At 37.7% G+C, this 57,671-nt stretch carries 55 protein-coding genes (2 of these 55 cut by a window edge); 21 read left to right on the forward strand and 34 right to left on the reverse strand.

Annotated elements, in window-relative coordinates:
• The 4 genes in view from DYR29_RS15695 to DYR29_RS15710 are tightly spaced (at most 31 nt apart) and all read right to left on the reverse strand, a layout consistent with a single transcriptional unit that may run on beyond the window.
• A protein-coding gene (locus DYR29_RS15695; RefSeq protein ID WP_213277599.1) for a DUF2306 domain-containing protein crosses the window boundary here: on the reverse strand, positions 1–608 show its 5' portion. Its footprint begins 31 nt before the window's first position; 608 of the gene's 639 nt are visible here — the first part of the coding sequence; its start codon is at positions 606–608; its stop codon lies off the left edge, out of view.
• A 5-nt stretch (positions 609–613) separates the two neighbouring features.
• Positions 614–1,027: a hypothetical protein gene (locus tag DYR29_RS15700; RefSeq protein ID WP_213277600.1), complete on the reverse strand. Its 414-nt coding sequence runs from the start codon at positions 1,025–1,027 to the stop codon at positions 614–616.
• A gap of 17 nt (positions 1,028–1,044) precedes the next feature.
• Positions 1,045–2,346 carry an alpha/beta fold hydrolase gene (locus tag DYR29_RS15705; protein ID WP_213277601.1) on the reverse strand — a complete coding sequence of 434 codons (1,302 nt, stop codon included), beginning with the start codon at positions 2,344–2,346 and terminating at the stop codon, positions 1,045–1,047.
• A 31-nt stretch (positions 2,347–2,377) separates the two neighbouring features.
• Positions 2,378–3,580 carry an NAD(P)/FAD-dependent oxidoreductase gene (locus DYR29_RS15710; protein ID WP_213277602.1) on the reverse strand — a complete coding sequence of 401 codons (1,203 nt, stop codon included), beginning with the start codon at positions 3,578–3,580 and terminating at the stop codon, positions 2,378–2,380.
• A gap of 114 nt (positions 3,581–3,694) precedes the next feature.
• Here DYR29_RS15710 and DYR29_RS15715 point away from each other — a divergent pair, with 114 nt between their 5' ends.
• The 5 genes from DYR29_RS15715 to DYR29_RS15735 all read left to right on the forward strand — a co-directional run bounded on the left by DYR29_RS15715 (position 3,695) and on the right by DYR29_RS15735 (position 8,649).
• Positions 3,695–4,189: an acyl-CoA thioesterase gene (locus tag DYR29_RS15715; protein ID WP_047422103.1), complete on the forward strand. Its 495-nt coding sequence runs from the start codon at positions 3,695–3,697 to the stop codon at positions 4,187–4,189.
• 91 nt (positions 4,190–4,280) lie between these two features.
• Positions 4,281–5,333: a thiamine-phosphate kinase gene (gene thiL, locus DYR29_RS15720; RefSeq protein WP_213277603.1), complete on the forward strand. Its 1,053-nt coding sequence runs from the start codon at positions 4,281–4,283 to the stop codon at positions 5,331–5,333.
• A gap of 98 nt (positions 5,334–5,431) precedes the next feature.
• Complete coding sequence (locus DYR29_RS15725) at positions 5,432–6,253, forward strand: helix-turn-helix domain-containing protein (RefSeq protein WP_213277604.1); 822 nt, start codon at positions 5,432–5,434, stop codon at positions 6,251–6,253.
• A gap of 166 nt (positions 6,254–6,419) precedes the next feature.
• Positions 6,420–7,655, forward strand: a complete 1,236-nt coding sequence (locus DYR29_RS15730) for a multidrug effflux MFS transporter (protein WP_213277605.1) — start codon at positions 6,420–6,422, stop codon at positions 7,653–7,655.
• Between the two features lie 85 nt (positions 7,656–7,740).
• On the forward strand, positions 7,741–8,649 hold the full coding sequence (locus DYR29_RS15735) for a DUF6268 family outer membrane beta-barrel protein (RefSeq protein ID WP_213277606.1): 909 nt from the start codon (positions 7,741–7,743) through the stop codon (positions 8,647–8,649).
• Between the two features lie 63 nt (positions 8,650–8,712).
• On the opposite strand, the gene DYR29_RS15740 is transcribed toward DYR29_RS15735, so the two are convergent.
• The 7 genes from DYR29_RS15740 to pepT form a co-directional block, all read right to left on the reverse strand.
• A complete protein-coding gene (locus tag DYR29_RS15740) occupies positions 8,713–9,447 on the reverse strand; it encodes a LytR/AlgR family response regulator transcription factor (RefSeq protein ID WP_213277607.1) in 735 nt (244 codons plus the stop codon).
• On the reverse strand, positions 9,437–10,498 hold the full coding sequence (locus DYR29_RS15745; RefSeq protein ID WP_213277608.1) for a sensor histidine kinase: 1,062 nt from the start codon (positions 10,496–10,498) through the stop codon (positions 9,437–9,439). The genes DYR29_RS15740 and DYR29_RS15745 overlap by 11 nt, the downstream gene beginning before the upstream one ends.
• 80 nt (positions 10,499–10,578) lie before the next feature.
• Complete coding sequence (locus DYR29_RS15750; protein WP_213277609.1) at positions 10,579–11,172, reverse strand: porin family protein; 594 nt, start codon at positions 11,170–11,172, stop codon at positions 10,579–10,581.
• A gap of 151 nt (positions 11,173–11,323) precedes the next feature.
• Entirely contained in the window at positions 11,324–11,557 is a 234-nt protein-coding gene (locus tag DYR29_RS15755; protein WP_213277610.1) for a hypothetical protein, read from the reverse strand.
• Positions 11,558–11,723: 166 nt separating this feature from the next.
• Positions 11,724–13,031: a hypothetical protein gene (locus DYR29_RS15760; protein ID WP_213277611.1), complete on the reverse strand. Its 1,308-nt coding sequence runs from the start codon at positions 13,029–13,031 to the stop codon at positions 11,724–11,726.
• Positions 13,032–13,184: 153 nt separating this feature from the next.
• A complete protein-coding gene (locus DYR29_RS15765) occupies positions 13,185–13,751 on the reverse strand; it encodes a hypothetical protein (RefSeq protein WP_213277612.1) in 567 nt (188 codons plus the stop codon).
• 6 nt (positions 13,752–13,757) lie between these two features.
• The gene (pepT, locus tag DYR29_RS15770; RefSeq protein WP_213277613.1) at positions 13,758–15,005 is read right to left on the reverse strand and encodes a peptidase T; all 1,248 of its coding nucleotides are present in this window, start codon (positions 15,003–15,005) and stop codon (positions 13,758–13,760) included.
• Between the two features lie 188 nt (positions 15,006–15,193).
• Between pepT and DYR29_RS15775 the strand changes: the two genes are divergently transcribed.
• A complete protein-coding gene (locus tag DYR29_RS15775) occupies positions 15,194–16,042 on the forward strand; it encodes a hydroxymethylglutaryl-CoA lyase (RefSeq protein WP_213277614.1) in 849 nt (282 codons plus the stop codon).
• Between the two features lie 224 nt (positions 16,043–16,266).
• Positions 16,267–17,103: a sulfurtransferase gene (locus tag DYR29_RS15780; protein ID WP_213277615.1), complete on the forward strand. Its 837-nt coding sequence runs from the start codon at positions 16,267–16,269 to the stop codon at positions 17,101–17,103.
• A 65-nt stretch (positions 17,104–17,168) separates the two neighbouring features.
• On the opposite strand, the gene DYR29_RS15785 is transcribed toward DYR29_RS15780, so the two are convergent.
• From DYR29_RS15785 to DYR29_RS15840, 12 genes are all read right to left on the reverse strand, one after another.
• Complete coding sequence (locus DYR29_RS15785; protein ID WP_167498823.1) at positions 17,169–17,312, reverse strand: hypothetical protein; 144 nt, start codon at positions 17,310–17,312, stop codon at positions 17,169–17,171.
• 11 nt (positions 17,313–17,323) lie between these two features.
• On the reverse strand, positions 17,324–17,650 hold the full coding sequence (locus DYR29_RS15790; RefSeq protein WP_047422116.1) for an SUF system Fe-S cluster assembly protein: 327 nt from the start codon (positions 17,648–17,650) through the stop codon (positions 17,324–17,326).
• A 3-nt stretch (positions 17,651–17,653) separates the two neighbouring features.
• Positions 17,654–18,355: a 3'-5' exonuclease gene (locus DYR29_RS15795; protein WP_213277616.1), complete on the reverse strand. Its 702-nt coding sequence runs from the start codon at positions 18,353–18,355 to the stop codon at positions 17,654–17,656.
• A 19-nt stretch (positions 18,356–18,374) separates the two neighbouring features.
• A complete protein-coding gene (locus tag DYR29_RS15800) occupies positions 18,375–18,722 on the reverse strand; it encodes a tRNA-binding protein (protein WP_213277617.1) in 348 nt (115 codons plus the stop codon).
• Positions 18,719–19,228, reverse strand: coding sequence for a hypothetical protein (locus DYR29_RS15805; protein ID WP_213277618.1), 510 nt, complete (start codon positions 19,226–19,228; stop codon positions 18,719–18,721). Before DYR29_RS15805 ends, DYR29_RS15800 begins: the two co-directional genes overlap by 4 nt.
• 1,227 nt (positions 19,229–20,455) lie before the next feature.
• Positions 20,456–21,466, reverse strand: coding sequence for a trypsin-like serine peptidase (locus DYR29_RS15810; RefSeq protein ID WP_213277619.1), 1,011 nt, complete (start codon positions 21,464–21,466; stop codon positions 20,456–20,458).
• Positions 21,467–21,540: 74 nt separating this feature from the next.
• On the reverse strand, positions 21,541–22,386 hold the full coding sequence (locus tag DYR29_RS15815; protein WP_213277620.1) for a caspase family protein: 846 nt from the start codon (positions 22,384–22,386) through the stop codon (positions 21,541–21,543).
• A 272-nt stretch (positions 22,387–22,658) separates the two neighbouring features.
• Complete coding sequence (locus DYR29_RS15820; protein WP_213277621.1) at positions 22,659–23,303, reverse strand: response regulator transcription factor; 645 nt, start codon at positions 23,301–23,303, stop codon at positions 22,659–22,661.
• Complete coding sequence (locus DYR29_RS15825) at positions 23,300–24,070, reverse strand: sensor histidine kinase (RefSeq protein ID WP_213277622.1); 771 nt, start codon at positions 24,068–24,070, stop codon at positions 23,300–23,302. The genes DYR29_RS15820 and DYR29_RS15825 overlap by 4 nt, the downstream gene beginning before the upstream one ends.
• 13 nt (positions 24,071–24,083) lie before the next feature.
• The gene (locus DYR29_RS15830) at positions 24,084–24,728 is read right to left on the reverse strand and encodes a hypothetical protein (RefSeq protein ID WP_213277623.1); all 645 of its coding nucleotides are present in this window, start codon (positions 24,726–24,728) and stop codon (positions 24,084–24,086) included.
• Between the two features lie 12 nt (positions 24,729–24,740).
• Positions 24,741–25,295: a hypothetical protein gene (locus tag DYR29_RS15835; protein WP_213277624.1), complete on the reverse strand. Its 555-nt coding sequence runs from the start codon at positions 25,293–25,295 to the stop codon at positions 24,741–24,743.
• A gap of 325 nt (positions 25,296–25,620) precedes the next feature.
• Positions 25,621–25,968, reverse strand: coding sequence for a winged helix-turn-helix transcriptional regulator (locus tag DYR29_RS15840; protein WP_213277625.1), 348 nt, complete (start codon positions 25,966–25,968; stop codon positions 25,621–25,623).
• A gap of 119 nt (positions 25,969–26,087) precedes the next feature.
• On the opposite strand from DYR29_RS15840, the gene DYR29_RS15845 reads away from it, so the two are divergent.
• Entirely contained in the window at positions 26,088–27,035 is a 948-nt protein-coding gene (locus DYR29_RS15845; RefSeq protein WP_213277626.1) for an NADP-dependent oxidoreductase, read from the forward strand.
• Positions 27,036–27,149: 114 nt separating this feature from the next.
• Here DYR29_RS15845 and DYR29_RS15850 read toward each other — a convergent pair whose 3' ends face one another.
• On the reverse strand, positions 27,150–27,974 hold the full coding sequence (locus DYR29_RS15850; protein WP_213277627.1) for a universal stress protein: 825 nt from the start codon (positions 27,972–27,974) through the stop codon (positions 27,150–27,152).
• A 228-nt stretch (positions 27,975–28,202) separates the two neighbouring features.
• Here DYR29_RS15850 and DYR29_RS15855 point away from each other — a divergent pair, with 228 nt between their 5' ends.
• From DYR29_RS15855 to DYR29_RS15875, 5 genes are all read left to right on the forward strand, one after another.
• The gene (locus tag DYR29_RS15855) at positions 28,203–29,321 is read left to right on the forward strand and encodes a sensor histidine kinase (RefSeq protein WP_213277628.1); all 1,119 of its coding nucleotides are present in this window, start codon (positions 28,203–28,205) and stop codon (positions 29,319–29,321) included.
• Complete coding sequence (locus DYR29_RS15860; RefSeq protein ID WP_213277629.1) at positions 29,318–30,082, forward strand: LytR/AlgR family response regulator transcription factor; 765 nt, start codon at positions 29,318–29,320, stop codon at positions 30,080–30,082. Before DYR29_RS15855 ends, DYR29_RS15860 begins: the two co-directional genes overlap by 4 nt.
• 262 nt (positions 30,083–30,344) lie before the next feature.
• Positions 30,345–31,466, forward strand: a complete 1,122-nt coding sequence (locus tag DYR29_RS15865; RefSeq protein ID WP_213277630.1) for an efflux RND transporter periplasmic adaptor subunit — start codon at positions 30,345–30,347, stop codon at positions 31,464–31,466.
• A 29-nt stretch (positions 31,467–31,495) separates the two neighbouring features.
• The gene (locus tag DYR29_RS15870) at positions 31,496–34,654 is read left to right on the forward strand and encodes an efflux RND transporter permease subunit (protein ID WP_213277631.1); all 3,159 of its coding nucleotides are present in this window, start codon (positions 31,496–31,498) and stop codon (positions 34,652–34,654) included.
• Entirely contained in the window at positions 34,641–36,056 is a 1,416-nt protein-coding gene (locus DYR29_RS15875) for an efflux transporter outer membrane subunit (protein ID WP_213277632.1), read from the forward strand. Before DYR29_RS15870 ends, DYR29_RS15875 begins: the two co-directional genes overlap by 14 nt.
• Before the next feature lie 142 nt (positions 36,057–36,198).
• Here the strand turns inward: DYR29_RS15875 and DYR29_RS15880 are convergent, their stop codons facing one another.
• Complete coding sequence (locus tag DYR29_RS15880) at positions 36,199–36,681, reverse strand: hypothetical protein (RefSeq protein WP_213277633.1); 483 nt, start codon at positions 36,679–36,681, stop codon at positions 36,199–36,201.
• A 324-nt stretch (positions 36,682–37,005) separates the two neighbouring features.
• Here DYR29_RS15880 and DYR29_RS15885 point away from each other — a divergent pair, with 324 nt between their 5' ends.
• From DYR29_RS15885 to DYR29_RS15905, 5 genes are all read left to right on the forward strand, one after another.
• Positions 37,006–37,587: a DUF4840 domain-containing protein gene (locus tag DYR29_RS15885; RefSeq protein ID WP_213277634.1), complete on the forward strand. Its 582-nt coding sequence runs from the start codon at positions 37,006–37,008 to the stop codon at positions 37,585–37,587.
• 100 nt (positions 37,588–37,687) lie between these two features.
• On the forward strand, positions 37,688–38,254 hold the full coding sequence (locus tag DYR29_RS15890) for an RNA polymerase sigma factor (protein WP_213277635.1): 567 nt from the start codon (positions 37,688–37,690) through the stop codon (positions 38,252–38,254).
• On the forward strand, positions 38,247–39,599 hold the full coding sequence (locus tag DYR29_RS15895) for a porin family protein (protein ID WP_213277636.1): 1,353 nt from the start codon (positions 38,247–38,249) through the stop codon (positions 39,597–39,599). The genes DYR29_RS15890 and DYR29_RS15895 overlap by 8 nt, the downstream gene beginning before the upstream one ends.
• A 43-nt stretch (positions 39,600–39,642) precedes the next feature.
• Complete coding sequence (locus DYR29_RS15900) at positions 39,643–40,605, forward strand: T9SS type A sorting domain-containing protein (protein WP_213277637.1); 963 nt, start codon at positions 39,643–39,645, stop codon at positions 40,603–40,605.
• 453 nt (positions 40,606–41,058) lie between these two features.
• Positions 41,059–42,594: a YifB family Mg chelatase-like AAA ATPase gene (locus DYR29_RS15905; protein ID WP_213277638.1), complete on the forward strand. Its 1,536-nt coding sequence runs from the start codon at positions 41,059–41,061 to the stop codon at positions 42,592–42,594.
• An 18-nt stretch (positions 42,595–42,612) separates the two neighbouring features.
• On the opposite strand, the gene DYR29_RS15910 is transcribed toward DYR29_RS15905, so the two are convergent.
• The gene (locus DYR29_RS15910; RefSeq protein WP_213277639.1) at positions 42,613–43,545 is read right to left on the reverse strand and encodes an MBL fold metallo-hydrolase; all 933 of its coding nucleotides are present in this window, start codon (positions 43,543–43,545) and stop codon (positions 42,613–42,615) included.
• A gap of 557 nt (positions 43,546–44,102) precedes the next feature.
• On the opposite strand from DYR29_RS15910, the gene DYR29_RS15915 reads away from it, so the two are divergent.
• Complete coding sequence (locus DYR29_RS15915; protein ID WP_213277640.1) at positions 44,103–47,210, forward strand: non-ribosomal peptide synthetase; 3,108 nt, start codon at positions 44,103–44,105, stop codon at positions 47,208–47,210.
• Positions 47,211–47,282: 72 nt separating this feature from the next.
• Here the strand turns inward: DYR29_RS15915 and DYR29_RS22855 are convergent, their stop codons facing one another.
• From DYR29_RS22855 to DYR29_RS15930, 4 genes are all read right to left on the reverse strand, one after another.
• Positions 47,283–47,642: a spondin domain-containing protein gene (locus DYR29_RS22855; protein ID WP_342213468.1), complete on the reverse strand. Its 360-nt coding sequence runs from the start codon at positions 47,640–47,642 to the stop codon at positions 47,283–47,285.
• Entirely contained in the window at positions 47,597–48,505 is a 909-nt protein-coding gene (locus DYR29_RS15920) for a spondin domain-containing protein (RefSeq protein ID WP_249413516.1), read from the reverse strand. Before DYR29_RS15920 ends, DYR29_RS22855 begins: the two co-directional genes overlap by 46 nt.
• 132 nt (positions 48,506–48,637) lie before the next feature.
• Positions 48,638–49,114 (reverse strand): YdeI/OmpD-associated family protein, encoded by a 477-nt coding sequence (locus tag DYR29_RS15925; RefSeq protein ID WP_213277641.1) that lies wholly within the window; start codon positions 49,112–49,114, stop codon positions 48,638–48,640.
• A gap of 79 nt (positions 49,115–49,193) precedes the next feature.
• Positions 49,194–51,398, reverse strand: a complete 2,205-nt coding sequence (locus DYR29_RS15930; RefSeq protein WP_213277642.1) for a S46 family peptidase — start codon at positions 51,396–51,398, stop codon at positions 49,194–49,196.
• Positions 51,399–51,484: 86 nt separating this feature from the next.
• Between DYR29_RS15930 and DYR29_RS15935 the strand changes: the two genes are divergently transcribed.
• A complete protein-coding gene (locus tag DYR29_RS15935) occupies positions 51,485–51,919 on the forward strand; it encodes an META domain-containing protein (protein ID WP_249413517.1) in 435 nt (144 codons plus the stop codon).
• A gap of 90 nt (positions 51,920–52,009) precedes the next feature.
• Here DYR29_RS15935 and DYR29_RS15940 read toward each other — a convergent pair whose 3' ends face one another.
• From DYR29_RS15940 to DYR29_RS15955, 4 genes are all read right to left on the reverse strand, one after another.
• Complete coding sequence (locus tag DYR29_RS15940) at positions 52,010–52,426, reverse strand: hypothetical protein (RefSeq protein ID WP_213277643.1); 417 nt, start codon at positions 52,424–52,426, stop codon at positions 52,010–52,012.
• A 6-nt stretch (positions 52,427–52,432) separates the two neighbouring features.
• Entirely contained in the window at positions 52,433–54,955 is a 2,523-nt protein-coding gene (locus DYR29_RS15945; RefSeq protein ID WP_213277644.1) for a beta strand repeat-containing protein, read from the reverse strand.
• A gap of 6 nt (positions 54,956–54,961) precedes the next feature.
• Positions 54,962–55,435 (reverse strand): T9SS type A sorting domain-containing protein, encoded by a 474-nt coding sequence (locus tag DYR29_RS15950; RefSeq protein ID WP_213277645.1) that lies wholly within the window; start codon positions 55,433–55,435, stop codon positions 54,962–54,964.
• A gap of 159 nt (positions 55,436–55,594) precedes the next feature.
• Positions 55,595–56,302: a LytR/AlgR family response regulator transcription factor gene (locus DYR29_RS15955; protein WP_249413518.1), complete on the reverse strand. Its 708-nt coding sequence runs from the start codon at positions 56,300–56,302 to the stop codon at positions 55,595–55,597.
• A gap of 193 nt (positions 56,303–56,495) precedes the next feature.
• On the opposite strand from DYR29_RS15955, the gene hflX reads away from it, so the two are divergent.
• Positions 56,496–57,671, forward strand: the 5' portion of a protein-coding gene (gene hflX, locus DYR29_RS15960; protein ID WP_213277646.1) for a GTPase HflX. 51 nt of this gene lie beyond the right edge of the window; the window shows 1,176 of its 1,227 coding nt (coding positions 1–1,176); the start codon lies at positions 56,496–56,498; its stop codon lies off the right edge, out of view.

The following is a 57,671-nucleotide window of genomic DNA, read 5'->3' on the forward strand; positions in this document are numbered from 1 at the left end:
ATAATAAGGATATTGGGAATCCAGCCCAGCCATGCAATGATCTGATACACATCCATAGGATTGGGATGAAATAAATATACAATAATTACTTTCCACATTCTCAGGGTAATTGCAGACAATGTAAAAGCAAAACTGCGCCACATCCATTGTTTGTGTTCTTTAAACTTTTTGTGTTTCGCCAGCTGATATGCTTTAAAGGTTGAAAACCACCATAAAAAGCCTAAAATGGCAAACGACACCTTTGATAAAATACCTCCGTTGGCAAAGATTCCCATATAAATTCCTGATGGCGCTGCAAAAATCAGAATGAGAAAAATATACACTTTTCCCATATTACGATGGAAGTTTTTTAATCCAAAATTCCGTCTGAGAATGGCCAGAAACCCTGAAAGGAGAACAAAAATACTCGTATAAACGTGAGTATAGAAAAATGTAAGGTATTCAGGCCTTTCTACTACTTCCGTCTGCTTAATCATCAGGAAACTGACTTCAGGATTAAAAGGAATATACTCTAAAGTAATTTTTAACATCAGCCAAAAGAAATATCCAAATCCCAGGATAAGAAGGATTTTAAAAAGGGAAGATGTATTTCTTTTAACGGATAACATTTTGATTATTCAAAATTGATGGAGAAAGGGACGGTAAACCAAATCAATGCAGGGTGCCCTTTGTACTCTCCGGGAGTCCATTTGGTTTTCATAGATTTCATCGCTCTTTCCACTTCATGATTAAGAGATTCATTTTCTCCTGTTACAATAATAGTTTCTATTGCACCTTTAGCATTCACTGAGAATTTTGCATTGGAACGGGCTTTACCTTTTGGCCCTTTTATCCGGTTAGAATTAATTTTTTGAGTTACATCCCTCATGAATGCGGAAATTCCACCAGGATATTCTGCCTGTTTACTTTGTTCAGATGTATATTCATCTCTGGAATGATCTTCGGTAAGTTGTGTTTTGGCTTCCTGTGTCTGAGCAAAGGCGAACCCACATCCAAGGCATAAAATCAATGTTAATATTTTTTTCATGATTACAGGTATTCAGTTTATTTATTTTCAAAGAAATCGATGACCAGTTCATTGAACAGCTCTGGTTTTTCTTCAGGAACATAATGACTTGCATTTGGAATAATCGCTAATTGTCCTTTGGGGATAGATTCTGCGATTTTTACTGTATGTTCTGTTTTTATAAGATCATTATCACCGGCAATGATCAATGATGGGCACTGAATTTTATTCAGGTCTTCATACTTCCATTGAGGATACTTCAAATCCAGATTGAGAAGATCAATAAAGATATCATTTTTATGGTCTTTATTCTCTTTAGTAAGGTTCACGAGCATTTCTTTCATGGATTTTAGATCATTATCTTTGACTCCTTCCGGAAATATATTGGCTCCTGAGCATGCTATTTTATCTACCATCTCCGGATATTTCATTGCCATAGACAGCGCGAGAATTCCTCCGTCACTCCAGCCCAAAATTTTTGTTTTTTTGATGTTCAGCTTCTCTAAAAACTGCTTAAGATCCTCTGTCTGAATATCAAAAGTAAGTTCTTTCGTTTTGTCATACGTAGATCTTCCCCGTTCACGGCAATCAACAATGATCACTTTATATTTTTTAGCAAATGTATCTTTTTGGTTCATAAAGGCACTGATGGATTGGCCATTGCCATGAAGCATAAGAACCGGCTCACCTTCTCCATAGACTTCATAGTATAATTTGATACCATTAACATCCATAAATTTTCCCTCCGGCATTGCTCCGATAATACCGCGACCTTTGATCAACAAAGATTTGTTGCCACTGAATGGTTTGTAATCTGAAGTTGCAATTGTAAAATGTTTTACGTGCTTTATTTTCTGAGAACGGATTCCTTCAAACCAACCATTTGAAGATGCAATCTCTTTTTCAAAACCTGAGTTTTCCAGCGGAATTTCAGTCCATTTTTTTGATTTTCCATCATTGACTTCCAGCTTAAAATCGTCAAAATAAAAATCCCCGTTGCTTTGTGCAAAAGCTCCGATATTCATGGTCTTCGCAGATGGACTGATGGTTCCTTTTATTTCGTAGGTTTTCCATTCATGGGTTACCTGGATTCCATAATATTGATTTTCAAAGAAACTGGTAGACTCATCTTTATTATCTATTCTGCACCATAACCCACAATTGGAACCATTATCCTCATTATCTTTTCTGATTTTTGCCGTTATACGGAAGTTCCAGTTAGGTTTATTCTCTATATTGACGGCCTGTGTAAGTGAAGTCCAGTCAGAGACAATCGTTTTTTCCTGGCTGTATCCTAAACAGAACAAGAGTAGAAGAAAGAAACCGAATTTTTTTTTCATGTATTTAGTTTTTATTAAAAGTAATATTTTTTTATAAACTATTGATATCCTGTGCAATCAGCCATCCCTCACTCCAGCATGCCTGGAAATTGAATCCTCCGGTCACGGCGTCAATATTCAAAACCTCTCCGGCGATATAGAAATTAGGAAGCAGTTTTGAAGACATGTTTTTAAAGTTAATTTCCTTTAAATCAACACCTCCGGCTGTCACAAATTCATCTTTAAAAGTTGATTTTCCGGTCACCTGGAACTTCTTTTTGCAAAGATTTTCTAATATTTTCTGCATTTCTTTTCCGGAAATATTAGCTACCTGTTTGTTGAGGTCAACTTTTGAAATATCTAAAATCTTCTGCCAGAATCTGTTGGTAATATCAAAGATCTTAGACTGCCCGATAGTTTTCTTAGGATTACTTTGTTTAAAATGATGGAAGATTTCTTCCGCTTCGTCCATTTCTATGGAGATAAAATTAACCTCAATTTCAAAGTTATATTTAAGTTTTGCCAGACTTATGGCTTCCCAGGCAGAAATTTTCAGAACAGCAGGCCCGGAAAGTCCCCAATGGGTAATAAGTAAAGGGCCGCTTTCTTCAGTTTTGAGTTTAGGAATAGAAATTCCTGCATTTTCAAAGCTTGTTCCCGGAAGATCTTTCAGCAATTCATCTTTAATGTTAAAGGTAAAAAGGGAAGGAACAAGGTCTACAATCTTATGTCCCAGATTTTCAACCATTTTTAAAGATTTTGGAGAGCTTCCGGTGGTATATACGATATAATCAGCCTCAAAATCCCCTGAATTGGTTTTTACGAGATATTTTTCATCCTGCTTTTCAATCTCTTTTACTGTACATTTTGTTTTTATAGAGACATTTTTCTTTTGCGCTTCATTCAGAAAAGTATTGATGATCGTCTGGGAAGAGTTACTTTCAGGGAAAGTTCTGTTATCATTTTCAATTTTCAACGGAACATTACGCTGGTCAAACCATTCCATGGTGTCCCCAGGCTGAAATTTGCTGAAAACACTCAGCAGTTCCTTATTTCCACGAGGATAAAACTGAACAAGCTCTCTTGGATCAAAACATGCATGAGTCACATTACAGCGTCCGCCTCCGGAAATTTTAACTTTCTGAAGGACATCTGAGTTCTGTTCTAAAATTGTAATTGTATATTTCTTTTCGTCAAGATTGGATGCACAGAAAAAGCCTGCAGCACCGCCTCCGATAATAATGATCTGTTTCATGTATATGTAATCCTATGCGGAAGATTATTTTTTCAAAAGTACAATTTTTATAAACCATCTTATTTGAGTATTTTTGAAGATTATTATTTTATAATACCCAAAAACGATTTTCAAATGATTTTCTACCATAAATTTGAAGTGCGATGGAGCGATCTTGATGCTAATAAGCACTTAGCCAATTCATCATATGTACAATATTGTGCGCAAGCCAGAATGGCTTTTATGACTAAAGAGAAAATGGGAGTAACCCAGCTAAGCAGATGGGGAATTGGTCCTGTAATCCTGCACGAAAGATATTCTTTCTTCAAAGAAATATACGCAGATCAGATAGTTATTGTAAGTGTGGAAATAGACGGATGTGCTGAAGATTCTTCTATCTACCGCTTCGTACACAAATTCTATACACCGGATGGTATGCACTGCGCCACTGCAGAAGCTACAGGAGTATGGATTGATATGATGCTTAGAAAAATGACCACTCCGCCGGATGATGTAGTGGAAGCAATGAATAAGTATAAAAGCCCGGAAACTGTTGTATTATCGAAAGAAGATTTCAAAAAATTTCCTTTCCACCCACACAATATCGACCCGGCAGAAATTAATATATAAATGATGAATGATAATTGTTCAAAGATGTTGATGAATTACATTCTTGATGGATCAATTATCATTTATCAACGATCACTTATAAACAGAAATTATGTTTGAAGATAAATCACAGGAGCTGACGCCCATTTCAAAATTAGGAGAGTTCGGTCTTATTAAACATTTGACAGAGTATTTTCCGCTATCCAATGAATCTTCGGAGCTTGGAGTAGGAGATGATGCCGCAGTTATCAATCCTGATAACAAAAAAGTAGTTCTTACCACAGACGTACTGGCGGAAGGAGTACACTTCAATCTTGGGTATGTACCATTGAAGCACTTAGGATATAAAGCGGTAGTAGTTAACCTTAGTGATATTGCAGCCATGAATGCAACTCCTACACAGATATTGGTATCCCTTGCCGTTTCTAACCGTTTTCCGGTAGAAGCTTTAGAAGAAATCTATTCCGGAATTCAGGCTGCTTGTGGAAGATACAAAGTTGATCTGATTGGAGGAGATACTACAAGTTCCAATTCAGGGCTGGTAATGAGCATTACCGCTGTAGGAATTGAAAATGAAGAAAATATCGTAAAAAGAAGTGGAGCAAAACCTAATGATCTTCTTGTGGTAACCGGAGATTTGGGTGGTGCTTACATGGGATTACAGATTCTGGAAAGAGAACATGCTGTATATCTTGCAGATCCGAATATGCAGCCGGAAATGGAAGGTTACGACTATATCCTGGAAAGACAATTGAAGCCTGAAGCAAGAACAGACGTGAAGGCGATTCTGGAAGAACTGGATATAAAGCCAACTTCTATGATCGATATTTCAGACGGTCTGGCTTCAGAAATCCTTCACCTTTCAGATCAGTCAAAAGTAGGATTCAGATTGTATGAAGAAAAAGTACCATTGGATAATCTTACGATTTCTACCGCGGATGAAATGAATTTGAATCCGGTAATGACTGCTTTAAGCGGTGGTGAAGATTATGAACTTCTGTTCACGATCTCGCCAGATGATTTTGATAAAATTAAAAATCACCCGGATTTTACCATTATAGGACATGCTGTAGAAAAAGAAGATGGAAACTTTATGGTAGCAAGAGGATCTAACCAGCTGGTAGCATTGACTGCCCAAGGTTGGGATGCCTTTTTAAATAAATAAAACTGAAAAATTATATTTAATTTTAAATATTGTAAGAAAACCGCAGCACTTTTTTTGCTGTGGTTTTTATTTATAGTTAATTACTTTATCATACAGTAATGATTACACCAGAAAAAGAAATCCCGGTTCATCATCTCACTTCTGAAGAATTTCAGATGAGCACTTTGAGTGCAGCAGGCCCTGAGAATTTTCATGATGTTCACCGGCATAATTTTTTTGAAATCATCTGGTTCAGGAGCGTGTATGAAAACAGCCGTTTAGAACTGGATTTTGAAAGCTATCAGCTTGAGAATAATCAGATCTGTATCATTGCACCGGGACAGGCATTCAATATGAAGCTGGAAGGTGAAGAGGGATATGCAATGGCCATAAGCAGGGAAATTTTCAATGAGGCCTGTGATATAGAATCTGTACTTACAGGAGGTGAGCTTCCCTTTTTTTTAAATCCGGAAAATGAAAAGATCTGCAGTACCCTTATATCACTGATTGAGCAGGAATATAAAGCTGCATCAAGGACGGAACTCTTAAAGACATATCTGAAAGCATTCTGTATCATCATCGGAGAGCAAATTCATCCCCAGGAACCTTTATTGAATGACCGTCAACGCATTCAGGAACTGGTGGGGCTTATTGAGAGGCATTATATAATGCACAGAGAAACAGGTTTCTACGCTGGTCAATTAAAGATAAGTACGCACCACCTTAATGATATTGTGCGCCTTTTGAGAGGAACAACAGTCAAAAAAATGATTTCCCAGCGTCTTATCCTGGAAGCCAAAAGAGAACTTAGCTTTGGCGCTCTTACGGTGAAGGAAATTGCTTTTAAACTCGGTTTTAATGATGCTTCATATTTTTCAAGGTTTTTCAAGAAACATACTCATCAAAATCCTGACAGCTTTAAGAATAATGAAAAAAGATAATCCTCAATATTTACTATATTGATTGTCTTAAATTAATATTTTTCATTTACTTTTTCATTTAAATCTTCAGTTTGTCCTATACTTCCTTCAGTTCTTTTATTGAAATATGACGCTTTTTAAAGCAACTTTGCAGCTGAAAAACCGCCTGTGAAGGCTTATATTATTTATGAAGAAGAATTTGAATATTGTAGTGTTTATTTTGGCACTGCTCAACACCTTGGAGTCACTAAGTATAGATCTTTATCTTCCCGCTTTCCCAAGTATGGCTAAAATTTTTAATACCGATATCGGGCATATTCAGATATCCATCTCGGTGTTCTTTGCCGGGTTTGCCTTCGGACAATTGCTATGGGGACCTTTATCCGATAAAAAAGGACGAAAACCCATGCTGTATTGTGGGCTTTTACTTTTTATTATAGGAGCAACGGCTATCTATTTTACCTCAGATATTTATGTGTTATGGGCAATGCGTTTTCTGCAGGCGTTCGGAGGAAGTGCCGGAATTGTTATCGGCAGGGCAATTATTATTGATCTTTATGATAAACAGAAATCGGTAACCATATTTTCCCAGCAGTCTCAGATCAGTGGAATTGCTCCTATTGTAGCTCCGTTACTGGGAAGTGTTTTCCTTAAATTCTGGGGCTGGAACAGCTCTTTTGCCTTTTTATGCATCATGGGACTCATCACGGTTTTCATGGTATACAAATATGTACCGGAAACCAATAGCAGAATCAATCTTCCTGACGAAGAACTGATAAATGAAAAAGGATTAAAAGATCAGCTGAAAATGATCATTTCCAACAAAGATTTTATCAACAGTACCATGGTAGGAAGTATTGCGTTTGCATCCCTTATTATTTACATTTCAAATGCACCGTTTTTATTTATGGAGATCCATGGGTTTTCGAGCAGTACATTCAGTTTTATTTTTGCTTTTAACTCATTAGCATTGATCACAGCTGCCTATATTACTCCTAAGCTGATCAAAAGAATAAGTAATTCAGCACTGTTATTTACGGCTACTATTGTATTACTGGTGGTATGTTCTCTTCATATTCTGGTTGCTGCTGAAAACGTTTCCGTAGCCCTGGAAATTGCAATGCTGTATCTGTCATTGCTGGCTATCGGTATTTTGTTCCCAATTACCTCCGCCCATGCACTTTCTCCGTTTAAAGAAGGAAGAGGTACAGCGGCAGCATTACTGGGGTTTATGCAGCTGATGGTTACATTTTTAATGTCAGCATTACTGGGATTTTTAGAAGCAGATTCTATCATTCCAATGGTGGTAACACGTTCTGCAATGGCATTGATTGCCGTTTGGTTCGGGTATCGTATTTTTAAAACTCAAAAAAAAGAAAGTGTAAATACCAGTTCTAATCCGGAAACTCATCCTCTTATTTGATCCTGTTGTCATACAATCCAGACACTTAATCAAGTAATTTTTGTGAAAAATTACCAAAGGGTTCTCTTTGCATAAAATTTAAAATATGAAAAGAACCCTTTCGACGGTATTATGCTGTTTATTGCCATTAGGATATTGGGTAAGTGCACAATCCGGAATCTCTGCAGAACTGAAGACAGAATATATTCCGGGCTCCAACTACATCCGCCCTGAAGACAGTACAAAGACGAATTCCAAAAGTGATTTTAAAAGAATAGATCTTAACCTCAGTATTCCGCTATCTGTAAAAAAAGATACCGACGGAAAAGTAAGGTCGTGGTCTATGCTGTTGAGCGGATCTTATGCAAAGATGACCCATAAAAATTATGAAACCCGATTATTTCCGGATGAGATGCTGAATGCGCAGGTGGGAATACAACATATGAGACCTTTGGGAAAAAAGTGGAGTATGATGATGACGGCATCCGTGGGAGTGTATACAGACCTTGAAAAAGTCAGTTTTGATGATGTGCTGGGGCAGGGAGGAATTTTGTTTATCAGACACTTTAACCCTAATCTTTCATTGGGAGGAGGGCCGGTGCTTACCACGGCTTTTGGAGTTCCTATGATTTTACCATGGATTTATTTTGATTGGAAAACCAACGGAAAAATTAAATTCAACATCAATTTCCCGCAAGGAATGGAAGCCGGGTATCTGTTTTCAGACAAATTTGCTTTAAAAGCTGTTGTAGATCTTAACGGGATGACAGCAGAGAGAAATGTAGGCGGAAAATCTATGCTGCTAGGTTATCAGCAGATCACTGCAGGACTCAGACCTGAATTGAAAATCAATGATAAACTTACGTTACGTGTAACAGGTGGAACGGCAATACTGAGAAGTTTCAGCGAAAATGACAGGAAAATCAGCAGCATTTTCAAAGACAAAAAAATAGCAGATCCAAGATTTGCAAGTACATTCTACGCTGCAGTGTCACTGCGCTGGAATCTGCCATAAATACTAAAAAGGAAGGCGTATAATATTTTTATACGCCTTCCTTTTTTATGATAAGTTATTTATTTACTTGCTGATCAGTTTCTTATACACTACCTGATTAAGCAATTCTTCTTTTCGGGTACGGGAAATAGGAAGCTCAGTTTTATTAATGAAAAGCCGTCCTCCGGAGATCATATCGATATGGGTGATATTGATGAGGTAAGATTTGTGAATCCTGAAAAAATGATCTGAAGGAAGGGATTCTTCAATCGCTTTCATCGTCTGATGAATAACCAGTGACTTGTCTTTAAAATGAAGTTTGGTATAATTCTGCATACTTTCAATGTACAGAATATCTACCCAGGAAACCTTAATAAAGGAGTCAGACTGCCTTACATACAGAAATGGATCATCCAGAGGAGAATTCTTTTTTAATTTTTCTCTGATGATAAACTGTTGCTGAGCCTTGTTTACCGCCTGATAAAAACGGTTAAAAGCAATGGGTTTTAAAAGATAATCAACAACCTGCAGACGGAATCCCTCCAAAGCGTATTCAGAATACGCTGTGGTAAGAATACACGAAGGCGGATTTTCCAGCTGTTCCAGAAATTCCAGACCGGTAAGATAAGGCATGTTGATATCCAGGAAAAGAAGATCTATTTCGCTTTCCTTTACTTTGGCATCTGCTTCCAGTGCGGTGGCACAGGTTCCTTCAACCGATAAAAAATCAATTTGACCAGCCAGTTCTTTAAGATGGAATCTTGCAAGAGGTTCATCATCTATAATCAGGCATTTCATTTTAGGAATATTAGAGCTCATGATGGTCAGATAGCGTTAGTAGTAAAGTTATTTTAAAAATATGATGATCCGTTTCAATTTTCAGATCGTGAGAGTCAGGATATTGCAGCTTTAAACGTTTTTTTACATTTTGAAGGCCAATTCCGCCAACTCCTTCTTTCTTTTTATGGGTTGCCATATCTGAATAGGAATTTTCAACATAGAAATAGAGGTTGTTGTCTTTTTCTTTACAGGAAATTTTCACATATCCCTTATGGCCGGGTAGCCTGCATACATACTTAAAGGCATTTTCAATAAAAGGAACCAGAAGCAAAGGAGCTATAAAAGCTTTTCTGTTATCCATTTCCCATGAAGCCTTTACATCCAGTTCATTTCCCCATCTCAATTTTTCTACCTCAACAAGATTCTGAAGGTATTCAATATCTTTATCCAAAGGTACCAGTGGCTGATTACAATGATACAGCTGATACCGGAGAATATCCGAAAACTTCATCAGTAAAAAGTCTGCAAGCTGTGTATCCGTTTTCATCAGAATATGAATATGATTCAGAATATTGAATACAACATGAGGGTTGATCTGATCCTGTAAAAGTTTAAGCTGGTTTTCCAGATGCGCCTGTTGGAGAAGAATGTGATCACGCTCTATCCTTCCGTGTTCCTTATAAAATTTTATACCACACGCTACTCCGGTGATAAGAAATGAGGCTGGTAAAGACATGTAGAAGCCTTGCCATAAAATAGGCAGCTGATCCGAAAAACTCAGTGGAAGATGATTTTTTGGAGTGACTTCAAGATAAGTAAAAATAACAGCGAAGATCAGGCCCAATATGAGAATAACAATTACTACCTGTATCAAAAACTGTTTCATCTTTTTTTCCCGCAGGGCTTTCGGAAGAAACTTATTGGTTAAAGAATGGGTGAATGTAAAAGAAGAAACTGCAATTATAACAGCTTGAATCATAGCAAGGTATTTATCTGTAGTGATCTGGAGATTACACCATAATACGATAGCAAGAGCAAGCCAGAAAATAAAAGTAAATATGTATTCTTTGAAAACAAAAGATTTTGTCATGGAATAGGAAATAATTTGATAAAAAAAATTAGAAACTGCAGGGAAAACAGTTTCTAATGGGTAAAGATAATTTAAGTTTTTTAGAACAGGAAATAACCTATTCCGAGGGAAAAACTGTGGGGTTTGGACTTAAAGTCTTTACTGATGCCTGAAAGACCGGTTTCATACCTAAGATCTGCCGTGAAATTCTTATAATCTACTCCAACACCTCCCGTAATGCCAATATTGGATTTGTCAAAATTTTTAAATCCCTCCTGAAAAGCCTGAGAAGTAGATACTTTATTGTTAAAGGCGTAGCTGTAAACACCTCCGGCAAATACTCTTACATTAAAATCATCTGCTTTAATCAGTTTATATCCTACCACCACAGGAATATCAATAGCGTTCCATGAAAGTTTTGAAGAGCTTCCGTCTTGGGATGTGTATAATGTCTTTCTTTTGTTGAACAGAGCTTCTCCTTGTAGATATAGCTTTCCGAGATCTACTCTTGTCATTACTCCTGCCTGATAGCCGAGTCCATATTTCCCTTCCAAAGAAGATTCCGTTGAGGTTTTTGTAAAGTTTGCCCCTCCCTTGACCCCAATGTGAAAAGCCGGAGCTTGTTGTGCTTTTGTTTCTATACCGTAAAAAATACATAATAACAATGTACTTAGAGCGAAAAATTGCTGCTTCATAATTAATTGTGTTAAAAAATATGTTGCAAAACAACATTGATGAAGCACAGTATGAAATTTTATTTGATGAATGGCAGAGATGTTTGGACCAAGACCCATTTCCGGATGAAAATAAAAAACCGGAAGTATTACTACTCCCGATTTCTGTTTATTAATAAGGCTGCTCTTCACAAATGGAAGGAGGATTGCATCCGCCGCCGCCGGGATTTCCGCCACCGCCTACAGCGATGCATTGTCCGGGATTTCCGTCTTCATACATTTCGCATGCATATCCCCAGGCACATTGGCAGTCGTCCTGACAATTATAAGAGTTGCCTCCCATATGACAGCCATCTATTCCGCTGCCCAGAATTGCAGATAAGTCCTTTCTCAAAAGTTTTTTCATTGTTTTCATGATTAATTTGGTGTTAAATGTTATTGTTTAAAATTGTACATCCTTGTAAATATAATAAAATTGTCTTAATGAATTGGAAATGAATTGTATGCAGATACATTATATGAAGAAAGCCACTACAAGAGCGGCTTTCTTATGATAGATAGAAAGTTTTGTTTTAGAAACTGAAATTCTTTTGATACAGCATATATTCTTTTTTGAAAAGAGGAATGGTACCTTCATATCTGAGAGGAGCTATTCCGAAACCATAAAACATATCAGCCTGAATTTTACCTTTTACAGAAATAACACCTTTTCTTTCAGGAATAAATGTCAATCCTAAGGACGAAAGGGCAGAAGCTCTTCCTCTTAATCCGGAATTGGCAATTGGAATAGAAATAAACATCAGTCCTACAGCTCCTTTTGCTTCTAGGCCTGCTTCAGCAGATAAGTTTCCTTCTGCGCCAGTTATAGCAGGTTCTGATTTCTTTTGAAGATTAATATTAATCTCTGGATTTTTGCTTACAAGGAAGTTAGCATTTCCTTCAAGATCCAGAAGTTGTGCCTGTACCTTTCCTGTAGCCTGTACTCCAAGAAAAGGACCGGCAGAAAGAGTAGGGCTTAAGATCAGTCCTGTAGGTCCTAAAACGATAGGAACAATAGGAATATTCAGATAATCTGTTGTGCTTGCTGTATATCCTAAGCTTCCGACAATACTTGCAGTGCTCTGAAGCTTGATGTCATCCATAATGAGGTTAACATAGAAGTTGGATAAGTGTCCCCATGAGAATGTGATATTATAATCAATTTTTGGTGTAAATCCTCCTTTTACATTTACCGTTGAAGTGCCTGCTGAAGATAATGGGAATGAAAAGGTTTTATTAAAATCAAAACGGTTGAAAGCAATTATTTTCTGGTTTTGAATATTTTTTGCTTCAATAGAAAGTATTTTTTGGTTGATTTGCTCAGAGATCATACCTTCTACAGGGATGTAATTAACCATTCTTCCATCAATATTAACGGGAGCTTTACCGGATGGATCATACACTCCGCTCAGTGTTCCGCTATAGATAAATTCTTCAAGTTTTGCACTGGAAGTTTGCACTTTAAACTGGTTATTCAATTTTGAAACAGCGCTTACTTTTGAAAGAATGGTGTTCACCTGATCGCCTTCTATTTTAGTCCCTACAATTACGGTTCCTACCGAAATACTGTCTGTTTGCGGGGTCATACGGCTAAATGTGATTTCGCCGTCATTATGGGTAGAAATTGCATTGACCGATTCATCATTCAGAATAATAACATTCTTCTGTAAAGTCAGATTTCCCAAAGTCTTCATTTGAACAGACTCTGCGGGTTTTTCAACAGGCTGATCGGCGGGATCATCCTGAGAACAAGACGTTAAAAGAAACAAACAGAAAATAGATAAAAGAAAAGTAAAGTAAAATTTTCTGTTGATTTTGAAGTGGTTAGATTTCATTTTCATATACAGTGATTTTAAGTTTTATCTAAATTAGGTGAATTATTTAATACATACAAAAGAATAATGTTAAATTAGTATCAATAACATAATGAATTCAATGATGTTTTTTTAATATAGAAAAGAAAAACCCGCTATCACTGTAGCGGGTTCTGTATATTATTTTTTAAAAGTCAATGTTAAAGGAACAGAAACATTTGACGAAACTGGTTTTCCTTTGTCTTCTGCGGGTTTCCATTTGCCTTTATCTTTCATACGGTAAAAAGCCGCTTCAATAAATGCATTTACATCTTCATTATTTCCTTTTACATTGGGATCCAGAGCGTTTCCTTTAGAATCAACAACAAAAGTTATTGTTGCTTTGTAGGTATCCGGAGAAAAGTTTAAAAAATCAAGTTCCACAGCTTCATATAATAATTTTTGAAAGCCTGCTTTGCCTTTATCATATTCAGCTTCTTTAGTGACTTTTGCTTTTGAAGGAGGATCTGCAGCGATCATTTTCTGATCTTCAAGAGAAGCTTTATCCAAAGCATCTTTGTAAGCTGCTATTTTATCTTCTGTCAAAAGCCATTCTTTCTTCGTTCTTAAATCATTAGGCTTAGGATATTTGTTATACAGAGCTGTTTTCTTTCTTTCATAGCGTGAATCTGCCCTTTGAAATTCAGAAATCTGGGCACTGCCGAAAATAAAAGTGAAAATGAATGCTGATGCTAAGACCTTTTTCATGATTTATTAAGCTTTTACAATATTAATAATTACTTCAGTTGCTTTTTCCATACTTTCCAAAGCTACATATTCGTAGGGTCCGTGGAAGTTGATTCCCCCTGCGAAAATATTCGGGCATGGAAGTCCCATATAAGAAAGCTGGGCCCCATCTGTTCCCCCTCTGATCGCTTTGATCTTAGGCTCAATACCAGCTTCAGTCATTGCTTTTGCGGCAAGATCTACAATGTGCATTTTACCTTCAAACTGCTGCTTCATATTTCTGTATTGCTCTTTGATCTCCACTTCAGCAGTTCCTTCACCGTGCTTTTGATTGAATTCAGCAATCTTCTCTTCCATGAATTTCTTTCTGGCTTCAAATTTATCTGCATCATGATCACGGATAATGTATTGAAGTTTAGCTTCAGAAATATCTGCCGTGATATCCATTAAGTGGTAGAACCCGTCAAAACCTTTTGTCGTTGAAGGCGTTTCATTAGCCGGAAGCATTTGAGCAAACTCAGCCGCTAAAAGTGCTGCATTGATCATTTTTCCGTAAGCATAACCCGGGTGAACGCTCAATCCGTGGATTTTTACCACAGCTCCTGCCGCATTAAAGTTTTCATACTCCAATTCTCCAACTTCTCCACCGTCCATTGTATAAGCCCATTCTGCGCCAAATTTAGCTACATCAAATTTATGCGCTCCTCTTCCGATCTCTTCATCCGGAGTAAATCCTATTGCAATTCTTCCGTGTTTAATCTCAGGGTGAGCGATAAGATATTCCGCCGCTGTTACAATCTCTGCACAACCCGCTTTATCATCAGCACCAAGAAGCGTATTTCCGTCAGTAGTAATTAAGGTCTGGCCGATATATTTTTTTAAACTTTCAAATCTTGAAGGAGATAATGTGAATCCTGTAGTCTGGTTCAGAAGAAGGTCATTTCCGTCATAATTTTCCCAAACCTGAGGCTTTACATTTTCTCCGCTGAAGTCCGGTGAAGTGTCATAGTGTGAAATAAATCCGATGGTAGGTCTGTCATCATTTTCAAGGTTAGAAGGAACATATCCCATAATATAACCATGCTCATCAATTGAAACATTTTCCAGGCCGATGGTTTTTAGCTCTTCAGTAATATAATTGGCAATATTCCACTGGCGAGGAGTAGAAGGTGTTGTTTCGCTCTCTGCATCGCTGGTTGAATATATTTTTACATAGCTAAGAAAACGGTTCAGTAATTTTTCTTTCCACAATGGGTTGAATTCTATTGTACTCATCAGATAATCATAAATTTTAACAAAGTTAGCAAATTTGATGCTGAGAATACGTTATTTGCGATTTAATATCAGTTATTGAAATTATTAATCAGAGATAAAACTTTGAAAATCAAAATAATGTTAGCTTTGTGTGTACAATATACTAAGTAGTTTAGTTTTATTATATTTGAGAAAATCAAAAAGTAACAATGTTTCTTACCGAATGTCCTAGAGATGCAATGCAGGGATGGGGAGAATTTATCCCTACCGATAAAAAAATAGATTATATCAACTCCTTGATGGATGTTGGCTTTGATGTATTGGATTGTCTGAGTTTTGTTTCCCCTAAAGCAATTCCGCAAATGGCTGACTCTGATGAGGTAGCCAAAAATATTGACAAATCACGCTCCAAAACTAAAGTTTCCGCAATTATTGGCAATTACAGAGGTGCTGAAAAAGCATTGAAGCACCAGTCCGTTGATATTTTGGGTTTTCCGTTCTCGATCTCCGAAACTTTTCAGCATAGAAATACGAATAAAAGTCAGGAAGAAGCTTTTGATGAAATTATTAAAATGCTTGAACTGGTAAAAAACGAAGGAAAACAGCTGAATATCTATTTCTCTATGGCCTTTGGAAACCCATACGGTGAAATGTGGAAGTGGGAAGATGTAGATCAGTGGGCACAAAGATTTTCAGATATAGGAGTGAAAGATATCTTATTGTCAGATACAACAGGTGTGGCAACTCCTGAGACGATTGCTCTTTTGTTTGAAAAAATACCTTCAAAATATCCTGAAATTAACTTCGGTGGGCACTTTCATAACCGTTATGAAGATTCTTATTCAAAATTGAAAGCGGCTTATGATAAAGGCTGCAGAAGATTTGACAGTGCTATTAAAGGTATCGGAGGATGCCCTATGGCTAAAGATGATCTTGTAGGAAATATGCCTACTGAACAGGTGATCAATTTTATGAGTGTTGAAAAAGCAGAACATAAACTGAATCTCCTGAACTTTGAAAGCTCTTACAATAAAGCAAAGGATATTTTTCATTTTTAAGAATAAATCATAAATTTCATTGATCTAGCAACTTAAATAGATCTTAAGATGGTATAAGGTTCAATTTGTCATTCCGTAGGAATCCGGATTATTTTTTTTCAATAATGAAATTAAGATTCCTACGGAATGACAAAAATACGCTGAACTATTTATCATCTTAATGTGTTCAAATATAATGGATTGTGTCCATAGTCATATTTAGTATTAATTCCAAAATCAACAAAATGTCTCCAATAATCTCCCCATCCGAACTTAAAAATATCCCGACAGAAAACCTTGTTATTCTTGATGCAAGAACAGGAAAAGAGGTAAAGCAGAACTATCTTGAAAGACATATTAAAGGAGCCAGATTCATTGATCTGGATAAAGATTTGGCTGAGATTGGAGAGAATGCTGCTTTTGGGGGAAGGCATCCGCTTCCTTCCGTAGAAAAATTTGCAGAAACACTTTCAAATCTTGGAATCGCTGAAAACTCTCACATCATTGTGTATGATGATAAAAATGCTTCAAATGCAGCGGCAAGAGCCTGGTGGATGTTAAGATCTTTTGGGTTTGAAAATGTACAGGTCCTGGATGGCGGAATACAGGCTGCAGAAAAAAGCGGACTGGAGTTTTCTTCAGGAGAAGAGATATTTGATAAAGCTTCTTTAATCAAAAAAGATCACTGGAGTCTTCCGGTTTCCAGTCTTGAAATTGTTGAAAGTGACTTGAATAATAATTCTTCTACTGTTATTGATGTAAGAGATGCTTACCGGTACAAAGGAGAATCAGAGCCCATTGATCTTGTTGCCGGCCATATTCCGGGAGCAATCAATATTCCTTTTTCTGAAAATCTTGATGAGAACGGAAATTTCCTGAGTCCGGAAATTTTAAAAGAAAAATACAGGCATTTATTAGAGGGTAAACCTGAGCATATGATCATTCACTGTGGTTCAGGTGTTACTGCATGTCATACGATCTTAGCCCTGGATTATGCAGGATTCCCGATGCCGGATCTGTATGTAGGTTCATGGAGTGAATGGAGCAGGAGAGAAGGAAAAGAAATAGCAAAAGAAATCTAATTATAGAAAATAAGAAAGGATGTCCGATAAGACATCCTTTTTTATGGGTACATATTACGTTGTACTTATTTTTTACTCAAGTGAAACAGAGAAATAATGATGAAGCCGATTCCTGTAATAAAAGGAGGCTGTGCTTTCATCTGCGCTCCTAAATAGAGCATATAAATACCGAGAAAAGCAAGAACTATCGCTCCAATTTTCTTTGCCATTATTTCCTGATTTATAGCATTCCTAATTCAAACTTCGCCTCTTCACTCATCATATCCTTATTCCAGCTCGGTTCAAAAGTCAGCTCTAAATCTACACTATTCACATGTTCTACTTCAGCCACTTTATCTTTTACTTCCTGAGGAAGAGTTTCTGCAACAGGACAGTTGGGAGTAGTAAGGGTCATTATAATTTTTACGTCAGCATCATCGGAGATCTGAACATCGTAAATCAGTCCTAATTCGTAAATATCTACCGGAATTTCGGGGTCATATACGGTTTTCAGTACACCAATGATTTCCTCACCAATGTCAGCAATTTGATCGTCTGTAAATTTCATTTTTTAATCTAGATTGATATTCCTTTTCAACAAATCTTCCTGACGCATGCGCCGGAAAATATTTGCCAAAGTTAAGACATCTTTTTCACAATAGTCTACAATTCTCTGCAAGTCTTTTTCTATGTAGTAAATTGATGAAACCATTGAGCCGTCAATATCATCTTTCGGAGTAGGAATTCCAAAGACATGCGCCAGTAATTCCAGTGATACAAAACTTTTATAATCCCCGAACTTCCATAGTTCCATAGTATCTATGTGAGGAACCTCCCAGGGTTTCTTTCCAAACATCTGAAATGGGGCAGGTGGCAGCATCCCGTTAATAAGATATCGTCTGGCAATCCATGGGAAATCAAATTCCTTTCCATTATGAGCACAGAGAATAACATTGTGAAGCCTTGGACTGTTGAAGATTTCACCAAATTCCTGAAGCATTTTCTTTTCATCGTGTCCGGAAAAGCTTTTTATCTTCAACGTATCATTCTTTTCAACCATTCCGATGGTAATGCAGATAATTTTTCCAAACTCTGCCATAATACCGGCTCTTTCATAAAATTCTGCAGCAGTGACCTCGTCTTTTCGCTGAAATTTTGTTTTTTTATCCCACAGATATTGTTCAGTTTCAGATAGGTCGTCCCATGATCCTGCCTGTGGAACGGTCTCAATATCAAGGAATAAAACTCTTTCTAAAGGTATGTTCTGTATCATATGTGTTTTTATTTGCTGTCTATCCTACCTGCATTCCGTTTTTTACAGGTAATGAAGGGGCTAAAAGAGTGACATCTTTTTTGTCTTCACCATATAATCCCAACACCAGGCACTCACTGAAGAAGTTAGCAATCTGTTTTTTAGGGAAATTGACTACCGCCAAGATTTGCTTTCCTACAAGGTCTTCTTTTTCATAAAGAGAGGTAATCTGAGCAGAGGATTTTCTGATTCCTAAGTCTCCAAAGTCTATTTCCAGCTGGTAAGACGGGTTTCTGGCCTTTTCAAAATCATTTACTGAAAGGATGGTTCCACATCTAATGTCTATTTTTTCAAAATCTGCCCAGGTGATGTCTGGTTTTATTGTCATGGTAATTCGTTGATTAAATGTTCTACTTCGGTTTTCTGTTCTGCATATTTTTGCTGTAGTTCTGAACCTTCACCCATTCTTTTGTAATATTCCAACGCTTTTCCGCCAAAGAATTTTTTATGGAAATCCGAAACTTCGGGAACTTGTGGAAAAACTTTATGAAAAAGCATCTCATAATACGCCTGGAATTCTCTTTCATTTTTGTCTTCAATTACATGTCCGGGGGCTTTCTGTCTTACGTGAAGCATTTCATGAGCCACCATATTAAGGACAAGGTTCAGGTCAAAATCAAATAAATTTCGTGGAATCATCACCGTTTGTGGCCCTCCCAATTCACCTTCTGCAGTAAGAAGTATTGAGGTAGGAGAAAGTTCTTCCCTGAATCCAAACCCTGCAAAGTTTTCATGTTCCAGATCAAAAGAATGAATAAGGTATTTAGCCGCATCCAGAATCTGGTTGTGTTCTTTATAAGCCTCAAGGTGTAAGTTGATCTGCTCGAAATTCATCTGAGATATGTTTTAAACAAATGTATTAAAATATTTGGAGTGTGACTTTCCTAAAAATAGAATTTTGGATAGGGTTTGCTCTTTTTATCGATTGCAAAAAAGCGTATAATTTATACCAAGCGATAAAATAATAAAGAGAAGAAATCTAAATATAAGATCCATTTTGTAGTTGATTGGTTCTCTTTTCGTATCGTCTAACTATTCCCAAACATCACCAATTTTAAGTCATTTAAGTGCTTTTGACCTGAGTCTATTACATGTATATAACTTTTGTTTCTTTAGAGAACTTTTCTGGCGACAAATTTTGAAGTATTTTAATTAAGGGTCCTAAATTACTAACATTGATTTTTTTATTTAAAATCCCTTAATTTATCAAGTATTTATGTCTAATGTGGTCTAAGGAGAATTAACTAAAAAAATTACGTGTTTAATAATTTTTCCTTTTATTTACGGTATTTTGTTTTTTTGTTGTTTAATTATAACTGTGCAATTATATTTATTTAAACCTAATAAATGTGTTTAGCCCACTAACAGAGCAAGTTTCATGTAAATGTGGAAAACTTTTAGGGTTAAAAGTCTATCAATTAGTATTTGCCTCTTTCTAAATCAGTTCTTTTTTTCGACCTTTGTAACAAATAAACTCGAGATTGAGACCTCGAGTTTATAATTTTCCGCAATGGATTTTTTTAAATCTTTAGTAGAACTTATAGTGGTTCTTATTAATTTTTACTCAGCGCTTGCGACGCTTTTTAAGAAAAACAAATAAGGATACGTTCTAATTAAAAGCCTCCTTTATGGAGGTTTTTTCTTTTAAAAAAAGAAAAAATATCATTATGATATATCATTTTGTTGAACAAATGTACGTACAAATATTCAATGGTTCATTCATTCCTCCATAAATTTTTTATAATCATAAACACTGATGAGCCCGAAATATGTAACACCATTTTATTGAAATCCTTTATTGATAATAACTTTTGTTCTCAAATTGTTCTTAAATTATTCACAAAAAAAGTTATTAACATCCACTATTCTAAATAAGTCTTACTTAATCATTTGCGCTAAATATTTTATTATGGTTTCCAGATAGTTCATAATCTAAATCTTCAGTATTTTCCTATTTTGTCTGGATTTGCTTCATCAATATTTGTTATTCAAAAAACAGAATAGGATCACAAAAAAGCCCACCCCAAAAGGCAGGCTATAGATTTAAACTAAAAAAATAAATTAAGGATGTTCATTTCTAGCTCTGATGACCAGATTGACTAAATCTGAGCCCCCACTTGCAAAATTATCGCTTGGATTATGCGCGCTTTGAGTAGCCACGGCATACGGAGAGCCGTCCCAATATCCCCAAAAAGGACCTCCGCTTTGTCCAGGCCATATATCTGCTTTATGGCTCATGCTTTCGTTATCATCGGCACTCCAGAAATCTCCATCTAGTGCGATACCTGTTTGGTACGTTGGTCTTTGTGTTCCTGTAAGGTCTCCCGGATATCCTGCGTGGGTCCAGTAAGCTCCTCCATCCCATGAATCAGAATATGATTTTGAGCCTAACCAGCCTGTGCTGTTTCCGATAGGTCTGTCTAATACAATCACTACATAATCGTATTGTATTTCTGTTGAATCAATAGATGGACCTGCCACTTTATATTTGTAATATGTTAAAGTACCCCAGGCAGTTCCGTAAGGAGCGCTTCCGTTATAATACATTGGCGTGAATTTCAGCCATCCTGTAGTATTATTAGGCTGCCAGTCTACAATATGAGAACAGGTAAGAAGGTGTCTTGGCCCGATCATTACACCGCTTCCTGAGCCTAAAGAACTTTCCACTCTGCCGACACATCTCCATGGATAAGCGGTAGAATTATATACTTTTCTCTGATCTGCTCCAAAAATAGTTCTTGCATTTTCCGGAGTCAGGAAAGAATCTCTGTCAATGAATTTTGGTTTACGGTCTCTTTTCGGTTCAAGCTTTGGATTATATTCAAAATCAGCATGGGTAGGATAGAAATGGTCGGTTTCCAGAGTCCTGTTTTCTGCTGTTTTTTCATCCATAGGCATTCCTATTGTTTTCATCCCTTTCGGAAAAGATCTTCCGTTGATGGTTTCCATAGCGGGAGCCTGCTTAAATAATTTTTCAACTGCTTCTGGTTTTTCAGTTGATTTTGCTTTAACAGTTCTAAGTCTTAAAACTTCTTCTGCTGTCATTGGGTTGTTGTTTTCGATTTTTGACATGATTATTATTTTTAATCTAGTGTTTTCCTACTCTTTTAATGGCTTTTCGGATTCCGCCTGTAATAATGATATGATTAAGTGAATATTTTTTGTGAAAATTCTGCAGTGATGCTTTCTGTCTGGTTGATCTGAGCTGCTCCCATCGCTGCCAAGGCAATAGCAACTTGTTTATCAAGTGTTTTTCTAACAATATTACCATTGGTAGCACGCAATATTTTACAGAAATGATAGGTGAAGTAACCCCGTATCTGCCCGCTGATATTACCTTCCATAGAAACCTGATTATCTTTAGCGGCAGCCCATAAAGTATGATTCATTCCGACAACAGGGACAAGAGCTTTGGTGAGCATAGTTGATTTTTTAGCATTTTTAGAAGATTCCATTTCACTGGCATAGGTCAGGTAAAATTCATCTTCCAGCATTGGTGGAATATAACGGGCGGTTTCGTTAAGAAGATCTGCTTCCAGTCCTAAGTCCATTTTTCGGGTTCCTGTTCCGGAATAACAGCAGTCGAAAATAACTTCCATATTGACTCCCGCTTTCAACTTGCTGAGAACTGTTTTAAAATCATCATCGCGAATAACACCGTTATTGGCATAATCATGTGGACAAATAGCTTCGTCCAGACCATCCAGTTCCAGATCCGATCCGATATTAGCCACTCTGGTTCCGTGTCCCGAATAATAAAAAACAAGAGAATCTCCTTTTACACTGGTGCTGATCATGGATTTCAGATAGTTCAATATATTCGCTCGTGTTGCATTTTGATTGGTCAGGATTTTAATCTTTGCGGGACTAAAACCACAGATTACCAATGTATTTGCCATATCTCTTGCATCATTTACACAACCATTAAGATCCGGACCTCCATATCCGATGGGTGCATAATCATTAATACCTACGATAAGTGCTTTTTTCATTGTATTAGTTTTAAAAATATTCCCTACTCTGTTTCGGCTTTTCGGGTTCTGCCTTTCTGTATTTTTTTCTATGACAAAATTCCATTATTCCGCAGGACGAAAACAGAGGAGAAAACTGTGTTTTGAAAAAGGGAAAACACCTTTTGTGTTGTATATGAGAATGTTATGGATTAAAAATCCGGCAGCTTGAAAAGCTGCCGGATACGTAAAAAGAATGTAAAGATGTTTATTTTATAGTATAAGAAATAAGATTAAAAAATTAGAATATTCAATCAACAAAGATCATGTCTCAAGGCAAAAAGTACCAGACCTGCTCTGTTTTTAATGTCCAGTTTTACAAAAACCGAATCTCGGTAGCCATCAATGGTTTTAGGACTCAGGCACATTTTGTCGGCAATCTCTTTATAGGTAAGTTCACTGCAAGCCCACTTTATAAACTCTTTCTCTCTGTCTTTCAGTTCAGAAAGAAGAGAAGCATTTTTCATTTCTTCCGTTTTTACTTTCAATAATTTCTGGGCTACAAAATCAGTATAAAAGCTGCCTTTTTCAAATACAGTGTCAATAGCCTGAAAGAGGATAGAAGGCTGCATGTCTTTCAGTAAGTATCCCTTAGCACCTGCCTTCAGCATTCTGATGAGAACTTTTTCATCATCATCCATGGTAAGGGCAATGACTTTGATGTCGGGGTAATGTTCGGTAAGCCATTCTGTAGTTTCTATACCGTTTTTATAAGGCATATTAACATCCATCAGGACTACAGCGGGTAATTCAGAAGCTTTTTCCACACCTGCAATAAATTCTTCTCCGTTGGGATAATTCATAATGACCCGATATTGAGTGTTTTCTGTGATCATATTTTCCAGGGCTTTGGAAATTAAGGTATGATCATCAACGATCGCTATGGGAATAGTTTTCATAATAAATTTTTATGATAGGTTATCAGAGTTTGTGTTCCTTTATTTAGTTCTGAGTGTATAGATAGTTCGGCATGAATCAGCTTTGCCCTCAGTTCCATGTTTTTTAATCCTGAGCCATCCTGAATTAGGCTTGTGTCAAAGCCTTTTCCGTTATCGGAAATGCTGATGTGCAATTTTTCACAGTCGTCTTCCATTTGTATGGAAACATTTTTGGCTTTGGAATGTTTCAGGATATTGTTGATACTTTCCTGTACAATTCTGAATAGGATCAACCCATGTTTTGGAGAAATGTCAATATCCTGTTTCTGGGTAATGAATTCTATTTTTAATAATTTCAGTTTTTTGATCCTATGAACTTCTCTTTCAATGGATTCTGCCAGCCCGAAATGAATAATCTGCTCGGTAATTAATGTTTTAGACAGATTTCGTATATCTTGTATACATTCTCCCAACAGTTCGTTCAGCTCAGTAAGATCTTCTTTTTGCGGACCTTTTAATTTAGTAATCAGCTGGTTTTGGCGAAGTCGTACAACAGAAAGCTTTTGTCCCAGATCATCATGTAATTCCTGTCCGATATAATTCAAGGTCTGCTCCTTCATTTCTACCTGAGAAGTGGCGAGCTCCTTTTCAAAACGCAGGTCTTTTTCCTTTTGTTCTATTAGTAATGTCGTTTTTTTCTTGATAAAGACAGCATAGATGAATATCATTGTCAAAACAACGATGAATAAGGTAATTGTAAAGATGATGACCAAATTATTTTCTTCCATATTTAAGAAGTTTTTATCTGATTTTCTCCTGTTTGTTCCCCATCAAACCCAATATGAGTATACCATTGCTGATCAGATTCAGCATAAATAAAATAAAGAAATAAATACTCTCCGAAACAGTGTTTCTGAAAAACAGGATCGGGATACTTCCGATGAAAAAGATCAGCAAAGCCACTGAAATCCAGAATGGAAGATAGTTGCTGATTCCCAGTATTTTATCTGAATTAAAAGTTTGGTACAGGAACAAAATAATTGAAAATAACAACAGAAGAATATCTACATACAGCATATTAAAAGAAAAATGATGAAGCAGGTCATCCTCTGTGTAAAACATGACAGCAATATTAAGGACAAAAAGAGCCAGAATGACGGTCTGTATCTTTTTGAGCACCGGAACATAGAGTAATTGGTAATAATAAAATAAGTACAAAAAGAAAACAATCATCAAAAACCCAATTACATAAAATATGTCCGTAGGCAGCCTGGTCAGGTCGAAGTAGAAATAACAGAAAATATCGATCAGGGAAAACAACAGATATCCAATAATAAAAAATAAATTTTCCTTTCCGGTTTTTCTATATTTTATGACCATTAAAAGCATCACTATGATGGATAGGATCATCGATATCTGTTTCCCTGTTTCAATATTCCAGTTCATAATTTTGTGTTTTTAAGGCATTGTTCCTGACAAGGTTTTTGGAGGTGGTGCCAGATTGGTCATATTCATAGATTCTATAGAAGGGACATCTGTATTTTCCTCGGTGGTGGCTGATCTGGACATTGCATTGGTTCTTTCTCTTTTTTGGGCAGTAGGAACTAAAAATATAGTCTGATAACCTGCATATTCCGGTTTCGCCATTCTGTTTTTAGGATGATTCATAGGATATTTTCCCATATAGATCCTGATTCCTGGATTTTTTAATTTCTGTTTTTTGGCATTTTCTTTTACATACTTAATATATCCTTCCATGTCTTCCAGTGAAAACCAGTACCATCGGGAGTCTGGTTCACCGTTTCTGTATTTCATGAGAATTTCATGATTGGTTCTGGTGTATTCATTAAAAAGGACCCGGCCTTCACGGTAGCTGATCAGTTTCTTTTTATAACTGTTGCTAACGGGTTCTTTAGGTGGTTCAGAGCAGCGGGTGCAGCTTAATAAACAGAGGGTTAGAATAAATGCTGCACAGAGCAAACTTAAAGTCTTAGTAAAAAAGGAAGTTTTCATTTTTATGGTTTTAATTTTATGGAACAAAATTAGCTAACGGCACAACTATAAAAAAGGGTGAAAACACTGTTTTTATCCTTTACTAAATTTACGACTTTTTGATATTCAGATGAATATGAATTGCTGGTTTGTTTATTTTAATTAAAAATATCCAGTGGTACCTCTTTGTACATAAAATAAAAACCATGATGATCATTCATGGTTTTATGGAATTTAAATGTTAATCATTAGAAATATGAGGACAAAGACAAGTATCATGCTGCAGCAAGATGAACCATGCATAAAAATCACAGTAACCGTTTTCCGGTTGAAACGCGTTTCTGTTTTAGCCTTTTATTCTCTCTTTTTCAATCTGATTTTCACCCCAGAGTCTCAGATAATCAATAAAAGGGATGAGCTCAGCACCGGTTTCCGTTAAAGAATATTCTACTTTCGGAGGAACTTCATGATAGACTTCCCTGTGGATGAGTCCGTCATCTTCCAGCTCCCGGACAGTCTGAGTAAGCATTTTAGGGGTAATGTCAGGAAGTGTTTTACGAAGCTCGCCGTAACGCATGATCGTCTTCAGATGAAGGTACCATAAAATACGGCCTTTGTACTTTCCTCCAATCCGTTTAAAGGCATAATCAACAGGACAGGATGGCTCATTGGTGACTTTTTTTATTTTTAACATTTTTTCAATGGTTTGATAATCAGTATTAGTATGTTTTTGGTATGTAGATTACCAAAAAGTACATACTTGCTGCAAAGATATGATGAGACTACATTTGTCCAACAATTAAAATTAAAAAAATGAAAGCTGTTATTTTAAACGAAGCAGGAGATGTTGGTAATCTTCAATTTGCGGAAATAGAAAACCCTGTAATAGGAAATGATGAGGTAATGGTAAAAGTAGTATCTGTAAGCATTAATCCTGTAGATGTAAAATCCAGAGCTTATGAAGGAGTTCTGAATTGGATTTTTGAAGAAAAGAGACCTGCTATTTTGGGATGGGACATCTCAGGAGAAGTCATGGAAACCGGGAATAACGTAACTGGTTTCAAAGAAGGAGATGAAGTCTTCGGGATGGTTAACTTTTTTGGAAGAGGAAATGCGTATGCAGAATATGTTGCGGCTCCGGCGGATCATATGGCATTAAAGCCTCAGAATATTAGTCATCAGCAGGCGGCAGCGGCGTCAATGGCGGCTTCAACGGCTTATCAGGCGCTGGTAGATGTTGCTAAAATTAAAGAAGGAAATAAAGTCCTGATCCATGCAGCTTCAGGTGGTGTTGGCCATTTTGCTGTTCAGATTGCGAAGTATTTCGGAGCATATGTTATCGGCGTATCATCCGGTAAAAACAGGGATTTTGTTCTATCGCTTGGAGCTGACGAGCATATTGATTATACAACGGAAAACTTTCATGAAAAAGTGCAGGATGTAGATATCGTGATTGATACTCTTCAGGGAAAAACGTTATCTGATTCGGTAGATGTTGTAAAAGAGAACGGAATTATCATAACGCTTCCGACCCCTGAGATTCCTGAGGATGTTGCAGACAGAGCCGGGCAGAAAAAGGTGAATATTGAGTTTATGATGGTACAGTCTAAAAAAGAAACCATGGAGGCAATTGCGGGCTTATTGGAGCAGGAAGTATTGAAACCATCTGTTTATAAAACATTCCCGTTTGAAGACATAGCTATGGCACATTTGGAGGTGGAAACCAACCGTGTTGCAGGAAAAGTGATTGTAAACCTCTAGCAATAAAAACAGGACCGGAAATCTCTTCCCGGTCCTGTCAAACAAGATTAAGTGTAAAATTTAGCCCTTAAAGGCAAAAAGGATAATTTAAATGTGTTCAGATTTTTATTGATCTTAATCTATATTGAGTGGAATTGATAGTAATGGTACTTTGTTTTTATAGGCCATAATAGCTGTTTTACTGCGATGGAAAAGAGATTCCACAAGGTTGTATTTGTAAGGAACCATCGTCAGCAGATCCGGATTTGTCAGTCTGATTTCCTCCTCGATTGCCTTGATAACTTCGATGGATTGAATCATTTTAAAACTGTATTTAATATCATCCAGATCATACCCGGAATTCAGGTCAATATCATGAATAACCTCAGTAAAATCTTCTAAGCTTTCACTTACATTGAATACCTCAATCTCGGCATTAAACTCATTGATGAAATAATAAATGTCATTCATTGCAGTCCAGGTCATGCTTTTGTGAGTATCATACGCAAAAAGAATTTTCCTGATTCCTGTATATTCTATGTGGGAAGGAACAATTAATATCGGTTTTTTAATTCTATGAATAGCTCTTGTTACGCTGTTGCCCAAAAGCTTTTGTTCCAAAGTTTTTTCGGCCATTCCCATGACGATAAAATCACATTCGTGGATCTGCATGCAGTTTTCAAGTTCTTCCATGAAATTCCCGGAAGCCAGATGATGCGTTGTTTCTATAGCATAGAGTGTATTAAGTTCGGTCGCCTTGTCTTCAAGTTTTTTCTGATTTTTAAGGGTTTGGGTGTAGAAAAAATCTGCCGAAGCCTGTGCGTTCAAAGCGTGTATGGAAACGGTTTGCAGATTAAAAAGCACGATTGTGTATTTATTTTCTTTAGCCATAGAGGCTGCATAATGAGTAGCATTTTCAGCTTCGTGGGAAAAATCTGTGCAGACAATTATTGTTTTCATTGTACCGGATTTAATATGACAAAACTATGATAGACAGCAGTTATCTTATCGTAAAAATAGTGTGATGTTGCATAAAATGATGATGAAATGTCTTTTTCAGGTGATGAAACGTAACATTCATTTGAAGGCTGCTATTTTACGTTTCAGGGACGGTTTTGGCGGTCTCGTTTAAAATAGACGATACCCATATAAAATCTATTTCTATATTTACATTCACAACTCCCGGATATGAATAGAGTTTCTACCATCAGGAAAAATTTAGTACGGAATAAGAAGATTCTTTCCACCATGAAAAGAAGGCTCGTAATCTGGGCCGTTGCAGTGGTCACTTTCTGTGTTTTTTCCTATCTTATTGATCCCTTTGATCCTGTTTGGAAAGGCTATCTTGATGCTCCGCTAAAAATGATTCTGGAAGATGCCACATGGATTATCTTTTTTTCTATCATTATTTCAGAGGTAAGTATATTTATAGACAGGACGCTCAATAAGTGGCTTCCCTGGAGAAACAGAACTGTAAAACGACTGTTTATTCAGTGTCTGCTCCAGATCGTGGGAAGTGTAATGATTGTGATTATTATCAATGCCATAGTAGACTGTACCTCAGTGACATTGCCAGAAATGGATTCCCGCAAAGAATATACACTGCTGGGACAATGGATCGCAACCAATATTGTAATATCTTTGATTATCAGCGCATTTAATACCGTGGATTATTTATTGGAAAACTGGAAAAAAACTGCTGTAGAAGCTGCTCAGCATAAAATAAGGGCATCTAAACATAAACAGGCTGCTATGGCCGCAGAACTTCAGGCGCTGAAGCTGCAGATTGATTCTCACTTTATTTTCAACAATTTAAGTGTACTGTCCGAACTTATTCTGGAAGACCAGCAGTTAGGTTATGAATATTCAGAGAAGTTTGCAAGAGTATACAGATACCTGTTGGTCAATTCCAAAAAAGACATCATTGCAGTAGAAGAGGAGCTGAAATTTTTAGAATCCTATATCTTTCTGATTGAAAAAAGAATTGGTGAAGGCGTTGTCTTTAAAATAGATATTAAAGAAGAATACAGGTCCATGTATACCCTTCCGTTATCTTTACAATTATTGGTTGAAAATGCCATTAAACATAACCAGACTTCAAAGGTAAATCCTTTGGAAATACAGGTTTATACAAACTCCAATGGTGAACTTGTGGTATCCAATACATTCCTGCCCTTGATCAATAAACCAGATTCCTCAGGAGTAGGGCTTACCAATATCGTTGCACGATACGAAATCTTAGGATATCCTAAACCTGTGATTGAAAAAACTGAAGATAAATTTATTGTAAAACTTCCATTGATATGAAGATTAATAAGATTTTAATAGTTGAGGATGAAAGGCCCAATGCCGATAGGTTGAAAAGACTGTTGCTGAAGTTAAGACCCCATATCGAAATCCTGTCTGTTGAAGACTCGATTACCTCCACAGTACACTGGCTGGAAAATAATGTTGTTCCGGATGTCATCATGATGGATGTCCGTCTTGCAGATGGGCTCAGCTTTGAAATATTCAACAAGCATGACGTGAAAAGTGCAGTTATATTCACCACAGCATACGATGAATATGCAGTACAGGCATTTAAATACAACAGTGTAGATTACCTTTTGAAACCCATTGAAGAAGAAGAGCTGGATGCCGCTTTAAAACGCTATGAAACCTTTATGGAAGCCGTTCCGGTAGTAGGAACAGCTATTGAAGGATTATTAAATTATATCCAGCCGAAAGATTACAGAAAACGTTTTCTTATCGCCCACAGAGACGGATATAAAACCGTTCTGGCAGAAGATATCCTATACTTTTATACCGAATTGGGAATCAGTAAAGCCATGCTGAATACCGGGGTTGTAGAGAATGTTCCACAAACGCTGGAAGAACTTGAAAAACAGCTGGATCCCAAATTCTTTTTCAGGGCCAACAGACAATTTATTATTCACATCAATTCAGTAAAACAGATTTTTAATCATTTTAACGGAAAACTGAAGCTGGAACTGAGAAAACAGCCGGATATGGAAGTGATTGTAAGCCGTGAAAAAGCTTCTATATTCAAATCCTGGATGGATTATTAATCTTAAAAATACAAACGAGACTGCTTTGTCTAAAAAGCAGTCTCGTTTTTTTGCTTTACTTGTGAAATCCTTAGCGATTAAGCACTTATTTTATTCGGAAATTATCTTTTTTTATCATATTTATAAAGGGAAATAGCTGTTTTCCTTTCATTTTTACTATCATACGCTTCACCCCCGATTAACTACGCTTCACCCAACTTCTGAACGAATATCCTTATTATATGAAGTTATTTTGCTCCTGTAAAATTTAAAAACTCATATTATGGATTACAGAAAAGGATATCTGGTACTTTCACTTATGGCAGCAGCAATACTGTATTCGTGCGGTTCCGGGAATGGTCAGGAAAATGCTCAGCAGATGCAGCAGGCACTACCTACAGATTTTATCCAGGTGAAATCCGGAGATGCAGATGTGTCTACAGGATATCCGGGAAGCATAGAAGGACAGGACAATGTTGATATTAAAGCACAGGTAACAGGTTATCTGGAAGCAGTATATATCAAAGAAGGGCAGTATGTAAGCAAAGGACAGACCCTTTTCAGAATAAACCCTTCAGTATACAACGAGCAGGTAAATACCAATGAAGCCGCTCTGAAATCAGCGATGGCAGCACAGGAAACAGCAAGATTGGAAGTAGAAAAGCTAAAACCTCTTGTCGAAGGAAAAGTGGTTTCCGATATGCAGCTGAAAACAGCGCAGGCAAGCTATAAAGCCGCTTCAGCACAAGTAGCGCAGGCACAGTCTTCTTTAGGTTCATCAAAGATCAGTGCCAATTTTACCTATATCAAAGCTCCTGTGAGCGGATACATAGGAAGAATTCCAAACAGAGTCGGAAATCTTATCAGCCCGTCTGATGCCGCTCCATTGACAACGCTTTCAAGTATAAACAGTGTGAACGTGTATTTCTCAATGAACGAAGCTGATTTTATCGCCCATAGTAAAGCTGCAGTATCAGGAAATAATACAGAAGATGTAGAACTAATCCTTGCAGATGGTTCAACCTATTCTCTTAAAGGAAAACTTGAAAATGCCAGTGGAAACTTCGACAGAAATACAGGAAGTATTCAGATGAAAGCCGTTTTTCAAAACCCGGATAAATTATTAAGAGCCGGAGGAACAGCTAGAGTGGTGATTCATAATGCATTAAATGGTGTGATCAAACTTCCGAAAACATCGGTGAAAGACATTCAGGACAGATTCTTTGTCTATAAACTGAATGGTAAGGATAAAGTGAAAATGACTCAGATTACTGTTTCTGGAAGTACGTCTCAGGATTACTTTATCAAAGAAGGAGTGAATGCGGGAGATAAGATTGCTATCAACAGAATTGATGCCCTTACCGATGGAGCACAGGTTGTTGCTACAACAGTTCCTTTGAAATAGTTGTATAACCATTCTTAGAAAATTCAAAAATGTTAAAAAAAATAATAGACCGTCCGGTACTGGCGACGGTAATATCCCTTATCATCGTGATTTTAGGGATCATAGGATTAAACCAGCTGGCGGTGACCAGATTCCCGGATATTTCTCCACCTACCATTACCGTTTCAGGATCTTATCCGGGGGGAAACAGTGAGACCGTGATCCGTTCCGTGGTAACTCCACTGGAAGAGCAGATCAATGGAGTGGAAGACATGGAATACATGAAATCTACTGCGAGTAATGACGGAACATTCTCCATTTCCATTATATTCAAGCAGGGAGTAAATGCCGATCAGGCTGCTGTAAACGTGCAAAACAGGGTTCAGCAGGCGACTCCGATACTTCCACAGGAAGTTGTGAGAATGGGACTGACCACCTCCAAGCAGCAGAACAGCATGGTGTTGATCTTCAATATTTATACGGAAGATAACAAACAATATGATGAAACTTTCCTTCAGAACTATGCGAATATTAACCTTATTCCACAGGTCAAAAGGGTAAAAGGAGTAGGACAGGCCATGGTTTTCGGGCTGAAGGATTATTCCATGAGAATATGGCTTAATCCTCAGAAAATGTCATCTTATGGATTGGAACCTGCGGATGTTTCCAGAGCGATTGCAGACCACAGTTTAGAATCTGCTCCGGGTAAATTGGGAGAAGAATCTGATGCAGCCTTAGAATATGTAATCCGATATAAAGGAAAAAAGAACAAGCCGGAGCAATATGAAAATATTATTGTTAAAAATACCGGAAGCCAGATCATCAGGCTTAAAGATGTAGCCCGTGTGGAATTCGGGGCCATTTCAAATACGGGAGATAACCTTTCCAATGGGAAAAATGCAGTTACTGTAGCCATCATGCAGACTACAGGATCCAATGCCAATCAGATTGAAATAGGTGTAAACAAAGCCCTTGATCAGCTGTCAAAATCATTTCCTCCTGGTATCAAATATACAAGTGTAATGAGTACCAAAGAAAGACTGGATGAAGCTACAGGACAGGTAAAATCTACTTTAATAGAAGCGTTTATCCTGGTATTTATCGTAGTATTTATTTTCTTACAGGATTTCAGATCTACGATCATTCCGGCAGTGGCAGTTCCGGTAGCGATTATTGGTACTTTCTTCTTCCTTCTGGTCTTAGGATTTACTATCAACGTACTGACGCTTTTTGCCCTCGTATTGGCCATCGGTATTGTGGTGGATGATGCCATTGTGGTGGTGGAAGCTGTCCACAGTAATATGGAAGGAACTAATCTTTCAGGAAGAGAAGCTACTCACAAAGCGATGAGTGAGATCACAGGAGCTGTTATTTCTATCACGTTGGTGATGTCTGCGGTATTTATTCCAATCGGATTTATGTCCGGTTCAGCAGGATTATTCTATAAGCAGTTTGCGTATACATTGGCTATCGCAATTATTATTTCTGCTGTCAATGCCTTGACATTAACGCCTGCTTTATGTGCTGTATTTTTGAAAAATAACCATGCAGGAGAAGGAGAGAAACCAAAAGGATTCGGGCAAAGGTTTGCGGTTGCATTCAATGCCGGATTTAATAATATGACGAACCGTTATGCGAAAGGAGTTAGATTTTTAATAGGGCGTAAGTGGATTGCAGGAGGATTAATCGTAGCGGTGATCGGTGTTGCAGGATGGCTGATGTCAAGCACTCCTAAAAGTTTTGTACCGATGGAAGATGACGGATTCTTTATGTATACCTTAAGTATGCCTCCGGGAACCGCATTGACAAAAACTACGGAAGTTTCCAACAAGATCAATGAAATCTTAAAAGGAGTAGAAGCCGTGAAGGAAAATACATCTATTACAGGCTATAATTTGCTTAGTAATAGTGCGGGACCGGCTTATGCCATGGGATTTGTCAAGCTGAAACCTAAAAAAGAAAGAGGTGAAGTGCAGGATATCCAGGAGGTGGTAGATATGGCCAGTGCAAAATTAGGCGTGATCAAAGAAGGAAGCGTGATGACGTTCAGAATGCCTCCCGTAGAAGGATACGGAATGACGAATGATGCAGAGATTGTACTTCAGGACCGTATGGGTAGAGATCCTCAGGTTCTTAAAGCTAAAGCAGATGAATTAATTGGTCAGCTGATGCAGGTGCCGGAAGTAGCATTTGCCTACACGATGTTCAGGGCAGATTATCCTCAGATGGAGCTTGAAGTAAATGAAGATAAAGCAAAACAATTAGGAGTAAGTATTTCAAATCTGTTGGGAACTGTTCAAACGTATTTTTCAGGAGACCAGTCTCAGAATTTCTCAAGATTCGGGAAATTTTACAGAGTGAATATTAAAGCGGACGGTGTTTTCAGAATGGACGAACAAGCCTTCAATGATATTTTCGTAAAGAATGAAAAAGGAGATATGGTGCCGGTAAACACACTGATCACTTTGAAAAAAGTTTATGGTCCGGAATCCGTTCAGCGTTATAACCTTTATAATTCATTAAACATCAACGTGTCTCCAAAACCAGGAGTAAGTAACGGAGAATTGATGGGTAAACTGGAACAAACCTTAAGCAAATTACCTTCTGACTACAGCTACGAATGGACAGGGTTGAGCTTGGAAGAAAAATCGGCAGGAAATCAGACGATTGCCATCTTCGGTTTATGTTTGCTTTTCGTATACCTTTTGTTGGCCGCTCAATATGAAAGTTATATCCTTCCTCTGGCAGTAATGCTTTCTATCCCAACGGGAATTGTAGGAGCGTTTTTAGGAATAAAAGCCATTGGTTTGGATAACAATATTTATGTACAGGTAGGATTGATTATGCTTATTGGCTTATTAGCCAAAAATGCAATTCTGATTGTTGAATTTGCCATCCAAAGGAGAAAAGCAGGACTTTCAATTCTTGATTCTGCACTGGAAGGAGCGAAGGCCAGATTACGCCCGATTATCATGACTTCATTAGCCTTTATTGTGGGAATGGTTCCGCTGATGATCTCTTCAGGAGGAATGGCTTCAGGAAACAAATCAATCAGTACAAGTGCAGCCATGGGAATGCTGAGTGGAGTAGTTTTGGGAGTTTTTGTAATTCCTGTACTCTACATGTTCTTCCAGTATCTGGATGAGAAATTCTCTGCCAAAAAGAAGTACAATACGATAGAAAATCAATTGACAAATGAGAATATTTAATATAAAGAACTTCCTTATTTCAGGCGCAATGGCATCTCTGCTGATGTCTTGTGCCGTAGGGAAAAAATATACAAGAACAGATCTTCAGGTTCCCGAAACGTACAAAGAATCTGTACAGGTAACAGGAGATACGGTAGTGCTTCCGTGGAAAACCTTTTTCAAAGACCCTAAACTGATTGGATTAATAGATAAAGCCCTTTCCAGAAATAATGAAGTAAGTGTTGCTCTGAAAAATATTGAACAGCTGGATCTGATCTATAAGCAAGCTAAACTAGGTCTGATGCCAACACTGGACCTCACTGCAGGAGCCAACAGAAGTTGGGCCTCCAAAAATACCCTTAACGGATCTCTGAATGAGCAGTTTGTAGGGACAAAATATATGGATGACTTTAGTGCCACCCTGAGGCTTTCCTGGGAAATTGATATCTGGGGGAAAGCTAAAATGCAGAAAGAATCCGCAGCAGCAGAATATTTTGGACAGAAAGAAAACCTGAATGCAATAAAAAGCAGGATTGTGGTTCAGGTTGCCCAGGCGTATTACAACCTGATCAGCCTTGATGAACAGCTGAAAATAGCAGAGCAGAATATTGAGCTGAGTGACAATACGCTCAAAATGATGAATCTGCAGTTTACAGCAGGACAGATTAATTCATTGGCCGTTCAGCAATCAGAAGCTCAGAAGAAAACCGCAGAACTGTTGATTCCTTTGGCAAAACAGAATATTTCCATTCAGGAAAATGCATTGAGCATTCTTTGCGGAGAATATCCGGCGAAGATAGAAAGAGAAGGAAACCTTAAAACAATGATTCCGGAAAATAAACTTTCTGAAGGATTGCCCGCACAGCTATTAAGTCGCAGACCGGATCTGAAAATGGCAGAATTTAATGTTATCAGCCTGAATTCAAAAACCGGATTGGCAAAAGCAGCCATGTATCCGAGTATCAGCTTAAGCCCGCAGATTGGAGTCAACTCCAATAAGTTCAGCTCATGGTTTGATATTCCCGGATCTATTACCAAAACAATTGCAGCAAATCTTGCGGCTCCCATTTTTCAGAAAAAACAACTGAAAACAGCTTATGAGACCGCTTTGATTGAACAGGAAAAAGCAGCCATCAACTTTAAACAATCTGTAATGACTGCTGTGGGTGAAGTTTCCGATGCCATGGCCAAGTCTAAGGGCTCTTCAGAAAGATTACAGCTTTTAGAACAGAGAACTGCCATTCTTGATAAAGGAATCAATGATGCACTGAAGCTGTATAAAAGCGGAATGGCAACCTATCTTGAAGTGATTACAGCTCAGAATAATAAACTTCAGAATGACCTGGAAGCTATTAATGTCACGCTGGAAAGATTGAATGCTGAGGTAGATCTGTACAGAGCCCTTGGAGGGGGAGTAGAGTAAATATAAATGGAAAAATAAAAGGAAGCTGCATGGTGTAGCTTCCTTTTTATGTTCAAAAATAATTCGTTGTCTTTATCAAAAAAATAAATAGCCAAAATGACTATTTATTCCCACCGATCAACAATATTTGATATGATAAAATCTATTTTGCTACGTACGAGTAATCTTTGATGAATGTCTGTCCGGCTGCATAGGTTTTATTCTCATCAGTCTCTACATTTCCATTCACCTCAGCTTTGTAACTTACAGAAATAGGTGCGCCATCAAAATTGGATATAGCCACATGAAGGCTTGAAAAGTTGAACGGTTTCACAGTCTCAAATACATATGTTTTTGTATTTCCGGTGAAATCACCTACTCCTAATGAACTTGTATTGGCATTACCCTCAGAGCTTCCGTTCTTTTTCCATACAGTACTTCCATACTGGCTGGCATCGTGATTTCCGGCACTTACAAGAAAATCAATCTGATCATTAGAATCAGCTCCGTTTACAGTAATGGTAAATTTCATGTTCGCCTTTGCATCAGCTGGATCATCATCCTTACTGCATGCCGAGAAAACAGCACCGGCAATTGCGATCATTAAAAAAGTCGAAATAATTTTTTTTGTCTTTGGTTTTTTCATAACAGTTGATATTTTGCCTTTTATTGTTGAGACAAATGTAGTCTGAGACAGATTATCCTGCCAATACATAAAAACCATGTTTTTTTTCTACTGGTAATTAGGTAGAAAAACAGATAATAAGCTCCGGCTAAATGAAAAATTCTGATTTTGAACATGAATTTATAACTGCAGATGAAAACTTTTTAGAATTTTTACAGTCATTAAATCAGTGGTTTATGAAAAATTTCATCTTTTTTTTAAAAATATATGCAAGATTTTTTAAAATGGGGATTTATATAGATGAGTACTCGAAAATAATTAATGTTTAACGAAAAAAATAATGCAATGAAAAGATTGACAGTACCCCGATTTTTTATAACAGTTTTAATGGTTTTGGCAGGTTTTTTTGCCCTATCCTCATGTAATGATAACGATGGTCCGGACATCCCTCCTGTAAAAATGGAAGACTTAAAAGGAAACTATAAAGGGAAGCTGGTTATTGTACAGGGAAGCAGCAAAAGAGAAGGAATAAAAGAGTTCAAGGTGAAAAAAGACACCATCTCATTTGACGAATTTCCAATTACAGAAATTGTAAAAACAGTAGTGAAAGACCCGGCAAAAGCAGAAGCAGCTTTGAAAACAATGGGAAAAGTAAAGTATGATCTTAAATATGCTGCAGTGATTAACACAAGCAATAATGTGATAGAACTGACTTTTGCTCCCAAGACTATGGAACTTCAGATTCCTGTAGATGGTGTTAATAAAAAGACTGTCGTGGAATTTGTAGCAAAGCAAAAAGGATATTATGTAGGCTTGGATCAGACGCTTAGGTATGCGCTAACAGCCGAAAAAATTACAGTAGATGATACACTGGTTACTCCTTATACTGTTATTGATTATAATTTTCCATTCTGTATAAAAAATTAATTAATAGATATTATCATAAATGGATTGCACTTTAGTAAGATGCAATCTATTTTTGCCTGACAGTTTTATAATATCCAACAGGATACGGCAGCAGCATTATATGGAAGAAAGTAAAGAACAGATTTTGGTAAAGCACCTTTTGAAGAAGGAGGAAGCTGCCTGGAAAGAGCTTTTTGGAGCTTATTCCGGAAATCTGGCCTATGTCTGTTCCCGTTATGTGGCTGAGAGAGAAGATGTTCATGATGTACTTCAAAACAGTTTTATCAAAATGTTCCGTTCGATAGAATCTTTTGAGTACAGGGGAAGTGGTTCTTTGAAAGCCTGGATGACGCGTATCACTGTCAATGAATCTTTGAAACATATCAAACAGAAAGGAGATTTTAAATCTGCGGTGGAAGTAGATGATCTTCCGGATATTCCTAATGAAGAAGAACCGGACTTTGAAGAGATTCCGCGTGATGATATTATGATGATGATAAAATCTCTTCCTGATGGGTACAGAACTGTTTTCAACCTGTTTGTATTTGAGAAAAAAAGCCATAAGGAGATTGCCGGACTGCTGGGAATTGCTGAAAATTCTTCTGCATCTCAGTTTCACCGTGCAAAAGGACTGCTTGTTCAGAAAATAAAAGAATTTAAAATGTCAAAAAAAGCACAATATGAATAATGAATGGCTAAATAACCTGCGAAGCAGAATGGATGACCATGAAGAGGACGTTCCGGAAGGATTGTGGGATGACATCAAAGGTGAATTATTCTCCGAAGACGAAAACAATAGCATTCCCGGGTTTATTCCTGAAATTCATGAAGGTGGAGCAGACAAGAAAGGAAAAGGTGCAGGACAAAAATCTTTATTCTATCGTCTCGGAGGTATTGCTGCAGCTATTGCATTGCTCTTTTTACTGACGAAAATACTGCCACAGAATGATACAGGCAAAACCCTGTCTCAGAAACCGGCAGATGAGAAAAAAGAAAAAGAGAAGAATTCTTTGAAACCTCTGGAAACTGAGAACGTCTCAGGCAGTAAAGTAGAATCCGCATTGGTACCTCTTTTAGCTGAAAACATATTGAATACAGGTGTTTCCAAGAAAATACCGGTACAGAAATATTTTAATACTGAAGAAAAAAACAGAGCAGGGAATACTCAGGATATTCAGGAAACCATCAAAGCTCCGGCTGTTGCGGAATCTTTTCATCAGGAAAGCAAGATCGCTCAGAAAGCATCTCCTGCTGAGGTTCTTTTCAAACAGGAAGAATTGAAAAAAGTGTATGCTGAGAATACAAAACATACTGCTGCAAAATCACGTGACCAAAAGTCCTGGATGTTGAGTATGCTTACAGGAAATGTTGCTTCCAACTCTGCAGAGCAACAGTTTCCGGGATATGCCTCCATCACTGGAAAAGCAATGAATGTTGAGCAGGTGTGGAGCACTTCCGAGTACCATGATGATCCTCTGACTGCTGTATTACTGGCGAATCAAAGTCAGCCGGTAAAAGCAAGAATCAGACATAAAGTACCGGTAACATTTGGGTTGTCACTTTACTATAATTTAGGAAAAAGATGGGGGATAGGAACCGGGTTAAACTATACCAAACTGGCTTCAGAACTGCATTCAGGAACAGAAAACAATTATATTAAAGGAGACCAGACGGTTCATTACATAGGAATTCCTGTTCAGGTCAACTATAATGTTATTCAGAAAGGACGGTTTACTGGATATATTACAGGCGGGGCACTCGTAGAAAAACCTGTGTCGGGAAGTGTTACAACAACTTATGTAGTGAATGATGAAATAAAGGATAGTTCAAAGGAACGTCTTGATCATAAACCGTTACAGTTTTCTGTTAACACCGCAGTAGGATTTCAGCTGAAGGTCATAGACAAAGTTGGAATTTATGCAGAGCCGGGAATAGGATATCATTTCAAGGAAGAAAATGCTCCTAATACCATTTATAAAGAGAAACCTTTTCATTTTAATATGAAATTCGGGATCAGAGTGCTGTTGGATTAATGTAGAAGATTTTTAGACCAAATCACACTTAATAATCTAATATATGAAAACAAAACTAATTTTTTTAGTGGTTTTATTATTCAGTATTCTGGATATAAAAGCACAGTGTACCCCTACAATTACCAGCCCGAGACTTGGACAGAAATATCCGGGAACCATCTTGTTCTGTGACGTTGAAGATGAAATAATTTCTACCACACAGGCATATGGAACTTATCAATGGTATAAACAGGAATGGACCTGGCAGACCCCCAATAATAACCCTTGGGTAGCCATTCCGGGAGCCACATCACAGCAGTTAACGATTAGTGGTAATGACCAGCTGAATTACTTTAAAGTTAAAGTTACAGATGGTGACTGTATCGGGGAAAGTACTGCAGTATTTGCAGATGGATTTGTCTATGGTCTGCCGGCTATGATGACAACTTATACTCCCGGAACGTATCAGGATAATGGGGGAGTAGTGAATGTGTGCAATGGTGCCTCTATACAGTTTGATAATATATTTCCGGTTGTATATGGCAAGCATACCTGGTTCAGATGTGTGCCAAGCAGTAACCCGCCGGTGGCAGGAGATCCTTGTATTATTCCTGGAGTGGTAGGAGATACTTATGTGGCGACAAGTTCCGGCAAATATGGATTTTATGCCTGCACAGAATATTGCCCGGATCAATGTCAGATGCTGGATCCGTTTGCTTTTGTGGAAGTGAATTTCGGGAACTGGGATTTCTGCAATAATCTGGGAACAGGAGAGGTGAAGACTAAAGACAATAATCTGAAAGTCTATCCCAACCCTACAGCGCAGCATCTTTATATCGGAAAAGAATCAGATAAAATCTATAAAGAGGTCATCATTATAGATATGTCCGGAAAACTTGTTCTGAAGAAAAATGACCATCGATATAATCAGGCAATTGATGTAAGCCAGCTGGTACCAGGAAACTATATTATTGTTTCTAAAAGTGCAGATGGAAAAGAATATAAAAATAGATTTATAAAGAAATAGGATTACATAGTCTGAATGTGCTAAAATATTGATTGTGGGAAGGAAGATTGGATGTCAGAGGAGGGATGTGCCTTGTATTGAAGAAGAACTAGAGTAATTTATTTTAATACTTTACGCTCAATAGATACATTTTCATCCTTGTTAATCTAATGACGTCATAATTACCCCCAAAAGGAGTTCTCTCTTTCAGGCATCCGGCTTCCTGACTCACACTAAGTATTTTATCCGGAATTCAGATGAAATAATCTCTTTCGTTAGTTTTTAATAATGGTTGGGTCGGTACAAATTTATTTGTACCGATTTTTTTATTATCACCTTGCTATTACTGACATACAATTCAGTATCTGTTTTCGTAATATCTTTTTTAATATATCCATTTAGCTAGAATATCATTCATTTAAACGTCAGATTTTCAAAATACTATATTGATTATTTTTACTTCAAAAACACACCATGCTGATTAAAATTTATGGAAGTGCCATTCATGGAGTGGCTGCACAGACAATAACAATTGAAGTGAATGTAGATACTGGCGGAGTGGGATACCATCTTGTAGGTCTTCCCGATAATGCGATTAAAGAAAGCAGCTATAGAATTTCTGCCGCACTGAAAAACGTAGGATATAAAATCCCCGGAAAGAAAATTACCATCAATATGGCTCCTGCAGATCTCCGAAAAGAAGGTTCTGCCTATGATCTGAGTATTGCAATTGGTATTTTAGCGGCTTCAGATCAGATTCTGGCAGAGGAAATTGAGAATTATATTATTATGGGCGAGCTTTCTCTTGATGGAAGTCTGCAGCCTATCAAAGGAGTCTTACCCATTGCTATTCAAGGAAGAGAAGAGGGTTTTAAAGGAATTATCCTTCCTATACAGAATGCCAGAGAAGCAGCTATTGTAAATGATCTGGAAGTGTATGGAGTAGAAAATATAAGAGAAGTCATTGATTTTTTTAACGAAGGAAAACCTCTTAACAGGAGCATTCTGGATACCCGGAAAGAATTTCATGAGAAGATCAATGATTTCCCTTTCGATTTCTCTGAAGTTAAAGGTCAGGAAACAGCCAAAAGAGCTATGGAAGTGGCTGCGGCAGGCGGACATAACATCATTCTTATTGGACCTCCGGGAAGCGGAAAAACCATGCTTGCTAAAAGAGTTCCCAGTATTTTACCTCCATTGACTTTGAAAGAAGCTTTAGAAACAACAAAAATTCATTCCGTAGCCGGAAAAATAGGAACAGAAGCTTCATTGATGACCGTTCGTCCCTTCAGATCTCCCCATCATACAATTTCAGATGTCGCTTTAGTAGGAGGTGGAAGTTATCCGCAGCCCGGTGAGATTTCCCTCGCACATAACGGTGTGTTATTTCTTGATGAGATGCCGGAATTTAAAAGAACGGTACTGGAAGTGATGAGACAACCTCTGGAAGACCGGGAAGTGACCATTTCCAGAGCCCGGTTTACCGTAAATTATCCTGCAAGTTTTATGTTGGTAGCTTCTATGAATCCCAGCCCGAGCGGATTCTTTCCCGATGATCCTAACAATACCTCATCCGTCTATGAGATGCAGCGGTACATGAATAAGCTCTCAGGGCCGCTTTTGGACAGAATTGATATTCATATTGAAGTGCAGAAAGTAGAGTTTGAACAGCTTTCTGAAAAAAGAAAAGGAGAAAAAAGCAAGGACATCAGAAATCGTGTACTGAAAGCCAGAGATATTCAGAATAAAAGATATCAAAGCCTCAATATCAGCAGTAACGCCCAAATAGGACCTAAAGAAATTGAGGCATTTTGTGAATTGGATGAAACCTCATTTGGGCTCATCAAATTAGCAATGGAAAAACTTAATCTTTCAGCACGAGCTTATGACAGAATCCTGAAGGTTGCCCGAACAATCGCTGACCTTGAGGAATCTGAGAATATTCAGTCTCACCATATTTCAGAAGCCATACAGTACAGAAGTCTGGACCGGGAATTCTGGAATGGATGATCTTTTTATGCAATAATTTTATACGGAGGTCACTTCCATATCTATTTTAAGATTGATAGAAAAAGGATTGTTATAGACTTTAGGAATCCATTGAAACTGATCATTCACTTTATTAATGTAGCCTATACCCGGCCATGGAAGGTGAGCGGAGCAAATAAGCGTTCTGTTTTGATAGCAGTTTTCAAGAACTTTCTTACGCGTTTCAACACCTGTTTCAAAGTCAATATCCCATTGTGTACCCCAATCCGGTTTTGCAATAAGAAGGGGAGAGTGAAAAAGATCTACCACGTTGGTCATTGATAAATCCCCATCATTCACTGTATAAATAATATGTCCGGGCGTATGACCCGGGGCAGCTTCTGTCTGAATACATGAGAATAATTGATCTCCCATTTCAAATTTCGTAAGCCGGTTATCTATAGCAGAAAGGATTTTTCTAACCAAAGGAATGCCTGGCTTTCCGCCTTCCGGGTTTTTGCTTTTCTGAAAATCCGGTTCACCAGTCATCCAGAATTCAAATTCCTGGCGCGAAATATAATAATGAGCATTCGGAAATATAATCTCATCATTCTTAGAAAGAATTCCTCCAATGTGGTCTCTGTGAGCATGGGTTAGCAGAATATCAGTTATTGATTCTGGAGTAAATCCTACAGCGGTAAGGCTATGTAATAATTTTCCTGCATTATCCTCATCATAAAATCCCTCTCCGGTATCTATTAAAATAATGCGGTCATTTTTCCTGACAAGCATTGTGGTGATAGGTGCTTCAAAATAAGACTCCGATAAATAAAGATTGCGAAGTTCATTTTTTACCAGATTTTGAGGAATATCAGGTGCTAAAATAGGTTGGTGGTAACCAATACCAAAATAGCCGTCAGAAAGTATAAAAATGTCCAGTTCATTGCATGGAATATGTATAAATCCATGATCTGCCTTCAGTTTGTGATCCATAAGTAAGATGAGGGTGTTTGTTTTTTACAAATTTAAGTAATATTCAGATGCATTGGCCATCCATGAAAGAAATAGATAAAATAACACGTCTTTAAAATCATAACAAATTACACTTCAGTCTTTTTATTAGGTTATTTCATTTCTTCTACAATATCAATTTCAGGATGTGGTAGGTGATAGTAATTATGTAACACATAGGTTAATTTATTATGTTAAGTTTGGTTACCAAATCATTAAAAATATTACATTATGAAAATAAAATATCTAAATACAGAGTAGTAGTCATTCTTTGTTTTAAAAGAGTAGGTCAAACTATTCTTCCATCTTTTCGATTGCAATACATGACGCTTAGGCATTGTTTACGTCCTCTTATTGAGCAGGTCGTTTCAAGCTTCTATATCATCCAGTTTTTTAAAACTATTATAAAACACATTTAGTAAATAAACTGTGGCTGCCTCGTATGTCCCTTTGTTTCTGCTTTTTTATAATTTTTGATCAATTTTAGGGCAGGTAGAAACTGTTGATTACAAAATTTTTAACCAAATTATATTATTACTATGTCAAACACAATTCCCTCATTAGAAACCTTATCCATAGGTACAGCTGTATTACTGTCATCTGAAGACAGAGAAAAACTTTTAAACGGATTCAATAAAACCGGTTGGGATTATCATGATGAAGAAACATTAGAGTCTCTTTTCCGAAAACAGGCAGCCCTTCATCCCGATAAAACAGCCATTGTTTATCAGGATCAGGAGATCACTTACAATGATTTAGATCAGAGAAGTAACCAGGTCGCCAATCTGTTATTGAGCAAAGGAATCAGAGAAGGTAAATATGTTCCTGTCTGGCTGGACCGTTCTTTAGAATGGATTGTTGCTGTTCTTGGTGTGATCAAAACAGGTGCGGCATATGTGCCTATAGATCCCGCTTATCCTGCTAAAAGAGTAGAATTTATTCTTTCAGATACCGCTGCTGAAATAATCATTACCAATCAAAATCTTGAAAAACTTCTACCCGAAACTGAAAGATCAAAAGTCTTTGATCTGAGTAGTATGGACATCCTTAATCATTGGTCTTCAGATGATCCGGAAATTGAAATTCACAAGAACAATTTAGCATATACGATTTATACTTCAGGCTCTACCGGAAAACCGAAAGGGGTAATGGTAAGTCATCGGGCTATTCAACACCTGGTAACCTGGCATAATCATCATTTTCACGTGGATCACAGTTCAAAACTGACTCTTGTAGCAGGATTGGCATTTGATATCTCAGTATGGGAGATCTGGTCGGCGCTTACTTCAGGAGCAACCGTTTTTATTGCAGACAATGAGGATAGAACAGAGGCTCAAGCATTGGTAGAGTATTATAGAAAAAATCATATTACCCATGGTTTTGTACCTACGGTTCTTGCTCCTTCTGTAGTAGATCTTACCCGGAATTATAATGACCTCAAATTAAAATATCTCTTTACAGCAGGAGAAAAGCTGAAGCCAGTGCTTACTACGGAATTAAGCTATGAATTAATAGATTATTACGGTCCTACAGAATGTACCGTATATGCTACCTTCAAAAAAGTGAAGGATATCAACGGGAAATATGTTTCCTCTATTGGAAGGCCCATTGCAAATGCAAAAGCATATATTCTGGGAGAAAATATGGAATTGCTGCCGGTAGGAGCTGTCGGAGAATTATGTATTGGCGGAACCCTTTTAGCAGAAGGCTATCTTAATAATGAAGAGCTTACTCATTCCAAGTTTATTACCAACCCGTTCAGGGAAACAGAAAAGCTTTATCGTACAGGGGATCTGGCCAGATGGAAACCGGATGGTGAGATTGAATTTCTGGGAAGGATTGATAATCAGGTGAAAATTCGTGGATTCAGGATTGAATTGGGAGAAATAGAACGTTCACTGATCCGCCAGGAAGAGATCAAGGAAGCCTTGGTCATTGGAAAGGAAACAGAAGGAAGCACCAAATACCTGATTGCTTTTGTTGTATTAAAACCAGAAGCAACAACAGATATTTCTTCAGTCCGCAATGCATTGAAGGAAGAGCTTCCAGGTTATATGATTCCTGCCCAGATTATTTTTATAGATGCCATTCCGTTAACAGCCAATGGAAAAACAGATACCCATGCATTAAAGGAACTGGCTGATCAGGAAGCAAAAGACGTAATTTCATCTGAACCGGCAACCAATGAAACTGAAAGGATTATTGTAGATGTCTGGTCTTCTGCGTTGGAGCGCCCTGTTATTAATATTACAGATAACTTTTTTGACATCGGAGGGAACTCCCTGTTGGTAGCAACCGTTGCTGTTACGTTACAAAGGCAACTTGATGTAAAGGTTTATCTGCGGGATATCTATCAGTATCCGGTATTGCAGCAGCTGTCAGAAGTTCTTATCGCCAGATCCAGAGAAATGAGGGAAGCTATGCCGGTAGAAGATGTTGAGCCTTATGTTGCCTTGCAGAAGGATGTTTATCTTGCTCCGGGAACTGTTTTTGCGGGAGGATTTGACCCTAAGCAAGTAGAAAACCCCAGCACGATATTTTTAACAGGAGTAACCGGATTTGTGGGAATTCATCTTCTGCAGGAGCTTCTGGATACTACAAATGCTGAAATTTACTGTCTTGTAAGAGCTCAGGATCAATTTCATGCAATGGAAAAGATAGACAGGTGCTTTAAACAATATCATATTCCTCAAAAAGAAGAACAGAAAGCGAGAATTATTCCGGTAATCGGAGATCTTGCATTACCGGCATTGGGTCTGCCAGAAGAAGTGTTTACAAAACTGGCAAGACAAACTGATCTGATTTACCATTCCGGCAGTTCTGTAAACTTCATTGAACCTTATTCTTACATGAAAGCCCCGAATGTAGAAGGTTTAAGAGAAATCATCAAATTGGCCGGGGCAGAAAGAACGAAATGTCTTGCTTTGTTATCTACCATTTCGGTGTACAGCTGGGGACATGTGTTTACAGGAAAAACGGTGATGCTGGAGTCTGATGATATTGAACAGAATCTAATGTCTGTAAGCAAAGATATTGGCTATGTAAGAAGCAAATGGGTAATGGAAGCTGTCGCAGATCTGGCCGCAAAAGAAGGCCTGCCATTGATTACCTATCGTCTGGGATATGCAATGTGCCACAGTGAAACAGGAGCGAGTGCTTCTTATCAATGGTGGTCTGGATTGGTGAAAAACTGTATAGAATTTAAATCTTATCCTGCATTGACTGAGCTAAGAGAAGGTCTTATCACGGTAGATTATATGACAAAATCTATGGCTCATATCACAAAAAATAAAGAGGCAATAGGTAAGAAGTTTAATTTGATCGCCCGCCCGGAAACCAATCTTACGCTGGAGGGCTTCTTTGGACTTATGAAAAAGTATTATCCGTTTACCCTCAAAGATCTTCCTTACAAAGAATGGAGAAAACAGTGGGAAGATGACAGTAAAAACCGATTGTATCCTCTTACAAGCCTTTTCAGGGATAATATGCATGAAGGATTATCCACCGTAGAGCTTTACCAGAATACTTACATATGGGATTGCTCCAATGTGATTCAGTTTTTGGAGGGATCAGGAATTCAGGAACCTGTATTTGATAAAAAAGTACTGGATTCCTATTTGAAATACCTTGGAATTCCGGTTGAATAATATTATTGATTATTAAAATTCCAGGCACAACTGCCTGGAATTTTTAATTGTATGATCTTTTAAATCTGAAAATTAATTCACGGTTACTTTAATCACATTCTGAGTGGCTGGAACCGGATATTGAGTTCCAACTTTAGAAATAATCTTATTTTCACTCTGCGGAGTGCCACCGAATAATGCCTGATGATTTCCGGCTCCCGGATACTGATCAATGCCCGTTCCTGAATCAAACAACATTGTTTTTGAAGTAAGATCACCTTTGGTATTCGCATCAATATCCTGTTCATTAGCATAAAACCAGTCATTGGAAAATCCGAACATCGTTGCATAAGCTATTTTATCTCCCGGATCTGCATTGAAATTTGTGGTTACTTTATTTCCTGGTGCTATCGGAGCATTGCAATATATACCCCTTTTACGTTCTGTAAAGATTTAAGGCTGTTTTGGAGCTTCGTTACATTTCCAAACTGAGCAATGTCTTTTAATCCCATTTCGCTGTCTGTTTTTCCCAATTCATAAATCGGATTTTTGTCACCATGGTAAACGACTATCAATGTAGGAGAAAGGCTGGTCATAATACCAGTGTTGGCATTCAGCTTGGTCATCATTTTACTGATGTTTCCCATTTGAGCAATATCAGTAATTTCTGGATTGGAGAGTGCATTAGGAGTAAAAAACGGAGCATTATTAAGCAATTGAGAACCGTTATAGTTTGATACGGCCCATACTCCGGGAGAAAAAGGCGTTTCGTTGGCAGTTCCCGCTGACGTATTGGTAATAGTGAGGGTAAATTCTGAAGTTACATCATTGTAAGCAAGATTGAGCTTCATAAGCTGAGATGCATCTACGTTAGGAACCTGCATAATAGGCTTGCTGTCTGCCTGTCCTGTTGTGTCATCCCTGGTTCCGTTATCCCACAGTCGTACACTTGAAGAAACATCCCCGGTAATGGCATTTCCATTGGTGTCAAACAATTTGATTCCCGGTTGTTGAGACGCAAAAAACCAGTCTTTTGAAGCTCCATACATTGTTGCAAACATCAAGGCCTGTGTTTTTCCAGCACTGAATTTAACAGAAACAGACTGTCCGGGCAAGATAATAGGAGGAGTTTCTGTTCCCTGAAAACTTCCGCTTTCTACAAAATCTTTAGGAGTTACGACATTTTCAACAGTGATAGTTCTTTGAAAAGACATATCCGTCATCATGTCATTATCCGAATCACTGCATGAAGAAAGAGTAAATGCAGCTAGAGTAGCTGCCGCTAAAACCGATGTTCTGAAAATAAACTTGTTCATAAAAGTAAATTTTTTATAGTTATAAATGATATCTGTAACTATAGTCGGCTACTTTTTAAGAACCTGACAAAAAATATTTTCTTTATTCAGTTTTTTTGAATGTACGGCTTTCGGGTTTGAAAACAGAATGATTTATATCCCCTTTTTCCCATCTAAAATCATCTGAATCATTTTTATCTTTCTATTTTCTCTTGTTTGAGGTTTTTTAGCCTCTTCGATCCAGCGGATATATTCCTTTTTGTGGGTATAACTCATTTTGTCGAATAACGTCTTTGCTTCAGGATTTTCATTAAAAACGGAGACAATATCTTCAGCAATCTCAACCACTCTTTCTTCTTTGTCTTCGGTAAGCGAAACAGAAACCTCATCTCCGAAAGTTTTCCCAAGCTGTTTCCTGACTTCCTGTGTAAGGCCTAAAATATGACAGTCTGATTTCATTTTGGCAAGGCTTCCACGATATTCAACGTTACCATCAAATAGAGCTTTAATCTTTACCTGTCCTTTTTTATTAAACAGTTCTTCTGTAGAAAAAGGAAATTCTACAAACGCAGCATTCATTTCTCCGTTTTGCTTAATAATAGCTGAGAATTCGATTGTTTGAGGATTCATGATGAAAGATTTTAATAATCAAAAATAAAAAAACCGTGAAAGTAATTTCACGGTTTTAAAAATAAATCAAATAAGATTATTATTTTTTAGCTTTCTTAGGCGTTGTTGTAGTACCTGAGTTTTTAGTTTTTGTATCAGCTGGAGTGTTTTCACCTCTTACAAGCTTCAATTCGTCAACTAATCTTCTTGCACCAGCAAACTTATCAATTGTCCAAAGAACGAAACGAACGTCTACGTTGATTGTTTTCTGCCATTCCTGCTCGAATACGATATCACCGCTTAATGCTTCACTGTTACCATCGAAAGCAATACCGATAAGGTTTCCGTCTCCATCAATTACCGGCGAACCAGAGTTACCTCCTGTAATATCATTGTTAGAAAGGAAGTTTACAGGCATATAACCAGCTGCATCAGCATACTGACCGAAATCTTTAAGGTTGTAAAGGTCAATCACTCTTTGAGGAAGATCAAACTCTTCATCACCTTTCTTGTATTTTCCAACAAGACCAGTCATATCTGTATAATAGTTATCCGTAATACCGAAATAGTTTCTGTCACTTCTGATAGGTAATTTATCTACAGTACCGTAAGTTAATCTCATCGTAGAGTTAGCATCCGGGTAGAATTTTTTCTCAGGCATAGCCTTCATAAGACCTGCTAAAAACAGACGGTTATTTTTTGCAAAATTATCATCTATTTTTACAAATCTTTCAGTGCTTATTTTTTGATCAGCAACAATTCCGTTAGCAGCTTTCCAAAGTGGATCAGCATCAAGCTTCAATGCATCAGGGTTCAATAAGAAGTTCGTTGCAGAAGTCTTGTTAGCAAAGATTGAAGAATAAGCAAGATTAGAAACAGTCTTAGCATCCAACCCTAAAATAGTAGCAGAAGCAACGTCAGGGTTTTTAACTCTTGCCTGGTAAAGACTTGTCATAGCGGCAAGCATTTCACCTTCCAAAGATGGATTGAAGTTTTCATAAGCCGCTTTGATCGCCGCTTCAGTTTTAGCCTTCATTGCCAGTCTTCCCTGCATATCCTGAGCAGCATAAGCTTTCAGTACAGAACCTACCTGCATAGCAAGAGTAATGTATTTTGCATTTCTTGTAAACTGTGAAGCATAGTTTCTTTCAACGTTTCTATCAGATACTTGTTTGTAGTACACTCCAATATCTTCTAAAACTCCGTTGTACACATCATTTCCTGGCATTGCAGCCCATTTGTTGTAGGTCTCCTCAATCTTTTGTTTGTCAGAAATGGTTCCGTTTTTCTCTACTGCATCAATAGTACCTTGTCTGTTTTTCCAGTAGTTAGCTACAGAAGCATATTGAGAAGCATAGTTAAGCTGAGTTGCCTTATCCTTATCCATGTATTTTTTCATAACATCCATGGCAAGTTTAGAAGCTTCAACCCAAGCCGGGTAATCTTTAGTTACCATCTGTTGAATTCCGTAAGAAGTCAGGTAACGGTTTGTTCTTCCAGGGTAGCCTAAGATCATTGAGAAGTCACCAGGCTTGATTCCTTTAAGAGAAACCGGAAGGAAATGCTTAGGCTTCAAAGGAGTGTTGCTTGGAGAATATTCAGCAGGGTTTCCTGCAGCATCAGCATATACTCTGAAAACCGTGAAGTCCGCAGTGTGTCTCGGCCATTCCCAGTTATCTGTATCTCCTCCGAATTTTCCTAGTGATGAAGGTGGAGCACCTACCAATCTGATGTCTTTATAATCCTGATATACGAAATAGTAGAATTCATTTCCGTTGAAGAAATCTTTTACCACTACAGTATATTTTCCGTTCTCAGAGTTTTCTGTCTGAATTGCTTTTGTTTCAGCATCAATAACAGCTTTTCTCTCTGCTCCGGTCATATTGTTGTTTAGTTTAGAAGTGATTCTCTGCGTAGCATCATCCATTCTCACTAAAAATCTTACATAAAGATCCTTTGCATTGAATTCGTCTTTCTGTTTCATTGCCCAGAAACCGTTCTTCAAATAATCTTTTTCTGGTGTAGAAGCCGCAGCTACAGCACCATAACCACAGTGGTGGTTAGTAAAAATAAGTCCTTTATCAGAAACAATCTCACCTGTACAGAAACCACCGAAACTTACGATAGCATCCTTTAAACTTGAATTGTTTACAGAATAAATTTCCTCAGGCGTAAGGTGCAGACCCTCTTTTTGCATATCAACACCGTTAAGTCTTTTGATGAGCATTAGCAGCCACATCCCCTCATCCGCCCTCATCTGAGCAAAGCCCAGTAAGAAAGTGAATAGTAGAAATAGTCTTTTCATTTTATAAAATAATTTTTGTGTTGCTAATTTACTAATTTTTACGAGATTCTGTCCCGGATTGGTATGAAAATGGGATGATAGTCCGCATGAAAAAGATACTCTTATCAATTTTTGCAATTTTACTTTTAGGACTTGTTCTGAATTGTTCCGCAGTGCCGGATAAAAATCCTTCTCTTCAAAGACAGTGGATGCTGGTTTCCTTTGATGGCTTTTCAAAAGAACAGCTCATTGCGAATAAAGCGGAAATCAATCTGACAGCCAGTATTGTTGACGGTAAGATTCAAGGGAATGCTTATATGGGATGCAACCAAATGTCTTTCGTATCCGAATTTAAAAAAGGAGGGAAAGTGAAAATTTCAAACGGAGTCAGTACCATGAAAGCCTGCCAGGATATGAATCTTGAAACATCTTTTCAGAAGAAATTTAAAACCATGACAAAATATTCGGTAGAAGGACATTTCCTTACTTTAACGGATGATAAAGGAAATTCAATGAAATTTGTAGCTGCAGATTGGGATTAACGAACTATCCATACAGTATAAAAGTCCGCTTTGCAGCGGACTTCTTTGTTTGAAAAATCTAGTTTGGTTATCAGCTTTTTTTGAGAGTTATCAGTTTTTAGGAATAGTTTTTTTTATTTCTTCCAGGGTTGCCGTATTGGGAAGCCCTATAGTTGTTGTCTTTGTGTTCCTAGAATTTATAGTATTATGATATGCCTGTCTGTTGGGGAGTGTTTTTTTTATTTCTTCGAGACTTGCTGTGTTGGGAAGTAATTTTCCCGAATTGTCAGCCGCAGCCTTGGGTTTAGATTCCTGTTTTTTAACGGCAAGACCATGATCAGAAGGTAATCCGGTATTTACGGTTGCCTTTTCGTCTCTTTCCTTGGCTTCCTGCATTTGGATTGCCTGTTGTTCTTTTGCCTGTTTTACAACAAGCGCCTGATCTTCAACCGGAACAGCCTGCTTATTTTCCTGAGCATAAATGATAGTGCTTAAAAATAATAACGGGATAATGTATGCTATTTTCATGACGGTTTATTTTATGTTGACTAATACTTGAATTTTTCCAATCTCTTTTTGATCATAATCCTGAAGTGCTTTTCCGATGACCTGGCCAATTTTTACCTTTTTGATATTGGCTTTCATGGCAACACCTGCTTTAGATGAAGTTACCAAAAGATCTCCTCTTTTTATTTTTCCGTTCTCAAGACATACTTTGGTTGGAATGACACCAATGACACCCATTGGCGCTTTATTGGAAATATCAATATCGATATGTTCTTCTGTAAGCAGTACACCAGGTTTAGTAGCATACACGCCGGCAACAAGAGTAGAGTAGGGAGTTGATGATTTCTCAACCGTCCTGTCTGCTTTAGTTGAGATAACCAGAATGTCACCAGGTTCATATTCAGAGATATTTCCGTTGACATCAAAAGCTTCTGCAACGTCAGCACCACTGTTTTGGGTACCGCCATTGAAAAATCCTTTTCCTGTATTATCAATACGGGCAACATTTACGGTTCCTGGATTTCCTGATTTAAACAAAGCCAAAGAACCCGCACTATGAGTTTCCACGGTAAGTGCTGCATTGGTATTAGATGTATTAAAATTCACAAATCTTGCAGCTCGTCCATTACTGAAATTAGGAACCCATGCATAAATGGCATTTCCTGTTCCGTCCACAGTGGTTTCAACTCCATCTCCGCCATTTGAGGCATTAGCTGTGATACCATTTCCATTTCCGTCAGCAATAGCAACTAATGCCGGGCCGTTTCCGGAAGGATTGCTTGCATGAAATAAACCTGCAAATCCCCCGGTTCCAGAAGATACTCCATAAATTCCAGCAGTTCCAAAATTAGCAAATTGGGAATTGACTTCTCCTTTTACCGCAGGAGATGTTCCGGTAACTCTGTCTACTTTAAAATTTCCACCAATACCGTTTCCTACAGTAGTTACTGTGATTACATCACTGGTATTGGCATCGTTGAAAATATTAAATCGTCCGGCACGTCCCGTAGCAAAAGAAGGAACCCACGCATAAAGAGCATTTCCGGCTCCATCAATATTGGTCTCAATACCATTACCATCTTTTCCTGCATTGGCAGTGATTGCATTTCCGTTACCATCTGTCAGGGCAATCATTGCGGCTCCGTTTCCGGCAGGATTTGATGCATAAAATAAACCGGCACGTCCCCCCGTTCCTGAAGAAACTCCAAATACAGCGGCTGCACCAAAATTTCCGAAAATAGTATTTACTTCTCCTCTTACTGCTGCTCCTACGCTATTGGTATTGTCAACAATAAAAGAGGCTGCATTTCCTTGAGTATTATCCGGAATATTTCCGTTTCCATTGGTTGCTACCTCAACGGTATTTCCTGTGGTATTTGTCTGGTTAAAATTTTCAAATCTTCCTGCACGTCCTGTACTGTTATTTAGGCCTACCTGTCCATAAACGCCGATACCTGTTCCGGATGTATTGGTAGCAACAAATCCTCTTACTCCATATCCTCCTCCGTCATTACGGCCTACAACAGCTCCGGCAATGTCACTGGTTGTTCTACCCACTACCGCTTCACCACCGCCGTTGTTATCACCTACAACACCAGCGGAAGATTGTGCAGAAGTTATCCCATGGAGTCCAAATCCTGCCGCAGTAGAACTTTTTACTCCGGCTCCGTTTCCTGAGGTCGTAACGTTTACAACCGTACCATTTCCTACGCTGGATGCGCTAAGGGCAACATTATTATTCGCGTTATTGAAGATTGCAATATTCGCAGGGATTCCATTATTACTGGTAGCATTAAGACCGGTTCCTGTATTACTGTTTGCATATACTCCGTACCCATTCCCAGTGGAATTTCCGTAAACTCCTAAACCATTTGGTGTGGTACCATAGACACCCCATCCGCTTCCGGCCTGGCTTCCGTATACCCCTACTCCAAGTCCGCCTGTTCCGTTATTAATACCGCGTACAGCACTCGAAAATCCGCCAGGAGAAGCACTGCTTACAATTCCCCTTACTGCAGAAATATTTGATGTAGCAGTGTTATTTACTCCTTCCAGGGAGGTTCCATCTCCATCGTTGGTTAATGAAAACAGCGTGGAAGCATTATTAACGGTTGTGCTGTAAGGAATAGCAAAACTTCCGCTGCCTCCGCCTGCAGACTTGGCATACATAGCATAAGGTACGCTTAGCAGCTGGCTGGTGCCTACTATAGTGTAGCTGGTTCCTCCGGCAGGGTCAGTTTCTGTTTTTAAATAATAGCTTCCTGCAGGCCAGTCGATGGTGGAAAATGTTCCTGTAAGTACAGTTCCTGTTCCTATTTCAAGGCTGATAAGCCCGTTGGCATTGGTATTTCCGGTGAGCCTTTCTGAATAGACTGCGGCGCCGGCAGGAGATCCCTGTAATATGCTTACTTTCACGGCTATACCTTGATTGACTAAGAGTTGTCCGGAACCGTTTCTCATGACAGCCTGGTAGCTCATTTTTTCCGGAGCCTGAGAAAGTCCCATAAAGAAACCAGTCAGGATCCAAAACAGTAATAATATTTTTTTCATGGCATTTTATTTTTTGATGATTTTAAATGTTTTAATATTTTCTCCATTTTGAGTGATCCTGATGATGTACATTGCAGAAGGAAGTGAGGAGAAATTAAGCTCAGATTTTGATTCTGAGATCTTATCTTTTTTTACCAGCTTACCTTGGGCATCGAATAACTGATACTCTGATCCCTTAAAATTATTTGAGGTAAAATCCAAATACAAATAATCTCTGAAAGGATTGGGGTAGAGCAAAATGCCTGTGAGTTCAGAAGAAGTTTCAAGGGAAGTAAGAGTAATAATTTCGTAAGGCTGTTGAACACCTTCGAGAACCTGTCCTGTTCCTTTTTCTAGATAGGTCATCTGGCCTACACTGTAAGAAACAAAACCATTAGCTGCTGAAGCGTCCAGTCCGGTTGCCAAAACTGCAGATTGTGCGTGCAGTATGGGAATGGAAAAGACAGACAGCATAATACAATAAATAGATATTCTTTCCATGGATAACAGTTTTGGTGATTAATAGATGTGTTTTTCTTGGGGAATTTGGGAAGACTAAATTACCACCTATCTCAATTGGATGGTAGGAAAATAGACCAACGGCAGAAATAATCGACCAATGGCATTTTGTGAATTACAGTAGAAGTTTGGTTAGTCTTTTTAAGGATTAAAAAAAGAAAGATTATCCTTGTAGGTGCGTCCGATAGGAAGTTTGATATGATGCGCCAGTTCTATTTCGTGGCAGTTCTTTCCGCGGATGAGGTGGCGGGGAACCGCATAGCTTCTGTGTATTCTGACAAAAGAGTCAAAAAAGTTTTTTTGCAGGAGATTTCCCAGAGAATTTAAAATACAGTGGTTTTTTTCAAGGGTAATGATCCTTGTATAATCTTTCAGAGCTTCCAGGTACAGGATGTCTTTCATTTTGATTTGAAAAATATTTCCACCTTCTTTTATCTTAATGCAGTTTTCTCCTACCATGGCATCATAACATTTGCATTTCTCTTTTACCTCAAAAAAATCGAAAAGCCTTTCCATAGAATAATGAAAACGTTCTGCGGTAAGTGGTTTGGTAATAAAATCTAAGGTATCTGTCTCAAAAACTCCGGCAGCCAGTTCCGGATGTGAGCTTACAAAAATACAGGCAGGAATCTTATGGGCTAGCTTCCGGAATTCGAGCCCGCACATTCCCCGTAAATTGGTTTCTGTGATCAGAAGATCTATAGGGAGATCAAGATAGGGAATTGCCTTTTCTGCAGAATCAAAAGAGGCAACAATCTCAATGTTTTGGTATTGTTTGATATAATGCTGAAGAACCAGTCTGTCCAGTTCATCATCATCAATAATCATACATCTAATATGGGTAATCATGATATTCCGGAGATTAGTTTTTAATTTAAATATTTAACAATCAATAATTTATTACATAAAGTTATTAATTTTTTACAAGACCTTCATCAGTAAACTTAAATTTATATTAAAATATGTTATTAAATAAAAATTGATTTTGTTTTTTTTCTGAAAAATATTAACTTGTAAAAATCATAAACATAGACAGAACTTAATGTTAGAAAAGAAAGAACATAACTATGAGAAAGCAGTCTTGGTGGGTGTTATTACCCAGAATCAGGACGAAGAAAAACTGACGGAGTATTTAGATGAACTTGAGTTTTTAGCTTTCACAGCCGGAGCAACCGTACAAAAGCGTTTTACCCAAAAACTGACTCAGCCGGATTCCAAAACCTTCATCGGAAGCGGAAAAGCAATTGAGATAAAAGAATATGTAAAAGAAAACGAGATCGGAACTGTAATTTTCGATGACGAGCTTTCTCCTTCACAGCTTAAAAACCTGGAAAGAGATATGGAGGTTAAGATTTTGGACCGTACCAATCTTATTCTTGATATTTTTGCTCAGAGAGCCCAGACTTCTTATGCGAGAACTCAGGTAGAGCTGGCACAATATCAGTATCTTTTACCGCGATTGACGAGAATGTGGACTCACCTTGAGCGTCAGAAAGGGGGAATCGGAATGAGGGGTCCGGGGGAAACGGAAATTGAAACTGACCGCCGTATTATCCGTGACAGAATTACATTGCTGAAAGAAAAACTGAAGACCATTGACAAGCAGATGGCGACCCAGCGTAATAACCGTGGGAAAGTAGTTCGTGCAGCTTTGGTAGGATATACCAATGTTGGAAAATCTACTTTGATGAATTCCATTTCAAAATCTGAGGTTTTTGCAGAAAATAAACTATTTGCCACTTTGGATACCACAGTAAGAAAAGTGGTAATCGGAAATTTACCGTTCCTGCTTACGGATACGGTAGGGTTTATCAGAAAATTGCCAACTCAGCTGGTAGAATCATTCAAATCTACTTTGGATGAGGTTCGTGAAGCTGATCTTTTGATCCATGTGGTAGATATTTCTCATGAAAGCTTTGAAGATCACATAGAATCTGTAAATCATATTTTGATGGAAATTAATGCTCATCAGAAACCAATGATCATGATTTTCAATAAGATCGATGATTTCAGCTATGAGAAAAAGGATGATGATGATCTTACACCATCAACCCGTAAAAATATCTCTCTGGAAGAGTGGAAAAAAACATGGATGGGGAAATCAAAATACCCAACGGTATTTATTTCTGCTTTAACGAAGGAAAACTTTCCGGAAATGAAGAAAATGATTTACGATGAGGTAATGAAGATTCATATTTCCAGATTTCCATACAACGAT

The sequence above is a fragment of the Chryseobacterium indologenes genome, from assembly GCF_018362995.1.
Lineage (GTDB): Bacteria > Bacteroidota > Bacteroidia > Flavobacteriales > Weeksellaceae > Chryseobacterium > Chryseobacterium indologenes_G.

What these genes read in the sequence shown, in the direction of transcription:
- DYR29_RS15820 (WP_213277621.1), bottom strand. Translation starts at nt 23,303, where the DNA reads ATGAAAACTATTCCCATAGCGATCGTTGATGATCATACCTTAATTTCC.
- DYR29_RS15845 (WP_213277626.1), top strand. Translation starts at nt 26,088, where the DNA reads ATGAAAGCTGTTATTTTAAACGAAGCAGGAGATGTTGGTAATCTTCAA.
- DYR29_RS15755 (WP_213277610.1), bottom strand. Translation starts at nt 11,557, where the DNA reads ATGAAAAAACTTTTGAGAAAGGACTTATCTGCAATTCTGGGCAGCGGA.
- DYR29_RS15950 (WP_213277645.1), bottom strand. Translation starts at nt 55,435, where the DNA reads ATGGAAAGAATATCTATTTATTGTATTATGCTGTCTGTCTTTTCCATT.
- DYR29_RS15740 (WP_213277607.1), bottom strand. Translation starts at nt 9,447, where the DNA reads ATGAGCTCTAATATTCCTAAAATGAAATGCCTGATTATAGATGATGAA.
- DYR29_RS15905 (WP_213277638.1), top strand. Translation starts at nt 41,059, where the DNA reads ATGCTGATTAAAATTTATGGAAGTGCCATTCATGGAGTGGCTGCACAG.
- DYR29_RS15750 (WP_213277609.1), bottom strand. Translation starts at nt 11,172, where the DNA reads ATGAAGCAGCAATTTTTCGCTCTAAGTACATTGTTATTATGTATTTTT.
- DYR29_RS15880 (WP_213277633.1), bottom strand. Translation starts at nt 36,681, where the DNA reads ATGAAAAAACCAAAGACAAAAAAAATTATTTCGACTTTTTTAATGATC.
- DYR29_RS15850 (WP_213277627.1), bottom strand. Translation starts at nt 27,974, where the DNA reads ATGAAAACAATAATTGTCTGCACAGATTTTTCCCACGAAGCTGAAAAT.
- DYR29_RS15895 (WP_213277636.1), top strand. Translation starts at nt 38,247, where the DNA reads ATGAATAATGAATGGCTAAATAACCTGCGAAGCAGAATGGATGACCAT.
- DYR29_RS15940 (WP_213277643.1), bottom strand. Translation starts at nt 52,426, where the DNA reads ATGAAAATAGCATACATTATCCCGTTATTATTTTTAAGCACTATCATT.
- DYR29_RS15790 (WP_047422116.1), bottom strand. Translation starts at nt 17,650, where the DNA reads ATGAAATTTACAGACGATCAAATTGCTGACATTGGTGAGGAAATCATT.
- DYR29_RS15725 (WP_213277604.1), top strand. Translation starts at nt 5,432, where the DNA reads ATGATTACACCAGAAAAAGAAATCCCGGTTCATCATCTCACTTCTGAA.
- DYR29_RS15760 (WP_213277611.1), bottom strand. Translation starts at nt 13,031, where the DNA reads ATGAAAATGAAATCTAACCACTTCAAAATCAACAGAAAATTTTACTTT.
- DYR29_RS15715 (WP_047422103.1), top strand. Translation starts at nt 3,695, where the DNA reads ATGATTTTCTACCATAAATTTGAAGTGCGATGGAGCGATCTTGATGCT.
- DYR29_RS15765 (WP_213277612.1), bottom strand. Translation starts at nt 13,751, where the DNA reads ATGAAAAAGGTCTTAGCATCAGCATTCATTTTCACTTTTATTTTCGGC.
- DYR29_RS15885 (WP_213277634.1), top strand. Translation starts at nt 37,006, where the DNA reads ATGAAAAGATTGACAGTACCCCGATTTTTTATAACAGTTTTAATGGTT.
- DYR29_RS15800 (WP_213277617.1), bottom strand. Translation starts at nt 18,722, where the DNA reads ATGACAATAAAACCAGACATCACCTGGGCAGATTTTGAAAAAATAGAC.
- DYR29_RS15815 (WP_213277620.1), bottom strand. Translation starts at nt 22,386, where the DNA reads ATGAAAAAAGCACTTATCGTAGGTATTAATGATTATGCACCCATCGGA.
- DYR29_RS15745 (WP_213277608.1), bottom strand. Translation starts at nt 10,498, where the DNA reads ATGACAAAATCTTTTGTTTTCAAAGAATACATATTTACTTTTATTTTC.
- DYR29_RS15805 (WP_213277618.1), bottom strand. Translation starts at nt 19,228, where the DNA reads ATGAATTTCGAGCAGATCAACTTACACCTTGAGGCTTATAAAGAACAC.
- DYR29_RS15735 (WP_213277606.1), top strand. Translation starts at nt 7,741, where the DNA reads ATGAAAAGAACCCTTTCGACGGTATTATGCTGTTTATTGCCATTAGGA.
- DYR29_RS15870 (WP_213277631.1), top strand. Translation starts at nt 31,496, where the DNA reads ATGTTAAAAAAAATAATAGACCGTCCGGTACTGGCGACGGTAATATCC.
- DYR29_RS15810 (WP_213277619.1), bottom strand. Translation starts at nt 21,466, where the DNA reads ATGTCAAAAATCGAAAACAACAACCCAATGACAGCAGAAGAAGTTTTA.
- DYR29_RS15730 (WP_213277605.1), top strand. Translation starts at nt 6,420, where the DNA reads ATGAAGAAGAATTTGAATATTGTAGTGTTTATTTTGGCACTGCTCAAC.
- DYR29_RS15835 (WP_213277624.1), bottom strand. Translation starts at nt 25,295, where the DNA reads ATGAAAACTTCCTTTTTTACTAAGACTTTAAGTTTGCTCTGTGCAGCA.
- DYR29_RS15925 (WP_213277641.1), bottom strand. Translation starts at nt 49,114, where the DNA reads ATGAATCCTCAAACAATCGAATTCTCAGCTATTATTAAGCAAAACGGA.
- DYR29_RS15890 (WP_213277635.1), top strand. Translation starts at nt 37,688, where the DNA reads ATGGAAGAAAGTAAAGAACAGATTTTGGTAAAGCACCTTTTGAAGAAG.
- DYR29_RS15825 (WP_213277622.1), bottom strand. Translation starts at nt 24,070, where the DNA reads ATGGAAGAAAATAATTTGGTCATCATCTTTACAATTACCTTATTCATC.
- DYR29_RS15855 (WP_213277628.1), top strand. Translation starts at nt 28,203, where the DNA reads ATGAATAGAGTTTCTACCATCAGGAAAAATTTAGTACGGAATAAGAAG.
- DYR29_RS15900 (WP_213277637.1), top strand. Translation starts at nt 39,643, where the DNA reads ATGAAAACAAAACTAATTTTTTTAGTGGTTTTATTATTCAGTATTCTG.
- DYR29_RS15830 (WP_213277623.1), bottom strand. Translation starts at nt 24,728, where the DNA reads ATGAACTGGAATATTGAAACAGGGAAACAGATATCGATGATCCTATCC.
- DYR29_RS15875 (WP_213277632.1), top strand. Translation starts at nt 34,641, where the DNA reads ATGAGAATATTTAATATAAAGAACTTCCTTATTTCAGGCGCAATGGCA.
- DYR29_RS15935 (WP_249413517.1), top strand. Translation starts at nt 51,485, where the DNA reads ATGAAAAAGATACTCTTATCAATTTTTGCAATTTTACTTTTAGGACTT.
- DYR29_RS15860 (WP_213277629.1), top strand. Translation starts at nt 29,318, where the DNA reads ATGAAGATTAATAAGATTTTAATAGTTGAGGATGAAAGGCCCAATGCC.
- DYR29_RS15775 (WP_213277614.1), top strand. Translation starts at nt 15,194, where the DNA reads ATGTTTCTTACCGAATGTCCTAGAGATGCAATGCAGGGATGGGGAGAA.
- DYR29_RS15955 (WP_249413518.1), bottom strand. Translation starts at nt 56,302, where the DNA reads ATGATTACCCATATTAGATGTATGATTATTGATGATGATGAACTGGAC.
- pepT (WP_213277613.1), bottom strand. Translation starts at nt 15,005, where the DNA reads ATGAGTACAATAGAATTCAACCCATTGTGGAAAGAAAAATTACTGAAC.
- DYR29_RS15945 (WP_213277644.1), bottom strand. Translation starts at nt 54,955, where the DNA reads ATGAAAAAAATATTATTACTGTTTTGGATCCTGACTGGTTTCTTTATG.
- DYR29_RS15840 (WP_213277625.1), bottom strand. Translation starts at nt 25,968, where the DNA reads ATGTTAAAAATAAAAAAAGTCACCAATGAGCCATCCTGTCCTGTTGAT.
- DYR29_RS15785 (WP_167498823.1), bottom strand. Translation starts at nt 17,312, where the DNA reads ATGGCAAAGAAAATTGGAGCGATAGTTCTTGCTTTTCTCGGTATTTAT.
- thiL (WP_213277603.1), top strand. Translation starts at nt 4,281, where the DNA reads ATGTTTGAAGATAAATCACAGGAGCTGACGCCCATTTCAAAATTAGGA.
- DYR29_RS15700 (WP_213277600.1), bottom strand. Translation starts at nt 1,027, where the DNA reads ATGAAAAAAATATTAACATTGATTTTATGCCTTGGATGTGGGTTCGCC.
- DYR29_RS15910 (WP_213277639.1), bottom strand. Translation starts at nt 43,545, where the DNA reads ATGGATCACAAACTGAAGGCAGATCATGGATTTATACATATTCCATGC.
- DYR29_RS15705 (WP_213277601.1), bottom strand. Translation starts at nt 2,346, where the DNA reads ATGAAAAAAAAATTCGGTTTCTTTCTTCTACTCTTGTTCTGTTTAGGA.
- DYR29_RS15780 (WP_213277615.1), top strand. Translation starts at nt 16,267, where the DNA reads ATGTCTCCAATAATCTCCCCATCCGAACTTAAAAATATCCCGACAGAA.
- DYR29_RS15920 (WP_249413516.1), bottom strand. Translation starts at nt 48,505, where the DNA reads ATGAACAAGTTTATTTTCAGAACATCGGTTTTAGCGGCAGCTACTCTA.
- DYR29_RS15915 (WP_213277640.1), top strand. Translation starts at nt 44,103, where the DNA reads ATGTCAAACACAATTCCCTCATTAGAAACCTTATCCATAGGTACAGCT.
- DYR29_RS15795 (WP_213277616.1), bottom strand. Translation starts at nt 18,355, where the DNA reads ATGATACAGAACATACCTTTAGAAAGAGTTTTATTCCTTGATATTGAG.
- DYR29_RS15930 (WP_213277642.1), bottom strand. Translation starts at nt 51,398, where the DNA reads ATGAAAAGACTATTTCTACTATTCACTTTCTTACTGGGCTTTGCTCAG.
- DYR29_RS15710 (WP_213277602.1), bottom strand. Translation starts at nt 3,580, where the DNA reads ATGAAACAGATCATTATTATCGGAGGCGGTGCTGCAGGCTTTTTCTGT.
- DYR29_RS15865 (WP_213277630.1), top strand. Translation starts at nt 30,345, where the DNA reads ATGGATTACAGAAAAGGATATCTGGTACTTTCACTTATGGCAGCAGCA.